Raw genomic sequence first — 48,723 nt, 5'->3', positions numbered from 1 at the left:
CCACACAGGCGAAAGGCCCACCGTGACCAGCAGGATAAGGAACGCCAAGATCATGATGGTGCAGAAGGCGCCGTCGATCGTGATCTGCATGAGCAGTGCTGCCGACGTGGCCTTGCCGGGCGATATCCCGCGGCGGCGCGCGTCATCGACCACAAGCGTGGTGCCCGCCAGATTGAGCGACGGCGCGATCGTGTTCATGAAGAAGGTGCCGAACACGAGCGGCAGCGTGGTGCGCGGGGCCATATGCTCCCCCACCGCGCGGAAGCACGACGAGTACGCGAAGCTCTGCGAGACGTACTTGCACAGCTGGGTGAGAATGGCCGCGACGAGCGGGATCGTGGAGCCGCGCTGCATGGTCTCGGCGAGTTCGGCCAGCTGGTCGCCCCGCAAGAACACCACCGCCAAAACGATGATGAGCACGAGGCCGACCAGCAGATTTCTGATGCTGAACTTCACAGTTGAGGTTCGTCCCTGTCCCTAGTGGCGGAAGTGGCGATGCCCGGTGAAGACCATCGCGATGCCATGCTCGTTGGCGGCCTGAATGCACTCCTCGTCGCGGATGGAGCCGCCCGGCTGGATGATGGCGGTCACGCCCCACTCGGACAGCGTGTCCACATTGTCGCGGAAGGGGAAGAACGCGTCGGACGCGCACACCAGCCCCTCGGCCGGCACGCCCATGCGATCGCACGCCTCGTGGGCGCGCTTGCACGCGATGAGTGCGGAGTCGACGCGGTTCGGCTGGCCGGGGCCCATGCCGATGCCCGCATGGTCGCGCGACACGAGAATGGCGTTGCTCTTCACGCCCTTGCACACGCGCCACGCGAAGAGCAGCTCGTGCATCTCCTCGTCGGTCGGCTTGCGGTCGGTGGGCACCGTGAAAGTGGCGGGGTCTTCGGCGACACGGTCGACGTCCTGCACGAGGATGCCGCCGTCAACCGAGCGGAACTCGAGCGCGGAAGGCGCGTCGACGCCGCCGGTGGCGAGCACGCGCAGGTTCTTCTTCTGCTGCAGAAGCTCGAGCGCGTCGGGCGCGAACGAGGGCGCGATAAGCACTTCCACGAAGAGATGGTTCTCGTTGATGTGGTCGACCACATCCTTCGTGACCTCGCGGTTTGCCGCGATGATTCCACCGTAAGCGCTCTTCGGGTCGCATGCGAAGGCCTTGTCGAAGGCAGCAACCACGCTCTCGGCAGTGGCCGATCCGCACGGGTTCTGGTGCTTCAAGATGACCACGGCGGGCTCGTCGAACTCGCGCACGAGCGACCAGCAGGCGTCGGTGTCGAGGATGTTGTTGTAGGAAAGCTCCTTGCCGTTGAGTTGCTCGGCGTTCACGAGGCTGTGCTCGCTCTCGAAGTCGGGCAGGCGGTAGAAGGCGGCTTCCTGATGCGGATTCTCGCCGTAGCGCAGCCCCTGCTGCTTGACCATGTACAGGTCGTAGTAGTCGGGGAACTCGCCTTCGCCCTCGGCCTCGAGGGAGTCGTCCTCCTCGGCGAGCTGTTCGAACATCCAGTCGGCGATGGCCCCGTCGTAAGAGCTCGTGGTCTCAAACACGTTCAAGGCCAAGCGGGCGCGGGTCGAGCGCTTCGTGGCGCCATCGTTTTCGCGCATCTCGGCCAGGATGTCATTGTAGCTTTCGGGGTCGGTGACCACGGCCACGCTCTCGAAGTTCTTCGCGGCGCTGCGCAGCATCGACGGGCCACCGATGTCGATATTCTCGATGCAGGTGCCGAAATCGGCGCCGGATTCCACCGTCTTCTCGAAGGCGTACAGGTTCACGACGACCATGTCGATCATCTGGATGCCGTGCTCGGCGGCTTCGGCCATGTGCTGAGGGTTGTCGCGCTTCGCCAAAAGCCCGCCGTGTACCATCGGGTGCAGCGTCTTCACACGACCGTCCATCATCTCGGGAAAATGCGTCACCTCGTCGATGGGGGTCACCGGAACACCCGCTTCGGCGATGACCTTCGCGGTACCGCCCGTCGAGATGATTTCCGCGCCGAACTCGTCGTGCAGCACACGCGCGAAGTCGACGACGCCCGTCTTGTCGGTCACCGACATGAGGACGCGTTTGATCTTGGGATCAGCCATGTATGTTCTCCTCTCAAGAGTTGGAACTTCTTTAAGGGTGCGCGGCCCTACGCCCACCGCGCACCTCGCGCAAGCCAGGGAAGCAGTCGCTATCGTCCAAGCGACTGATCGTGCCTTTCGCGGGCCTCATCACTGTAGCGCTCCTTGTAGCGCACGTCGATGAGCTCTGCGACGATAGCGATCGCCAATTCGGCGGGCGTCTTCGCACCGAACTTCAAGCCAATGGGACGCTTGATAGAATTCCACTGCTCCTCGGTGACGCCGCGCGAGGTCACGAGGTCGTGCACCGTGGTGTTCTTCCCCTTGCAGCCCATCATGCCCACGTAGTGCACGTTGTGGCGAACCGCCCACACGCACGATTCGGGGTCGAACATGTGCCCGCGCGTGAGCACGCAGACGTAATCGGCGGGCGCGGCGTGATACTCGTCGAGACCGTCGAAGTTGTCGCCCGGAAGCTCGATGCGCGCGGCGTCGGGGAAGCGCTCCTCAGAGATGTAGGCGGGGTCGTAATCGACGACCGTCACCTTGAAGCCGACGTGGGTTGCAAGCGCGGAAAGCTCGCTCGCGGCGTCGGAGGCGCCCAAAAGCCACACGTGGACCTGGTCGAACAGCGCGACGGAGCGCCAGGTCAAGCCTTCGAACTGCTCGTTGTGCATCGAGGGGCCGCGCGTGACGTCCTTCATCTGGAACATGTCGCGCGGGCTCGGCGTGCGCGAGGACACGATTTCCTTCGCGTCGTTGCAGAAGAAGACGAGCGGCTCGCCGTCGGCGGAACCCTGGTCGCCGTACTTCTTGGTGACCTCGTTGTCGGTGTTCTTCTGCGCCTCGGCGGCGTCGTAAATCACCTTGAAGCCGAGCCACGCCAAGTCACCCTCGTCGACGGCGCGGACGGCGCGCTCGAACGTGGGAATGTCGGCCTCGGTCAGGCTCTTCGCAATGACGTCGAGATAATCGGGGGCAACGTGGTTGTTCCCCGCGAGCGCCTCAGCGGAAAAGCAGGGGAAATCCTCCGACGAGAGATGCGGGGTCTGGCCCGCCTTCAAGTCGTCGATGATGGATTGCAGCACGGCCTTGTTCATGGAGCTGTCCTTTCTTCAAACCGTTTCCCGACGCCGCCGCTAAGGGGCCTTAAACGTCGCGCCATCGACGCCGGCGCTGGGGCCGGCATCGCGTTCCCGACGCCGCCGCGAGGTAGCGCCGCACTTGACAACGCCGGCGCAGAGGGCCGGCGTCGCAGTTGCCATCAGCTGATGTGAACCTTGTTCGTGGAGGGGTCGACGGCGACGCGCCCTTCGGCGATCAGCCCGATGACCTCGGGATAGAGCACATGTTCCACATCGTGGATCTTTGCCTCGAGCGTATCGAGTGTATCGCTTTCGGCCACCGGGACCGCACGCTGCGCAACGATAGGACCCTTATCGTAGTCGGCGTTCGCGAAGTGCACCGTGACGCCCGTCACCTTCACGCCTGCGTTAAACGCGTCAGCGATAGCGTGCGCGCCCTTGAACGACGGCAGGAGCGCCGGGTGCAGGTTGAGCACGCGATTGAGGAACGCGTCGAGCATGACAGAAGTCACCTTGCGCATGTAGCCCGCCATGACCACGTATTCCGCACCCGCTTCCCGAAGCGCCTCGACGATCTGCGCGTCGGCTGCGAGCACGTCGGCGTATTTCTCGCGATTCATCACGAGCGTGGGAATTCCCGCCGCACGCGCGCGCTCGATACCGTACGCGTCGGGGCGCGACGACACGACGAGCACGATGTCGGTAGGCAGGCCCTCGACAATCGCGTCGATGATCGCCTGCAAGTTCGTTCCGCTGCCCGAAAGCAGCACGCCAATCTTAAGTCTGTCGGTCACGTAACCGCCCTTTCCGCAAGATGAGCCGAACCATCGAAGGAATGGGCCGGCGACACAGCAACAAACAGTATACGCAAAAGGCGCGCCGATTCCGCCGCAGAAGCACAAGCGTCAACTGATTAGCATCGATGACGTCCCCTCTCGGGGAATTGGGGGAAGCAACGGGGCGGGAGGCAGGGAAGTTGGCGCGAGGGGCAGGGGCGCCGTCTGTCCCAGACGCTTCGCCGAAAACAGCTCGCCGACGTTCAAGCTGGCGACGGACGCGTTCAGCACGTTGAAGCCGATCGTCGTGAGGAAGTCGGTCGCCACGAGGAAGCCGAGCGATGTGATCGCCATTGAGCTGCCGAAGCCGAACGCCATGATCGCCTTTACGCTACCAGCGCCGAACGCCATCGCGAGGGCCTTCTTCACGAAAATCGGGTCGCCGTGGACAAAATCGGTCGATATGCGAGCGACGTCGGGCGGCACGATGTCGGACTCGCATTCCCGCCGATTTGCGACCTGGGCTTTCTCTTTCGAGCCACTCGGGGGAAACCCGCAGATAGCCGCGGCGACTCACATATCGGCGTTTTTTGTCCACGACGACCCGAAATCGAGAAAGAACGCGCATTCGGAGACCGCGCCCGACAGGCGAGCCGATATCGAGACGCCACACATTCGACAGGCCTCATCCAGCAGATGAGCTGAAACCGAGAAAGAGCACCACCCCCTTCGAGAGCTTGTACCTCGGCGAAGTGCTCTACCCCAGGACTACCCCAGGAACCACGGGAAGCGAAGCTTGCGACCAGACGAGGCGTTCGTCACAGGAACCATAAGAAGCAAAGCCTCATCTCGACGAGGGCATCTGCTGCAGGAGCCACGGGAAGCGAAACCCTCAGCTCGGGGTGCCCGCAACTCGGGAGAGCCCGCAGCCGGGGAGACCCACAGATCGGGAAACCCGCAGCCCGGAAGCCCTCTTCCCGCGAAAGTCGCGCAGCCCCGAATATTACCCTGCAAGCCCTAGCCATGCGGCAATCTTCGGAGCGTACCCCAGCACGAAGATGACGAGAATCAGCACGGGAATCCCGAACTTCAGCCACAGGCGCGCGCACGCCGGGAAGCGCACGCCCCGGCCCGCGTTGGTCTCGGCGAGGAAGTTTTCCCAGCCCCAGCCCCTGCGCGTCGTACAGAACAGCACGAAGAACAGCGCGCCTAAGGGAAGCAGGTTGTTCGACACGATGAAGTCCTCGATCGATTGGATGTCACCGACCGCCGGTACGGTCACGCCCGAAAGGACGTTAAAGCCGAGCGCGCACGGCAGCGACAGCACGAGAACGAGGACCGCCGTGATCACGGCAGCGCGGCGGCGGGGGATGCCCCATTTGTCTATCGACCAGCTGATGAGGTTCTCGAACACGGCAATCACCGTCGAAAGCGCGGCAAAGCTCATGAACACGAAGAACAGCGCGCCCCACACGTTGCCCAAAGGCATCTGCCCGAACACCACAGGCAGCGTCACGAACACAAGAGATGGCCCCTGATCAGGACTTACACCGTATGCGAAGCATGCAGGGAAGATGATGAGGCCCGCCAGGACGGCGACGACGGTGTTGAGCGCAGTCACCGAAATCGCCTCGCCGGCAAGGCTGCGCTCGCGACCAATGTAGGACCCGAAGATTTCCATCGAAGCCATGCCGAGCGAAAGCGAGAAAAGCGCCTGCCCCATCGCAGCGAACACCGCGTCGCTGAACGTCGCCCACTGCTCCGCCACCGTTGCACCCGCGAACAGGCGCGAGAAGTCGGGCACGAGGTAAAACGCGATCCCCTCCCCCGCGCCTGGCAGCGTCACCGCGCGCACGCACAGCACAATCATAACCACGAACAGCGTCGCCATCATCCACTTGGTAATGCGCTCGACGCCCTTCTGCAGGCCCATGCCGCACACAACCGCGCCGACCACGACCGCCACCACCATCCACGCGATAAGCCCCACGGGGTCAGCAAGCATGCCCGAAAACACGGCCGCGGTCATCTGCGCATCCGCCCCGTCGAACACGCCCGACGCCATCTTCGGCACATAGGAAAGCATCCAGCCGCACACAGTGGTGTAGAACATCATGAGCACCGTGCAGCCAATGAAGCCCCACCAGGAGAACCAATGCCACGCACCCGAAGGCTGCAGCTTGTCGAACGCCTGCGCCGCCGACTTCTGCGACGCGCGCCCGACCGCAAACTCCATCACCATGACGGGCAGCCCCAAAATCACGAGGAACACCAGGTAGATGAGGAAAAATGCCGCGCCACCGTACTGCCCTGTGATGTAGGGGAAGCGCCACACGTTCCCCAGCCCGATCGCGCACCCAGCGCTGATGAGGATGAATCCCAAACGCGACGCGAAATGCTCGCGCGAGGGCGTTGCCGCGGATGCGGCGGGCGTGCTCTGCTCTGGCATACTACTTTGTTCCCTATCTTTCTCGACGCGCCCCATGCGCGTCAAGCGCTTATTGTAGCGCAGGGACGGCGTCCTTCGCGCGCGTCTCAGGCTCGACCGTAGTGTAGGTGTACTGTGTGAGCGACGTGCCCACCACGGCGACGATGTCGACGAAGAGATACAGCGCGAAATGCTCGTCGGAACGCATCTTCTCGTGATGCTCGACGACGTCGGTCGCAGGCTCGATGCCAGCCACACCGATCACCGCGAACACAAGGCGCCACGAGTCGGTACCGAGCGGGCTCTAGATTCCCAACAATTCGCTATGAGATCCAGTCCTTACCGCCGTGAGCACGAGAAGATTTGAATCAATGCGATATATCAGTAGCCAGTCTGGTTCAATATGGCATTCCCTATGGCCATGATACGTTCCCGATAAAGCATGGTCCCGATTGCGCTCCGGTAAAGGCTCCCCGCTACGCAACATCGTAATGACCTCATCGATTTTGGCAAGTTCGGCTCCTTGCTTTCTCTTGCGCTTCATGCCTTTCTTGAACTGCGAGGTGAAAGCGACATCAAGCATAAGTTACTCACCAGAGTCGTCGAAAACCGCCGCCCACATTTCCTTGTTAGTTTTATAAGGCCCCGAAACGCGGCCATTTACCGCATCATCCATCGCTGCAAGCGTTTCCGAGGAATAGCCGTTGGGGTTCGAGGAATCGAAGGGGAAGCCTCCTCGTCTGTTGAAAGCAGAAACGAACATTCGCAACGCGTTGCTCGGCGACGTCCCGATGGCGTCGCACGTTTCAACAAAGCGTTTTTTCTCCGCATCGGTTACTTTCGTAGAAAGCGGTGCACTGATAGCTGCAGAAGCCATCGTCTGCTCTCCTCCCTTATTTAAGCTTCTTTTTTAAGCTATGAGCTTTCATTGACTTCTATTGTATGCTTTTCACGAATAAACCTCAAGCATGGCACCAGAACGTAAAGAAGGCCCCGTATCGAGGCCTTCTCCGCAATGCACATTCAATCCCAGGTGAGCAGTCCGCAGCATGCCACGAAGCCACCCATTTTAAGGACTATCTCCTAGCCTTCGTAGCCGTACAGGTTTCCTTCGCCCGCGTATTCCACTTCGCCTTCGCCGGAGACGATGCGGCCCACGCGATAGGTGGTCTCGCCCGCCTTCGCGAGCGCGGCCTCCACCTCGTCCGCACGGTCGGGGTCGACGATCAAGACCATGCCGACACCCATGTTGAAGGTTTTGAGCGCCTGGCCCTCGGAGAGGTCGGCCGCCTCGCACACGTACTTCGCGATGGCGGGAACGGGCCATGTGCCCAGATCGACCTGGGCATTCACCTGCGAATTCAGCGCGCGATTGAGGTTCTCGGTGATGCCACCGCCCGTGATGTGCGCAAGCGCACGCACAGCCTTGGGGCACTCGGCGAGCACGGAGAGCACCTGCTTCACGTAGATGCGCGTCGGGGTGAGCAGCGCCTCGCCCACCGACTGGCCGCCGAGCGCGTCAACGGGTGCCAAAAGCTCCTCGGTGCTCTTCCCCTCCACGCACACCTTGCGCGCGAGCGAGTAGCCATTGGAGTGCAAGCCCGACGACGCAAGTCCGATGAGCACATCGCCCTCGCGCACGCTTTCGGGATCGAGCATCTTCGGGCGGTCGACCACGCCCACCGTGAAGCCGGACAAGTCGTAATCGTCAGGGTCCATAACACCGGGGTGCTCAGCCATCTCGCCGCCGATGAGTGCACAGCCCGCCTGACGGCAGCCCTCTCCGATGCCCGCGACAACTTCCGCCACATGCTCGCGGCGCAGCTTGCCGATCGCGATGTAATCCAGGAAGAACAGCGGCTCGGCGCCGCAAGCGAGGATGTCGTTCACGCACATGGCGACAAGGTCGATGCCCACCGTGCCATGCTTGCCGACAAGCTGGGCTACCTTGAGCTTGGTGCCCACGCCATCGGTGCCCGACACGAGCAGCGGGTCCTCCATCCCCTTCGCCGCCGCAATGGAGAACAGGCCGCCAAAGCCGCCGATGTCGCCCACGACCTCGGGGCGGTAGGTTGAATGCACGGTCTCCTTGATCGCATCGACCGCTCGCGCGCCCTCGGCCGTATCAACGCCCGCCGCCGCGTAGGTGATTTCCTCGCTCACTTTTCGCTCCTTCTCGTAACGTTCCCATCCTGCAAGCAATTACAGGGTGACCTGGGTTTTCTCAGCTTTCTCATTCTCGCGCGCGTATTCTGCGGCGAAATCCGCCTTGGTCATGAAGCTCTTCTTGGCCGTGGAGGGCGGAATCTCCACGGGGTAGTCGCCCGAGAAACACGCCTCGCAAAAGCCGGGTTCGCGCACGTCGGGAAGCGACTCGCGCAGGCCGGGCAAGCTGATGAACGCGAGCGAGTCGGCGCCCATCCACTCGCACATCTCCTCGTTGGTCATGTTCGCGGCGATGAGCTGGTCGCGCGTGTCGGTGTCGATGCCGTAGAAGCACGGCCAGAGCACCTCGGGGCTCACGATGCGCATGTGGACCTCGGTGGCGCCTGCCTGGCGCAGCATCTCGATGAGCTTTTTGGAGGTGTTGCCGCGCACGATGGAATCGTCGATCACGACGAGGCGCTTGCCCGAGATGACGCTCGGCAGCGGGTTCAGCTTCAGGCGAATGCCCAGCTGGCGCATGGCCTGCGTCGGCTGGATGAACGTGCGGCCCACGTAGCGGTTCTTCACGATGCCGTCGGCGTAGGGGATGCCGCTTTCGAAGGCGAAGCCCATGGCCGAGGGGATTCCCGAGTCGGGCACGCCGAGCACCAGATCCGCATCGGCCGGCGCCTCGCGCGCCAAGATGCGGCCCATGTTGCGCCTGGCCTGGTAGACCGACTGGCCGTCCATCACCGAGTCGGGGCGGGCGAAGTACACGTACTCGAAGATGCAGCTCGCGCGGCGGCCGGCGGGCACGCCCTGCTCGGAAGTGACGCCGTCTTTGCTGAAGCGCACGATTTCGCCCGGGTTCACGTCACGCACGTATTCCGCGCCCACGATATCAAGGCCGCAGGTCTCGGACGAAACGACCCAACCGCGGTCGTCGGGAAGCTTGCCCATGCACAGCGGGCGGATGCCGTTCGGATCGCGGAAGGCGTAGAGGCAGTCGGGGCTCGCGAGCACCATGGCGTAGGCGCCCTTCAGATGCTCCATGGCGAAGCGGATGCCTTCACGCAGGTGGTGCGTCTTTTTGGTGATGTCGCCGATCGCCTTCGCTGCTACCTCGGAGTCGGTGCCGGCACGAAGCTGGATGCCCTCGTCGATCAGGCGGGCGCGCAGGCTGTTCGTGTTCACGAGCGTGCCGTTGTGCGCGAGGGCGATGAGCGTCTCATCGATCGCCGAGATGTGGGGCTGGGCGGCTTCCCACGACGCCGCGGCGCCGGAAGTGGAATAGCGCGCGTGGCCGACCGCCACAAAGCCGGTGAGCGCAGCGAGGCTCGCCTCGTCGAACACCTGCGTGACCAGGCCCAAGTCCTTGGAAACCATAATGGTCTCGCCATCCCCCACAGCGATTCCCGCGCTTTCCTGCCCGCGGTGCTGAAGCGCCTGCAGGCCGAAGCACGTCATACGCGCGACGTCCTCACCAGGGGCGAAGACGCCGAACACGGCACATTCCTCTTCGAGGCGGTCGGGTCGTTCGCCCGGCAGTATCGAAGTGCTCATGAAACGATCTCCTTTGCTGCATCGTCTATTGTCGCGGCCGCGCTGGGATCGACCATGCCGGCCCCGCCGCTGCCGCCGTTTGCGTTGTTCGCATTGCTTGCGTTGTTCGTATTGTTCGCAGCCGAACCTTCAGACACCGTACCAGAAGAATTGACAGCGGCGTATTCGACCGGCACACAGCACAGCACGTAGCGCGCGTCCGTGTTGCTATCGCAGGTAGAAAACATGAAGAAGCGGGAAATGGCCGACGCGTCGGGCGCCGCCGGGTCGCACTCGACGATGCTGCGGCTGATCTTGTCGGCAACATAGGAGGTGAAGGCGACGTCGCTTTCGAACTTCGTCTGCACGATCGATTCCGACCCGCTGCAGTGGACAAGCGACACCGACTGCAGGCGCCACGAGCCCTTCGGGGTGAGCAGGTACACCGTGCGATGCTCGTTGAACTGCTCGGCGTCGGCGAAATCGGCGATCGCGGCGAACATTTCCCCATTCTGCAGGTGATGGCCCTGCACGATATTGTTCTTGTCCGAGAAATCGGCAGCATTCGACGCAAGCAGGTACGGCGTGCCGTAGGTAGGCAGCCACCATCCGCCCGAATTGCCCTGGAAATCAACGGTGAGGTACTTGTCGGGATTCGACTCGGGCGCATGGACGATGGGGTAATTCACGTTCGTGCCCGGGATGAAGATCCACCCGACCGTGTCGGGGTTGATCGCGAGAAGGGCATCCCAATCGACGGTGAGGTCGACAAGCGATATGCCAGACGCGTCAGAGAGCGCGGAGTCGGAAAGGAACGCCTTATCGGCCACGTCGTCGTAGGATTTCTGGCCCTCGTGATAAGTGAGCAGGATGCTTCCCAAGGCGAATGCAGCCGCAAGGAACACCACGATAGCCACGATGAGAATCGCGGTCCAAAGACCGAAACGCCGCTTCCGCGCAGGAGCAACCGCGCGTGCAGGAGCGGTCGCACGCATATGCGCGCCCCCGTTGAACTGCGCTTCCCCTCGCCCTCGACGATTCGTGGACATACTCGCCTTTCCGTGGGATTCCCCACTGCGGAGCCCGCGCCCCGCAATCCGTGCTTTCGCTGAAACCTCACTATAATAAGCGACGCCCCCGAGCGGGGGCGCCACAGGTGCTCGCATACGCAAATTTCATCGGCAAGCGCGCCCTGCTAGGAAGGAGCGCCTCGGTCGCCGCGCGCCGAACGGGTTCGGGGCAACGCGGTATGCCCGACGGCCAGCCCGCCTCGCAGGCGCGATGCGACCGACAATCGGCGGCCCACTCGCCCCCCCCCTGCGTGCGGGCGCGGTTGCGGCTCGAACGTCAATGCCGTCGACGTCCCGCCGGGCCGCTCGCCAACGCGATGCGGCTACTTCTTCTTGAGCTCGTCGATGAAGCCCTTCGCGATGCACGCGACGATGATGATGACGATGACGGCAACGATGCCGGCGATAATCCCCGGATTGTCGGGAATGAAGCTCAAATCCATGACGGCCCCTCTTTCAAACGCGACGCAAATGCGTCTATCGGTCAAAGTCAATCTAAACGGTATCCATAGTAACGCCATCCCCTCCTTCACGCAAGCTCCACAATTGGCGAAACGAGTTCTGTAAACAATAATTTACGCAGGTGAAAGCGTTGTTTAACAGTTTGATGCCAATCCCCAAGATGAGAAAGCCAGTCTTTCGGCAATCGGGCGCGAACTCGCCTTTCCCGCCGCTTATCGACGCAACCGATAAGCGGTTATCGACGTTTCAGCAGGTCAACAGAAATTATTCCGATTTTCCCCGAAAACCTATTGACCAAGTGGGCGTTGCCACGTATAACTACGACCGTTATATGAATAAGCGAATATTATCGCAATCGTTTAAGGAGATAACCAAATGTCTGAAAATGAGAACGCCTACTCGTTCGAGACCCTGCAGATTCACGCCGGCCAGGAAAACCCCGACCCCGCGACCGACGCACGCGCTGTGCCGATCTACCTGACGTCCTCCTTCGTGTTCAAGGACGCCGCGACCGCAGCCGGGCGCTTCGGACTCACCGAGCCGGGCAACATCTATTCCCGCCTGACCAACCCCACCGTTTCCGTTTTCGAGGAGCGCATCGCCGCACTCGAGGGCGGCGTCGGGGCGCTCGGCGTCGCCACCGGATCGGCCGCCATCACCATCGCGGTGCAGAATATCGCCACGGTCGGCGACCACGTCGTCTCCTCCACCAACCTTTACGGCGGCACGCTCAACCTGTTCGAGCACACCCTTTCCGAACAGGGGCTTTCCACCACGTTCGTGAACCCTGCCGACCTTGACGCCGTCGAAGCCGCCATCCAGGACAACACCAAGCTTCTCTACGCGGAGACGCTCGGCAACCCGAACTCCGACGTGCTCGACATCGAAGGCTGGGCCGCCATCGCGCACAAGCACAACCTTCCGCTCATCGTGGACGACACGTTCTCGACCCCCTACCTGCTACGCCCGATCGAGCACGGCGCCGACGTGGTGGTCGCGTCCGCCACGAAGTTCATCGGCGGACACGGCACGGCGATGGGCGGCGTGATCGTCGATGCGGGCAAGTTCGACTGGGCCGGCAACGCCGACAAGTTCCCCGGCGTCGCGAAGCCTAACCCGAGCTACCACGGCGTCGTGTTCACCGAAGCCGCAGGCGAGGCCGCCTATATCACCAAGGCGCGCGCCACGCTCCTACGCGACCAGGGCGCAACGCTGTCTCCCTTCAACGCGTTTATCCTGCTCCAGGGCTTGGAGACGCTCTCGCTGCGCGTCGAGCGCCACGTCGAGAACGCGCTCAAGGTCGTCGACTTCCTGAACAGCCACCCGCAGGTCGAACGCGTGAACCACCCGTCGCTTTCGACCGGCCGCGCGAAGGAGCTCTACGACGAGTACTATCCCAACGGAGCCGCCTCCATCTTCACGTTCGAAATCAAGGGCACGGCCGAGACCGCCTGCAAGTTCACCGAGAGCCTGAAGCTGTTCAGCCTGCTCGCGAACGTGGCGGACGTGAAGAGCCTCGTCATTCACCCGGCGTCGACCACCCACTCGCAGCTGACCGACAAGGAGCTTGAGGCTGCGGGCATCTCCCCCACGACGATTCGCCTGTCTATCGGCACCGAGAACATCAAGGACATCTTGGCCGACCTTGAGCAGGGCTTTGACGCGGTGAAGTAGTCGCACGCCAGTTTGGACCCTAATGAACGAGGGGCCGCCCGCGATTTGCGAGCGGCCCCTCGTGTTCGTGGTGCACAGAGAGTGAAGGGCAGCCCTTGCCCACGGCAGCAGGCCGCGGTCGCGGCACGCCTCGGGTCGCGCCCGCTCGCTTTCCCCTGTCCGCGCTCCCCTTTAGCGGTTGTCCACCTTCTCGGGATAAAGGTCGTGGTGAGACAGTCGCTCCCAGGCCACGTCTTCCCAGCGCGTGCCCGGCTTCCCGTAGTTGCAATACGGGTCGATCGAGATGCCTCCGCGCGGCAAGAACTTGCCCCAGACCTCGATATACTTCGGATCCATCAACTTGATGAGGTCCTTCATGATGATGTTCACGCAGTCCTCGTGGAAATCCCCGTGGTTGCGGAAGCTGAACAGATACAGCTTCAGGCTCTTGCTCTCGACCATGCGCTCGCCCGGCACGTAGGCGATATAGATCGTGGCGAAGTCGGGCTGCCCCGTGATCGGGCACAGGCTGGTGAACTCGGGGCAGTTGAACTTCACGAAGTAGTCGTTGCCCGGATGCTTGTTCTCGAACGTCTCGAGGACACTTGGGTCGTAGGTCTGCGGGTAGCGCACTCCCTGGTTGCCCAAAAGCGACAGGTCGTCGGTCCCCTCGCGCTGCGGGTTCTCGTTCACCGCGCTCGTCGCGTTCACCGCGTTCGTCGCGTCCATCGCGTCCGTCATGTTCGCCATATTCGCCATGCTACTCCTCCCCTTCCGCGTTTGCTGCCGCCCGCTCGGCGTCGAGCCTGTCGAGCAGCGGATCGCGCATCCCGTTCGCCTCGAACGCGCGGTTGCGGTCGATGCACGTCCCACACGCGCCGCACGGATAGTCGCCGCCCTCGTAGCAGCTCCAGGTGAGCTCGTAGGGAACGCCCAGCTCAATGCCGCACGCGACGATATCAGCCTTCGACATTTCCACGAACGGCGCGCAAAGATGCAGCTCGCCGCCCGTTCCTTCCTCAATTGCGCGGTTCATCGCGTCGACGAACTCGCGCGAGCAATCGGGATAGGCGTTGCCCGCCCAGTCGTCGTGGTGCGCGCCGTAGTAAATCGCGCTGCATCCGAGCGAGAGCGCCATCGAAGCCGCCGCCGAAAGGAATAGCCCGTTGCGGAAGGGGACGTAGGTGCTCACCGGCTTGCCATCGCTTTCGGCGAGCTGGTCGGCATAGCTTTCCTCGGGGATATCTTGCGAGGAATGCGAGAGCAGGCTGCAATCGCTGTCGGCGAAGATGGCCCCCAAATCGAGGAAGCGCTGCTCCACGCCGTAATGCGCGGCGACCGCCTTCGCGCTCTCGATTTCCTTGTTATGGCGCTGACCATAGGAAATGGAAAGCGCGTACACATTCTTGGCGCCGTAGCGCGAAACCGCCATGGCGAGCAACGTGGTGGAATCCACGCCGCCCGAGCACAAAACGAGCGCCTTCTCTTCGATAGTTGCCACGAGGTTACACTCCCTTCTCGACACCCGGCCAGATAATCTTGTGCAGCTGCAGCTGCGCGGTGGCCCAGGTGAGGTTGTTCTCTTGCATGAAATCCACGATGCGCGCAGGGTCGAGGCGTCCGAACACGGGGCTTAAATACACCGGCACGCGATCGGGAAGGCCCAGCTCGCGTGACACTTCCAGCATGCGGCGAAGATCGCCCTCCCCGCCGCAGACGAACTTCACGGTGTCGCGTGCGTCAAGGAGCGCGAAGTTCTCGCGCAGCATGCGACCCTCCATACCGCTCGAAGGAAGCTTCCAATCGACCGTAAACGTGAGGTTGCCGGGAAGCGACGCGCACGCCTCGCGCAGCTGTGCGAGTTCGCGCAGGTCAGCGGCACCGTTCGTCTCGATTTCCACCCGAAGCCCGCGCTCGAGGGGGCCAGGCTCGGCAAGCAAGGCGCACACAAGGCTGGGGAGCGCGGGCTGCAACTCGGGCTCGCCACCCGTGAGGGTGACGCATTCCACTCGCGTCTCGCACGCCCACGCGACGAGGTCCGCGACTGACACGCGCTCGGCGCATTCCGCGGCAGCGGGCGCGTTTGCCCACATGGTGTCGCAGTACGAACACGCCAAGTTGCACCCCGTAAAGCGGATGAAGGCGGCGAGCTTGCCCGCGGCGCGCCCTTCCCCGTTCACGCTGACGAAGCGCTCGGCAACGGGAAGCGTGCGGCTCGCTGCCGGTTCGGAGAATGCGGGCGCAGCCGACCCGCGCGCGACATCGCACCCCGGCCCGCCCGCAGCCTGCGAGCCCGCGTTTACCTCGCCTGCGGCCTGCGCCTGCGAGCCCACGTCCACCTCGCCCGCAGCCTGCACCTGCGGCCCTGCGACCAACTCGCCTGCGGCCTGCACCTGCGAGCCCGCGCTATCCCGACTACTAGCCACGGTAGATCGCGCAGTTGTTGGGGGTCTCGTACACGTCGACCTGCGACACGGGGAATCCCGCGTCCGCCAGTTTCCCGTAAAAATAGCGGGCGAGGTTTTCCGCCGTCGTGCGGAAGGGCACGACCGAAAGCGAGAAGCCCTCGCGCTCGAGGCACGCGAACGTGTCGGGGGCAAGCGACCCCTCTTCCACCACGAACGAGTGGTCGAAGGCTTCGGTCAAGTCGCGCAGAGCGCCCTTGAAGTCGGCAAAGTCGATCACCATGTCTTTGTGAGTTCCCTGCGTCTGGAGCTCCTCCTGCTCCAAATAGGCGACCACGCGCCAGCGGTGGCCGTGGAGATTCTCGCATTTGCCGTGATAATCGGTGAGAAAATGAGCAGCATCGAAGCTGCTCTCTGTTTTAAGCCCATACATCGGCGTACCTTTCACGCAAGTGAAAACCACCGTGGGGAAACCTGGGTGCAGGAACGGCGACGGCGAGCAAGCGGAGCACCGCACGAGCAATCCTCAAGCACAAGTTGCTCGGCCAGCGCAGATTCGTGCGAATCGCAGCCGCCCACCTGGGACAACCGCAGCCCGCAAGGCACCGCACGAGCAAGATACGCATCTCGCGCGATACGACATGGGCTGCGCGAGGACAAGTATCGCACCGCGCGAGCGGTACACGCCACAAGCGCGATCGACGCGACTCGCGCCCAACACCTGACACGCACGGGCGACACGCCACTGCGCGACTTGCATCCGACACCCCGAGCGCACGAGCTCCCAGCTCCAAACGCTCATTCCTGCATAACGCGCCGGACGCTCTGGCATAACTCGCCAGCAGCATTCGACGCTCCCTAGTTTTGTTTACCGACAGGAGGTTTTCGAACTGTCCATAGTGGCAAGCAGTATAGCGCATGCACACGAAGAGGCAGACCGCAGGCTGACTATTTCACACAAGCATACGACCTGGGCAAAGGTTGGCGCCCGCAATGCACAACAACGCGCAATCCGGCAACCATCATCACAAGCGGGAAACGAGAAGGCAACGCGCTCCTCGCCTAGTCAGCAAAAGAAAGCACTTCGCTCATCTCGCAGGCTCCAAAATCGCAAGCCACCCGGTCGCAACTCGAATAGCAGCACGCGCGCAAAGGCACGCGCGCAACAATCTCAAGAACGACCAGCACTGCATGGCTGCTCTTGGCAACAGATTCGTTTCAAACGGACGATTTCGCCTTCAACGCCGCTACCCTCTTAGCAAGAAGACGAGCGAAGGAGCCGAAATGCCCGAGAGCGCAACAGCAAACGCAACAACCGCGAAAAGCCAGGTCGTGATTCCCGAAGTCCTCCCCATGGAAGGCGAGGCAACGTTCGCGAAGAAGGCGAAGGGCATTGCGCAGGTCGCGGCAGGAAGCGCGCTTACGGCGGCGGGAATTCCCATGCTCGTACTCCCTGGGCCGGGTGTTGCGGCAATCGTCGGCGGAGCAGCACTTGTGAGCAGGGGAAATAGAAACTACACAGGCCGCACAGCAACCCCTTTGGAAGAGCACCTCGACGAGGCGGCCTCCAAGGCGGCAGACCTCGCCGCAGACACCGCAAAGCGAACAGCGGGCAAAGCAGGCGAAAAGGCGAAGGACGCCGCCCTCAAAACGGGAGCCGTAGCGAGGGAAGCGGTCGAGATGGCAGCGACGAGCGCTCCCGAGGTCGCAAAAGGCTTCGCACGAGGAGCCACCACAGCCGCCCACGTCGCGAGCGGTGCCGCAAAAAACGTTGTTCGCGAAGCGAAGCCCCTGTTCGCAAGCGTGAAGAGGGCTACAGGGGCGGCCATCTCATCAGCAAAGCGCGCCGAGCAAGGCGCCGCAAAGAGAAGCAGGTGACCTGGGCTCCCGCGAAATCTTGCCGGCGGCAATGCCGACGCGTCGAATCCAGAGGCTAAAGTCTAGTCGGGTCGGGTCGTGCTAGACTGGGGCAGACGATTCGAAGGGACGGTCGAAATGACGCAAGAGAACCAAAGCAGCACCGAGCCGATGCCGCAGAGCGCCCGCGCAGGCGGCACCAAGCCGATGCCTCAGGACGCCCGCACAGCACAAGAGCTCCTCGACTTCATCGGCGAATGCCCGAGTATGTTCCACACTGCTGCAACAATCGGAAAACGCCTGACCGCAGCGGGGTTCACCTATCTTCCCGAGACCCAGCCGTGGAACATCGAGCAAGGCGGCACATACTACACGACGCGCAACAGCTCGAGCGTCATCGCCTTCAAGGTGGGAACCTCGCTCGACAACTACCACTTCCAGATCACCGCATCGCATGGCGACTCGCCCACCTTCAAGGTGAAGTCAAACGCCGAGCTCACAGGGCCAGGCGAATCGCAGCGACTCAATGTGGAGGTGTACGGCGGCGCCGTCGACTACACGTGGTTCGATAGGCCCCTCGGAATTGCGGGCCGCGTGATGGTGAAAAGCGGCAATCGCGTGGAAAGCCGCCTGTACGAATCCGCCGAGCCGCTCGCGCTCATCCCCAGCATGCCGCCGCATATCCAGCGCGACATCAACCAGCAGTTCTCGCCGAATCGCCAGGTCGACCTCTGCCCGCTCTTCTCCGCAGGCGCGCTTGGCAAATCCACCTTCGACGCGATAATCGCCGACGAGCTGGGGATCTCCGAGAGCGACATCGTCGCGCGCGACCTGTTCCTCGTCAACCGCCAGCAACCGTGCATCTGGGGCGCCGCGGGCGAGTTCGCCTCCTCCCCGAAATTCGACGATCTGGCCTGCGCATACACCGCGCTCGAAGCGTTCCTCGCCGCCGAGAACGATCGCAGCATCTCGGTCTTCGCGTGCTTTGACAACGAGGAGGTCGGCTCGAACACCAAACAGGGCGCCATGTCGACTCTTCTCGCCGACACGCTTTCGCGCCTGAACGCGGCACTGGGCCGCTCCTGCGAGGACCTGCGTTGCGCCATCGCGAAATCGATGCTCGTGAGCTGCGACAACGCGCACGCCGTAAACCCCAACCACCCCGAGCGCTTCGACGAGGGCAACCGCGTGTTCCTAAACCAGGGCATCGTGGTGAAAGAAGCGGCGAACCAGAAATACTGCACCGACGCCTTCAGCCGCGCCGCCTTCTGCGCAATCTGCAACGACGCGGAGATCCCCTACCAGACTTTTGCGAACAGGAGCGACTCGCCGGGCGGCTCCACGTTGGGGAATTTGTCGAACACCCAGGTGAGCATGCACGGGGTCGATGTCGGCCTGCCGCAACTCGCCATGCATTCGAGCTTCGAGACGATCGGCGTGCGCGACGTGATGCTCGCAACCCGCGCGCTCAAGGCGTTCTTCAACGCCGACCTGCGCATCGACGGCGCGGACAGCATAGAACTCGGCTAGCAGGCGCCACAGTCCGATCGGAATCATGTGCTGCGAGCCCCAGCCAGTCACGACGACCCCAGAGGCCCGCAGCCCAAACGCTTACGCTATCATCTTCGACTCTTCGACCTTCTCCACAAACCAGCTCATGAAGCCTTCGAGCGGCTTGCGCAGCACAAGGCCCAGCAGAAGCGACGGCAGCACGAACAGGAGCAGCATGCCCATCGACGTGTAGTAGTCGCCGTTGTAGATGCCCATCATGGCCGCGCGCATGGCGTTGATGGTGTGCGTCGCCGGCATGAACGGGCTTGCGATCTGGAAGAACTCGGGCAGCACCTGCAGCGGGTACGCACCGCCGCCCGCCGTCACCTGCAAGATGAGGAACAGGACGGCAATCGCTTTGCCCAGGTTCGCGAATGCAAGCACCAACGTGTAGATGAACAGGGAATACACCAAACCCGACACCCAGAAGCACAGCATGAACAACAGCGGATGGCTCGCCTGCACCCCCAAGAACAACATGTTGCCAAGGCCCACGCAGGTGGTCTGCAAAAGCGACAGCACCGCCACCACGCAGTAGCGCCCGAAGTAGAGCTCGCGCGGCTTGGGGTTGTCGAGCTCGGCGAGCCCTCGCTTGGAGACCGCCGGCTTGATCGCCACCATCATGAGCAGCGAGCCGATCCACAGCGCGAGCGTCGTGTAGAGCGGCGCCATCTGCGAACCGAAGTTGTCGGCCGGGAACACAGCATGGCGATCGAGCGCCACCGGTGTCGTCACGGCAGAGGCAAGCACTGCGGGGTTCGAGCCGATGACCTCGCGCAGCTTCTCGACGTCACCGTTCGCAAGGGCCGATCGCAAGTTGCTGCTCAGCGTCGTGAGCTCGCCAGCCGTCGAGGTGAGCTCGTTTTGCGCATCGGCGAGCTTCGCCTTCGCACCGGAGAGCTTGGACGCGACGGAATCCGCATCGCCGCTTATCTCGCCGCCCGCAGCATCGAGCTTCGCGGCGCTGCCCTGAAGCGTGGAAACCATGCTCGACACCGATGCAGAAAGCTCGTCCAAACCCGGCTTGACGTTGTCGTTGAATTCCGTTTTCGCATCGTTGAGGCTGGCCGCGGCCTTGTCCGCGAGCTCCTGGATCTCGGCACGCTGCGCGACGGCGTCATCGTAGCCCGACTGGATATTGTCAGCCGCCTGATACAGCGAGTCCGAAAGCTGCTGGAGGAGCGACACCGACTGCTTCAGCTGGGCGATCATGCTCTCGACTAAGGGGGCGTGCTGCCCATCGACGCTATCCTGAATCCCCTCGAGCGCGCTGATGATCGAATTCAAGTCCCCAATCTCGGTCTCCACAACTGCCGCCTGATTGCGTAGGTGCTGCGAAGTGTCGCCCGTCAGATCGCCCACGCTGTCGTACACGTCGCTGATCTGGGCGCTAATGCCCTTGTAGCTCTCGGCGGATGCGGAAATAGCCTGCGAAAGGGAATCTGCCGACGCCGAGAGCGCGCTCGCGATGTCGGAGACGCCCGCGCCACCGTCCTTCGCGATGTCGCCGACCTTCGCCGCCTCGTCGCGTGTCCGTCCGAGCAGCGTGCCCGACTGAGAGATAAGCGACTGCGACGAGTCGATGAGCTGGGAATACATGCCCAACACCGACGCCGCACCCGTCATCTGCCCCGCCATGCTGTCCACATGGTCGGCAAGCGTTCCCACCGCGCCGGAGAGATCGGCGTCTTGGGAGTACTTCGAAAGCGACGAGACGATGGAAAGCGCCACATCGGAAAGCGTTTCCAAGAACACCTGGTTCACCTGGTTCGACACCTGATCGGCACCTTGGTCGGTGACCTTCGGCGCGATGGCATTCTTCTTCTCGTTGGCGTAGTAGATGATGTTCGCGTGCTCGACCTCGTCGGAATAGAACGTCATCATGTCGCGGCTGAAGCTTTGGGGAATCACCACGGCAGCGTAGTAACGCCCGGACTGCGCGCCGTCGATCGCGTCTTCTTCAGTTGTGAATATCCAGTTGAGCTGGTCGTTCGCTCGAAGTGCGCTCACCACCTTGTCGCCGACGTTGATCTCAAGCGGAACAAGGTCGCTCTCGTAGCCCTCGTCGGTGTTCGCCACGGCGACGGTAAGGTTGCCGGTGTTGCCGAACGCGTCCCAGCACGCAATGACGTTGTACCACGTGAAGATCGAGGGCAGGAACACGAGACCGATTACGATGATCACCGTAATCGAGTTGTTGAACAGGTGCTTCATGTCGGTTTTGAAGATGCGCCAGATATTCCTCATCTATCGCACCTCCCCATTCTCATCCGACTTCGATTCAGACGCGGAAAGAGGCGTGGGGCCTCCCGCGGCAGCGTCGCCACCAGGTGCGGAATCGCTCACAGCAACCTCGCCACCAGGCACGAAATCGCCCGCAGCGGGGGTATCCCCTGCAGCAGGCACACTGCCGAGTGCGTCGTTTGGCGCCGCATGCGCCCCCGAAGCTGCCTCCCCCTTGCGTACGGCAGCGTGCGCACCCGTGGAAGCCTTGTCGGCATCCGAGGCGGCATGCGCGCCTAGAGGAGCGCCGTCCGACCCGGGAATCGCGTGCGCGCCCATAGGAGCCGTGTCGTCATTAGCAGCTTGAGAGCCCGCTACCTGCGGTTTCGCGTTGCCTTCAGAAGGAGCGCCCGCAGCACCCGCGGCATCAGCAGCACCCGCGACATCAGCAGCATCGGCGGCACCCGCGGCATCAGCGGCACCCTCCAGGCCCTCCGCCTTCGTGCCCGTCGGCTTCCCAGCGACCACAGCACTCGCAACTTCCCCGCGCGCCGTCTTGCCATGGGCGTGCCGGCCGACGACTTCCTTGCTCCCGCGCGAGAGCAGCTCGGCCATGAGCGCATCGAGCTCGGCGCTGTCCTTCTCGTCGAGCGCGCTCGTCCGCGAATAAGCAGTCGCAGAGCTCCGCGCCGAAGCCCCACCGGCGGACGCGCCCACCATGGTAGGCTGCATGAACACCTTGCGCGCCGCGAACAGCGTGCGGACCTCGTCGTCGGTCATGGCGTTCAGCGACGCCTGACGCTCGATATTGTCGCGGATGAACTCAACCACCACCAGGAACGTGAGCACGAGGACGAGCCACACGAGCCACAACGTCAAGGCGACGACCTTCTCCATCGCCGTCACCGCAAACACGATGGCGATGACCGCCGGCACCGCGATGCCGACGATGAGCGCGCCGCGCTTCAGGCGCGGATACCAGCAGATGAACCGCGCGGCATGGTCGGCGATATGGTGGCGGAAATCCTCGCGGTCGGAAAGCACGCGCACGAGCTGGGCGACGCGGAAACGGCGCTCGGGCAGGTGCACCTCTTCGCCGTTGATGATATCGGAGCGCTCGATCTCGCGCGCGAACATACGGATAAGGTTCGAAAAGTACGGCCTCAGAGCCAGCCCGATCGCCAGGAAGATCGCGAAGAAGATCCCCAAGTGAGCCATAAACGATCCCCATTCAAGGCCGTAGAACCCGGCAATCGTCTCACGCAGGGCGTTGATGCCGTAAGTGAACGGGAAGAACGGGTAGATGAACTGGAAGAACGGCGACGTCATCTCGATGGGGTACAAACCCGTCGCGCCCGGAATCTGCACGAAGATCAAGATGACGCAGATGCCCTTGCCGATATGCTGCAAGGTGGTCGACAGGGTAAGCTGGATAGCCAGGTACGTAAGCGATGCGAGCACCGCCGTCAGGAGGAACAGCGCCACCGACTCGCATTGCACGCCGATGGCGAGGCACCCGACGCAGCACACGATTGCCTGCAGCGACACCATCCCCCCGAAGAACAGGTAGCGCGCGATGTAGCGCTGAGCGGCCGTGAGGTTCTCGATGCCCTCGTCGTCCACCTCGATGCGCATGATCACCATGAGCATGAACACGCCGATCCACAGCGACATGTTGATGAACAGTGGCGCCATGCCCGAGCCGTACGCGTTCAGGGGGAAGAGGTACTCCGTCTTCACCTCGGTCGGCGACTGCATGAAGCTCGCCACCTTCTCGGCGTCGATCGTCGTGCCGTCGCCGAAAAAGTCGGTGATCGCCGTCGAGGTCTTCAGCGCCACAAGGTCGGTCTTCACCGTGTCGATGCTCGTCTGCAGGTCGGCAAGCACGCCATCGGTCTGGTCAAGCGCGCTTCTCGCCGTCGTGAGCGTCTCGGAAAGCTGGCCCGTGAGCGAAATCGCCTGGTCGACGAGCACGCGTTGCGCCGATGCTGCCGCAGCAAGATTCCCCACCGCGACGTTCAAGTTCCCCACGCCCGCGTTGATGGCGGGGAACGTGTCGGAAGAGAGCGTCTCACGATAGGAGTCCGCGTTCGAGATGGTAGTTTGCACGGCGGTGTTCACCGAGTCGGACGCCGAAGAGACCGACTCGGCCACGCGGCCCATGTCGGCGCTCATGTCGGAGAGCTCGGAGAGCGACTGCGAGGCGTTCGTATTCGACTGCTTCAGCCGCTCGATCACCTTCTCGAGGCTCGCCTTGTTGGGATCGCTGTCGTCCATCTGGGCAACGAGCGCCTCCATCTGTACCACAACCGCCTGGCTCGCCGACACCATGGCGTTGCCCTGGGCGATCGCACCATCGACGCGCCCCTGCGCCTCGGTCACGGAGCCCGCAGCGCCGCCGATGGCCGTGTTCACCTTGGCGGCCGATTGGGAAAGGAAGATCGACCCCGAGTCCATCGCGCCCATAAGGCCCGACGTCAGCTTCGAGACGTCCGTTTGCGTGGTGCCCATGAGCGACTGGACGATGAGCATCTGGCCACCCAGATCGCCGAGCACCTCGTCCGCATCGGAGAGAAGCGAGGCAGCGTCGGCCACCTTCGTCTGCGACTGGTCGGCCGCGTCGCGAAGCCCCTGGACGGAATCGCGGGCGCCGGAGATGGACTGTTGCGCCTTGTCGACCCCGGCGAGGGCGTTCGTGTGCGCATCGTCGATCTTGCCCTGCGCGACGCCGACTTCCTCGCCAAGCGCGTCGGTGACCGTTTTCGCGACGGTAGCGACGAACGTGGAGTTGATCGTGGTGTCGAGCGTGTTCGCGCCCGTGTCGGTGATCTTCGGCGACACAGGGTTCATCTTCTCGTTCACGTAGTATTCAAGCTGAGGCTGCTGGAAGTCGCCGGAGAGCAGCGTGAGCAGGTCGGAGGAGAAGTCGCGCGGCAGCACGAATGCCGCGTAGGCATGCCCCGATTTCACGGCCTCCATGGCGGTGTCGTAATCGACGAAATCCCACCCGAGCTGGTCGTCGTCGTGCAATTGCTCGACGACCATGTCGCCAAGGTTAATCTCACCCGTAAGATCGCTCGACGACCCCTCGTCCTCGTTCACCACGCAGACGCGCAGATTGCCGGTGTTGCCGTAGGGGTCCCAAAAACCGACGACGTTGAACCACGTGTAAAGGGAAGGCAAGACGATGAGCGCGAGCACGACGACGATCGACGCCGGTGCTTTCAGAATGCGAAGGAAATCGCGTTTGAGAACGCGCAGCACGTTTTTCAAGCCCGCCCCTCCTTCTATGGTTGAGATTGCGTTTGATTGGCGGCGTTATGGCGCAGCTCTCCCGAGGGAAAGCGCGTTTTCTGCATTGTATAGGGGAATCGGCCCCGCACAAGCGTACAGATAGTCAATTCCACAAGTGTGGCATAACTTTCAAAGGACAAGAACCGGCGAGTACCTCGCAAAGTTGCCCTCCCCCTCTCCCGCCATAGCCACAAGCAACCTGGAGACGTCGCTGCCTCGGGGTGCATGCACAAATATGCGCGAAGTGCGTACCCTTGGAAGCACCTCCTCATTAAATCAAGAGACTTCACTCTGACGAACTGGGCTTTTTCACGTCGCTGGAATCAGCAGACTAGTTTACGCGCTAGTAAGGTACGCACTTCGCGCATATTTATGCATAGGAACGCCCCGATGCAGTAAAAGCGCACAATTTAGCGCCCGAGAGTTGTCCAATCGATAAAGATGTTGCGCCTCAGGTCGATCTCGCAGCGAATCTCTTTGGGGCTTTTACTTCGATACGCGACTCCGATTTGCCTTGCGACCATCCTGCGCACCGTATCAAAGTTTGCCTGATCGGATATCTGCCGATAAGTAAGCGGCATGACAGTAAAACCCATTTGCTGAAGCGCGGTCGTCCTGTCGGAGTCCGAAATCGCCGAATCGTAGTCGTCGTGGACCACTTTTCCCTGACATTCGACGATAAGCGGGCTTGCGCCGTTGGGAACGTCGAACAGCAGGTCGGCATAGCACGTCGATTTCCCATAGATGCGCCTTGCGCTTGCCGAAAGCGGAATTCGCTCGTTGTTGGCGAGTCCCGAAAAGCCCTCGCCGCCCTTGCATCTTTGCGTCGAGAAGAGCATCGAAGCTTGGACCTCGAACGGCGAAGCGGTAACCCCGGTCACGCGTTTCGCGGCGCGCGCGAAACGCCGCCCGCCGCGTTCACTCTTCATGACGTCGGCGAATTGTCCCAATTCGCCCAGCTCGATAAGGGGTTCGCGTCTCCAAAGGTCGGTCTTTCTCCCCGAAGAGCTTTTGACTCGCCGCCACCCGAATGACCGGGGAAGCAGCTCGGAAGAGTCGATGCTGTCGAGAAGCGCTTCAACAACTGGGCTCGGCCGAAATACCGAAAACGTGCCGCAGAATTCGTACATCGCCATAACAAGATGGTTTTCGTCGACATGTGAGGCAAGATTAAATAGTGAATAGAGAGGACTTGCCGTTGAAATACCGAGGTCTGTTTGCTGTATGCACCCAAATGGCAACTCGTTTGTAACGAGATGCGACACCGTGCTCACGTTGTTCAGTCGGCGTTTGCGATCAGTCGCTAAAAGATGGACGGGGATACCGAGTATCTCATGGGTGAGTATATGGCTCCTGAAGCCTGCACGATTGTTATCGGTCGCCCTGTCGGGGTAAGGAGGGCACAGCATTAGAACCTGCGGAGGGGTTCGATGAAAGCGAAACGCCGATATGTCGCACAGAATGTCTTCCATGCGCGAACTTTACCAGGTTTGGGGAACGCGCGCATCACAAGACTTGCGGCGCCGGGCGACGCCATCCCCCTGCGCGGCGTCGAGAATAAGCATACCGCCACGTCATCTCTCAGCCCGCGCGGCCCGCGCGATAGACCCCGCAGGCGCGGGAAGAAAACGTTAGCAGCCCTCGATGGCCATGCCGGGCTCGGGCGCGTACTCCAGGAAGTCAGCGAGCGTAGCCGAGTCGACGTATTCCTCGATCACCTGGTCAAGCCCCGCCCAGAAGCGCACCGTCGTACACTCTCCCTTGCGCGGGCAGCCGATCACGTCATCCTCGAGCGCGTTGCACGCCACGGGCACCGTGGAGCCCTCGGCCGCGCGCAGCACGTCGCCTGCGCGGATTTCGGACGCCTCGCGGGCAAGCGCGTAGCCGCCGCCTTTGCCCCTCACGCTGCGCACAAGCCCCGCGGCCATGAGCGGACGAACCACCTGCTCGAGGTATTTCAGCGAGATGTCTTCCTCTTCGGCCACTTTGCGCAGGGGAACCTTCCCGTCGGGGCCTTGCTGGGCAATGCGGATCATGAGGCGCATCGCGTAGCGCCCCTTCGTAGTTACCAGCATCGTTTATCCTCACTTCCCCCTCGTGATACGGTTCGCCCTCGGAAAACCCCGGGTGCGGCCGACTCGATTTCGCGTACTTATTCTAGCGCGAAAGGAATCTATTACTTGACATTTTAGCGCGTCGCGGTATTTTATTCCTAGAAAATTCATAGGATTATGCACAGACGAGAGGGGCATATTTCATGGAAACCACTGCAACGAGCCCGCTGCTAAAACTGCAGGGGCTGTCGGCCTCGGTAGGCGACAAGCCCATCCTCCACGACATCGACCTTGCGATCGGTGCACACGAGACTCACGTCATGATGGGCCCGAACGGCGCCGGCAAATCGACGCTCGGCCATGTAATCATGGGCGATCCTGAGTATAGCGTAACTTCGGGCACCGTGACCTTCGACGGGCAAGATATTACGGATCTTTCCCCCGATAAGCGCTCGCGCGCGGGTCTTTTCTTGAGCTTCCAGGCGCCGGTCGAGATCCCCGGCGTGCCGCTGTCGAGCTTCCTGCGCGCCACCGTCGAGGGCCGCGAGGGCTTCAAGATGAAGGGCAAGGAATTCCGCAAGCACGTGCGCGAACTGGCGAAAAGCCTCGACTTCGACACGGCGTATCTCGATCGCGAGCTGGGCGTGGGCTTTTCCGGCGGCGAGAAGAAGAAGCTCGAGATGCTGCAGCTTCTGCTCTTGAAGCCGAAGCTGGCCATCCTGGACGAGACCGACTCCGGCCTCGACGTCGACGCGCTCGGCGTCGTGTCCCGCGGCATCCAGGAATATCGCAAGACCTGCGACGGCACGCTCATCATCATCACGCATAATACCCGCATCTTGGAGCACGTCGACGTCGATCGCGTGCACGTCATGGTGAAGGGGCATCTGGTGCACGAGGACGATGCCGCGCTCATCGCCGACATCGACGCGCACGGCTTCGAGCGCTTCGAGCAGGCCGCAACCCCCGAAGCCGACGCGTAAGGGGGCCCAACCATGGCAAAGCAACGCACCGAGGTCGCGGACATCGACCGCAGCCTCTACGACTTCTCATACGGCGAGGAGGCGGCGGAAAAACTCGACGCCGGCCTCACTCCCGAAATCGTGCGCGAGATCTCGGCGAAAAAGGACGAGCCCTCTTGGATGCTCGAGCACCGCTTGAAGTCGCTCGAGATTTACCACGAGAGCAGAACCCCTGATTGGGGTCCCTCCATCGACGGGCTGGACATGGATCACATCGTGACCTACGTCAAGCCCAACACCGACCAGAAAAGCGATTGGGACTCCCTGCCCGACGACGTGAAGAACACCTTCGACCGCCTGGGCATCCCCGAGGCCGAACGCAGCTACCTGGCCGGCGTCGGCGCGCAGTACGACTCCGAGCTCGTGTACCACAACATGCAGGACACCGCATCGCGCATGGGCATCGTGTACTCGGGCATCGAGGAGGCGCTGCACGACCCGAAGTGGGAAGAGCTCATCCACGACAAGTTCATGACGCTCATCCCCCCGACCGACCATAAGTTCGCAGCGCTCCACGGCGCGGTGTGGTCGGGCGGCAGCTTCGTGTACGTCCCGAAGGACACCAAACTCGACTTCCCGCTGCAAAGCTACTTCCGCCTGAACGCGAAGGGCGCGGGCCAGTTCGAACACACGCTTATCATCGTGGAAGACGGCGCTGACCTGCACTTCATCGAGGGCTGTTCGGCACCTAAGTACAACGTGGCGAACCTGCACGCGGGCGCGGTCGAGCTGTTCGTGGGCAAGAACGCCAAGCTGCGCTATTCGACCATCGAGAACTGGTCGAAGAACATGTACAACCTGAACACCAAGCGCGCGGTGTGCGACGAGGGCGGCCAGATCGAGTGGGTTTCCGGCTCCTTCGGCAGCCACGTGGGCTACCTGTACCCGATGTCGATCCTGAAGGGGCGCAAGTCGCGCTGCACCTTCACCGGCATCACCTTCGCAGGCACCGGCCAAAACCTCGACACCGGCTGCAAGGTCGTCCTGGCGGCGCCTGAGACGACGGCGGCCATCGAGACGAAGTCGATCTCGAAGGGCGGCGGCGTGTCGACGTTCCGCAGCTCGGTCGTGGCGACCCCCGCCGCGGAGAACTCGGTTGCGAGCGTGTCGTGCCAGTCGCTTATGCTGGACGACCACAGCCGCTCCGACACCATCCCCGCGATGGACATCCGCTGCAAGCACGTCGACGTGGGCCACGAGGCGACCATCGGCCGCATCGGCGACGACAAGGTGTTCTACCTGATGAGCCGCGGCATTCCTGAGGAAGAGGCACGCACGATGATCGTGAACGGCTTCGCCGACCCGGTCTCGAAAGAGCTCCCCCTCGAATATGCCGTGGAAATGAACAACCTCATCAAGCTTGAAATGGAAGGGGCGATTGGATAATGGGCGCCCTCACTTTGAATCACGTGAACGCGATGCCCGCAGCGACGTGGCATCAGCTGCATATGAACGAGACGACCGTCGACGTGCCCGAGGGGCTCGAAGCCGCGCGGTCTGCCGTGGTCGAGGCCGACGAGGCGCTCCTCGGCCCGCAGGACGCCTTCGACGCGGCGGTGGCAGCCGCCCAGGCCGAGCTCGACGCTGCGAACGCGAAGGCCGCGCCCGATACGCGCGCCATCCTGCAGGCGGTCCGCCCCGACGTAGACCCTCACGACCTGGACATCCCCGCGCTCTCCGTGTTCGAGAAGCGCGCCGTGGAAGAAGAGATGGCGCAGAGCATCGCCGGCACCTTCGAGTGCGCCTTGGGCGATGAGGCCACAGCCTATCTGGAAGAAGCCGGCGGGGCGCGCGAGGGCCGCATCGTGCTTACCGCCAAGGCTGGCGCTACGGAGCGCGCCACCATCCGCGTCAACGGCATCGACGGCAAGGCGAACGTGGCCTGCGTCGACATCGTGGCGGCGGAGAACTCCACCATCACGCTCAACGTCGCGTTCGACTCCCCCGACGCCGGCGCAGGCATCATCGGCCTGTACGCCCGCGTGTTCGCCGGCAAGAACGCACGGGTGAACGTGGCGACCATCCACACGCTCGGGCAGGGCTGGATCGCTCTCGACGGCGAAGGATACATCGCCTGCGAGGATGCGCGCATCCAGGTCGACCACCGCGTGCTCGGCGCCGGGCAGTCCTACACCGGGCTTGCCTGTGACCTGCGCGGAGACCGTGCAGACGCCACCATCCGCACGCGCTACCTGGGACACGGCGACGAGCGCCGCGACTTCAACTACATCGTGCGGCATCGCGGCAAGAAGACCACCTGCAACCTCGATGCCAACGGCGTTTTGGCTGACAGGTCCCGCAAGGTGCTGCGCGGCACGATCGATCTGGTGCACGGCTGCAAGGGCGCGGAAGGCACCGAGCGCGAGACGGTGCTCCTCGCCGACGAGAAAGTGGTCAACAAGACCATCCCCACCATCCTGTGCGACGAGGACGACGTGGCGGGCAACCACGGGGCCACGATCGGCCACGTGCGCCCCGAGCAGATGAACTACCTGATGACACGCGGCATTTCCCAGGAAGCTGCCGAGCGGCTGTTCGCGAACGCAACCCTTGAGGAAGCGGCCATCAACGCGCCGGACGCCCAGGTGCGCGCCTCGGTTGCGCGCCTTGCCGCAGAACTGAACGTGCCCTTCGAGCTCGTGGGCGCAGACGAAGAGGCGATGTAACATGAGCCAGACCGATTCCCTTATCGCACGCGCCGCCGAGCAAGCGGCCAGCGACACCACCGCATGCGCGATCGCCGACGCGGCGCACGCAGCCGCAACCTCGGCCACGGCGAGCGACATCGTATGCGCCGCCAACATCGCGGAGAACCCCTACAAGCGCGACTTCCCGCTTCTGGCGAACCATCCTGACCTGGCGTTTTTGGACAGCGCCGCCACTGCGCAGCGACCCAAGACCGTGCTCGATGCGCAGCGCCGCTTCTACGAGGAGATGAACGCGAACGCGCTTCGCGGCTTGTACCGCCTATCGGTCGAGGCCACCGAGGCCATCGAGGTGGCGCGCCATCGCGTCGCCAAGTTCATCGGCGCACCCGACTGGCACGACATCGTGCTCACGCGCAACGCGTCCGAATCGCTCAACATCGTGGCGAAGGCCTTCGCCCCCACCGTGCTTAAGCCGGGCGACGAGGTGTGCATCACCATCATGGAGCACCATTCCAACCTCATCCCCTGGCAGCAGGCGTGCCGCGACGCGGGCGCGAAGCTCGTCTACCTCTACCCCGACGAGGACGGCATCATCCAGCCGGAGGAGATGGACAAAAAGATCGGGCCGAAGACGAAAATCCTCTCCGTCGTGCATGTCTCCAACGTGCTCGGCGTGGAAAACCCCGTTGCCGAGCTGGGACGTCGCGTCCATGAGCAGGGCGGCTACTTCGTCATCGACGGCGCGCAGTCCACGCCGCACATTCCCGTGAACGTGGAAGAGCTTGGCGCCGACTTCTTCGCGCTTTCCGCCCACAAGATCTTCGGACCCTTCGGCATGGGCGTGCTGTGGGGCAAAGACGAGCTTTTGTGCGCCATGCCACCCTTCTTGACCGGCGGCGAGATGATCGATTCCGTCACCGAGCAGGACGCCACCTGGGCGCCCGTCCCCGAGAAGTTTGAGGCGGGCACGCAGGACGCGGCGGGCATCTACGCCACGGCCGCGGCAATCGCGTACGTGGAATCGGTCGGGCTCGACGTAATCGGCGCCCGCGAAAAGGCACTCGTGAAATACTGCATGGAGGAAATGGCGCAGCTGCCCTACATCGACATCATCGGCAGCCCGCGCCCCGAAGACCACCATGGGGTCATCAGCTTCAACGTGCGCGGCATTCACCCGCACGACGTGGCGAGCATCCTCGATATGGATCAGGTGGCCATCCGCGCAGGTCATCACTGCGCGCAGCCTCTGCTCACCTGGCTCGACGTGGAGAATTTGGCATGCTGCCGCGCGAGCCTCGCCTTCTACAACGACAAAGGCGACGTGGACAAGCTCATCGCCGGCCTGAAGAACGTTTGGAGTACTTTCAATGGGTAACATCTACACCGCGGCGCTCATGGAGCACAATGCGCACCCGGATTACAAATACGACCTGGAAAACGCCACCGACGAGCACGAGGGCGTGAACCCCAGCTGCGGCGATGAGCTGGTCTTGAAGCTGCGCGTGGAAAACGGCGTGATCGAGGAGGCCGCGTTCACGGGCCATGGATGCGCCGTGTCGCAGGCTTCCGCCGACATGATGGCCGATCTCGTGACGGGCGAGACCGTCGAGGAGGCGCGCCGTCTGTGCGGGCTGTTCCTGAAGATGGTGAAGGGCGAAGAGCTCACCGAGGACGAGCGCGAGGACCTCGACGAGGCGGCCGAGCTCGAGAGCATCTCCCGCATGCCCGCCCGCGTGAAGTGCGCCGAACTAGGTTGGCGCACCCTTTCCGAGATGATCGGGGAGTAGCGAACGGCATCTCTGTCACAGCCCGTTGGAAGCTCCCAAGCTGCTAGCGGGGCTTTTCGCGAAATCCGATTGAATAAATAGGGTATTTTTTCAAATTCCTAGTTAACAAATCGGTAACAAACCGTTACACTACCGCCTTGTCCTAGTTTCGAGCCGCATCCCAACCGGGTGCGGCTCGTTTGTTTTCGCAGGAAAGGTTTGGAAATGAAAGTACTTGAGAAAATCAGCGACTTCGCCGGCAAATGGATGGCCATCATTGCACTGCTGGTCGCCATTATCGCGATGGCTGTCCCCGAACCGGTTCATGCGATCCTACCTACAAGCTGGGTGAACCCTCTCCTCGGCATCGTTATGTTCGGCATGGGCATGACGCTCAAGCTCTCCGACTTTAAAGTGGTGTTCACCAAGCCGAAGGCTGTGATCACCGGTATCCTGTCGCAATTCATCATCATGCCGCTCATCGCGTGGGTGCTCTGTCTGGTCTTTCAGCTGCCCACCGAGCTCGCCGTGGGCGTCATGCTCGTCGGCTGCTGCCCGGGCGGTACGTCCTCCAACGTCATGACGTACCTGTCCAAGGGCGACGTCGCGCTTTCCGTCGGCATGACCGCGTGCACGACCATCATGGCGCCTGTCGTCACCCCGGCGCTCGTACTGCTGCTCGCCGGCCAGGCGGTCGATGTGTCCTACGTGAGCATGCTCATGTCCATCGTCCAGGTCGTGCTCGTGCCGATCGCCTTGGGCTTCGTTATCAACGCCGTGGCCTCCAAGGTCGCGCAAGCCTGCTCGAAGGTGCTCCCGCTCGTGTCCGTTATCGCGATTTCCCTCATCATCATGGCAGTCGTGTCCGCTAATGCCGCGAAGCTCATGACGGTCGGCTGGCTGATCATCGTGGTCGTCATGCTACACAACGTGTGCGGTTACGCGCTCGGCTATGGGGTTGGCCGCGTCCTCGGCCTGTCAAAGGCGCAGATGCGCACCTTGTCCATCGAGGTTGGCATGCAGAATTCCGGTCTTGCAACTTCGCTCGCGACCATGCACTTCGCCACCATGCCGCTTGCCGCCGTACCTGGCGCCGTGTTCAGCGTGTGGCACAACATCTCCGGCGCGATTTACGCGAACATCCTCGCTCGCACCGCGGGCGATGCCAAGGAAGAAGCGCCCTCCCCGAAGAAGGCCGCTTCTGGCGCAAAGGCGTAAGGGAGCCTACCGCACAGGGGGCACTAGCCCCAACCCGCCCGCCTCGTATTGAGACGATGCGGGCAGTGACACCAAGTAACGAGAAAACGCCGGCAACCCAACAGTTGCCGGCGTTTTTTATTCATCAATCTTGTTGCCAGCCGTCCAGCTCAACTTCACAATGATTGTCGCCATTCCCCGCAACGGGGAACGCGCCTCGCGGTCGATTGCAAATTTGCGCACAAATATGGAGTTAGTCGGTGCGCCGATAATGTGCCCGCCGCCACGCCGACAAACCTCTCCTTCCCTTTCGGACAAGACTCGATGATTTGGCTGTCGACAGCCTTCCTCACCGCGCGGAAGCAGGCCTCTCGCGACTTTCCCCTACTCCCAAGTGGTGATTGCGCTAGAGTAGGCGGGAACAACAAGAGCGTCCGAAAGAAGCACCACCGTGAACAAGGACATGACGATCCTCTACCGCGTGCACCATGGGCTGTACGTGAACCTGACCAACCGCTGCTCATGCGCGTGCACCTTCTGCGTGCGCGGGCTTTCCGACAGCGTCGGTGAGGCGGATAGCCTCTGGCTTTCGCATGAGCCGACATACGAGGAGGCAGTCGCCGCGTTCGATGCATTCGACATGAGCCAGTTCTCCGAAGTCGTGTTCTGCGGCTTCGGCGAGCCAACCGAGGCATGGGACACGCTTATGCGCGTCGCGCGTTACGTGAAGGAAGCGTTTGGCCTGCCCACGCGCGTGAACACCAACGGCTTGGGGTCGCTCATCTGCGGACGAGACATCGCGCCGGAGTTCGAGGGAATCATCGATACGGTGTCTATCAGTCTGAACGCTCCCGACGCGAAAACGTACCAGGAAATCGTGCGCAGCTCGTTCGGCGAGAAGTCGTTCGACGCCGTGATAGATTTCGCGCGCGAGGTCAAGCGCTACGTGCCCAACGTGGTCATGACCACCGTCGAGACCACCATCTCGCACGAGGACGAGAAGAAGTGCCGCGCCATCTGCGAGAAGCTCGGCGTGCGCTACCGCATCCGCGCCTGGGCGGGGTAGCGCGCGGCCTCCGCACCTCCCACGGGCTCGCGACACACGGCCCCGCAACCTCCCGCGGGCTCGCGGCCTTACCCGTACGCCTCTACCCACCATCGCACGACGGGCGGCTTACCAATCTTTTCCTCGAACACGTGCCGCTCGAGGAAAAGATTGGTCACGTGGCTCCCGACGCGCACCCGATAACGCGCGGTCGACACGCCGCGATACGCAGGGCCGAAGCTCCCCCGGTCGAGCACTTCTGAAATCGGAAACGCCCGTCCATCAGGCCACATGACGATAAGCGGATCAAATCGCCCCTCGTCGGTAAGACGCATGAACACATCGACATAGCGCTTGTGCGCACGTCTTCGCCGCCCTTCCCCATCTTTCACCCAATCCTCTTGAATAGTCTGTTATTATCGAACATGGGTTCGAAATTTAACAGCGAACAGACTGTGGAGATTGAAGGAGGCGCCTTGGACGGCAGCTCGAACGACGGCGGCAAGACTTACCTGTGCATCGACTTGAAGTCGTTCTACGCATCGGTCGAATGCGCCGACCGCGGGCTTGACCCCTTCACCACAAACCTCGTGGTAGCCGACCCCACCCGCAGCGCCAACACCATCTGTCTTGCCATCACGCCCGCCTTGAAGGCACAAGGCGTGAAGAACCGCTGCCGCCTCGGCGACATCCCCGACGGCATCGAGTTCACCTGCGCCATGCCGCGCATGAGCCGCTACATGGAGGTGTCCGCCACCATCGTAGGCGCCTATCAACGCTACGTTTCCCCTGATGACATGCATGTGTACTCGATCGACGAATCGTTTATCGACGCCACGCCGTACCTAAAGCTCTACGGCCTGAGCGCAAAGTCATTCGCGAAGACGCTTATGAATGCGGCCTTCGAGTACGCCGGCGTCGCGGCCACGGCGGGTATCGGCCCGAACCTTCTCATGGCGAAGGTGGCGCTCGACGTATGCGCCAAGCATGCGCCCGACGGCATCGGCGTGCTCGACGATGACTCGTGGAAGCGCGAGATTTGGTTCCACCGCCCCATCACCGACATCTGGGGGATCGGCCCCGGCATCGCGCGACGACTCGAGCGGCGCGGCGTTTTCGACCTCGCGGGCATATGCACCCTGCCGCAAAAGTCGATTGTGAAGGAGTTCGGCAAGAACGGGCTGTTCCTGCTCGATCACGCATGGGGGCAGGAGCCTTGCACGATTTCCCAGGCCAGGAATTACAAACGACACGGACATTCCATCTCGAACGGGCAGGTGCTCATGCGCGACTACCGCTTCGGCGAAGCGCAAACGCTCATCCGCGAGATGGCGCTCGCGTCGTGTCTGGAGCTCACCGAGAAGGGGCTCGCCGCAACGGGCGTCGGCCTCTACGTCGGCTACTCGGCGTCGAACTTCAGCCATCACGCGTGGGGCGGCGGCCGGGCGCCTTTCATGGGTGCGGGCGGCAGCGCGAAGCTTCCGCAGCCGACCGACTCCGTGTCCCAGGTGACAAGCGCACTGCTCGCGCTCTACGAGGAGCACGTCAGCCCCTCGCTCGCCATAAGGCGCGTGAACATCTCGCTCGGCGAGCTCGTCGAGAAAGGCAGCGTGCAGCCATCCCTCTTTGGTGAACAGGGAAAAGAAGCCAAGGAGGCCGCTCTCGCCCAGACGATGGTGGCTGTACGGGAGCGGTTTGGAAAGAACGCTGTGCTCGCGGGCACGAGTTTACTTCCCGAGGCAAATGCACGGGAGAGGAACCTGCAGATCGGAGGCCATCGCGCATGATGGGGACAATATCGGGCGGCGAGCGTCGGGCAGAGAGCCGGGCGGCAAGCGGGCCGACAAGTCAGGACGAGAACAGGACGTCGGGCCGGGCGACGCGCGGGTCGGTGATGCGAGCAACAAGCCAGGCGGCTGGCCAGGCAGCGGCACGGACGGCACTCCAAGCGGCAAGGCGAGCAGCGGGAATTCCCTCACCCGACATCTGGGCCGGCATATCAGCCGATGAGCACGCCTATCGCAAACGCGTGCTTGACGACATCGCACGGAGGGTCGCCGAGGAGGGCATCCACACCGCCGTCCCCGGCGACGATCGAGGCAGGCAGTTCATGCCTTTCGCCGCGCTCAAAGGCTACGACGACATCGTGAGAGACTCACAGGAACCTATGAAGTAGATGCGCGCATTCAGCCCAATTTGGAAATCGCCCATTTGCTCAGGCTTCGCGTAGCACTGTTTGATTTTTCTGCAGGTGAGCTGATTTTCGCAGGAGCACAGTGGCGCGCGAGTATAATGGGGCGGTTAGAGCCAACGCGCGCGGTTCGCGCTCTGCGGCCGTGTGTGCAAAGTATAGTGGGAGGAACTGGCAAAGATGGCAATCTCTACCGCCGATTTCAAGAACGGCATGTGCATCGAGTACAACAACAAGCTTTGGACGATCGCTGAATTCCAGCACGTGAAGCCGGGCAAGGGCGGCGCGTTCGTGCGCACCAAGCTTCGCGACATCAAGACCGGCCGCGTGGTCGACTACACCTTCAACTCCGGCACGAAGTTCGACTCCGTGCGCCTGGAGACCAAGAAGATGCAGTACCTCTACAACGACGGCGCTGACTTCAACTTCATGGACCCCGTCACCTTCGAGCAGATGCCCATCTCCACGGAGACCGTGGGCGATCAGGCCAAATGGCTCAAGGAAAACGACGAGGTCAGTCTGCTGTACGCTGGCGAGGAGCTCATCTCCATCGAGCCGCAGATGTTCGTCGAGCTCGAAGTGACCGAGACCGAGCCGGGCTTCAAGGGCGACACGGTGCAGGGTTCCACCAAGCCCGCAACGCTCGAGACCGGCGCCACCATTCAGGTCCCGATGTTCGTGAACATCGGCGATGTCCTGCAGGTGGACACCCGCGACGGCCGCTTCATCAAGCGCATGTAGCTTAAAGCAAGCGAACGCATTTTCCAGAAAGCCTGGCAGTTTGAACGCTGCCGGGCTTTCTTGCTACGTGGCGGCTGCGGTAACGGCGCGTGTGCCAAAGACGCGCGGCAGAACCAGCCCTACAGCACGATCATCTCGTGCGTTGATTGGGTGAACACCTCGTAGCCGTTTTCGGTGATCACGCCGAAATCTTCCAGGCGCATGCCGAAGTCGCCTGCCAGGTAGACGCCGGGTTCCACCGTAACGACGTTGCCGGGCGCGAGCGGCGCGCCGTTGCGAGGCGAAAGCAACGGCTCCTCGTGGATGTCGATTCCGACGCCATGCCCCAAGCTGTGGCCCATCTTGCCCGCGAAGTCATGCTCGGCAAGCACGTGCTCGGCCAGCTCGTGCGCTTCTTTGCCCGTCATTCCCGGACGAAGCACGGCCTCCACCTGCTCGTTCGCATCGCGAATGGCAGCGTACCCCGCGCGAAGTCGCTCTGACGGCTCGCCAAGGAACACCGTGCGCGTCATGTCTGAGCAATACCCTTGCGCCCGCGCGCCGAAGTCCATAACGACGCACTGCCCCGCTTCGAGCTTCGTAGCGCCTGGAACAGAATGGGGACTTGCACCGTTCGCACCGCACGCAACGATCGAGGGGAACGCCAAACCCTCGGCTCCATGGCGAACCATGAATTCTTCTAGCTCGATCTGCACCTCGCGTTCGGTCATGTCAGGCTTCATAAAGGTGATGATATGGGAAAACGCCGCGTCAGTGATGGCTTGCGCCGCCTTCATGCGAGCAATCTCGTCCGCATCCTTCACGCCGCGAAGGCCCACGATGAAGTTCGACGTCTCGTGCAACTGCACATCGGGAAGCGATTCGGCAAAAGCGCGCTCAAGCGAACGGAAGCCCGAAAGCGCAATCGAGTCCTCGACGCCGAGCGAGTACGATTTGCCTCCCGCAAGTTCGCACGTACCGCCGAGCGCAGCCATTGCGAACTTCGCATGCGAAACACGCTCGTCGTTCACCTCCACCACACCGCCATGAATGCCCGCCGCTTTCTTGCAAGCTTCGGAATAGCGCGAGTCAGTGTGCAGCGTCGCACCGTCGGGCGTGACGAGCATCGCATGCGCGTCTTCCTCGTCGAACACGCCGTCGAAGGCCGAAAGCCAATGGACGTTCGACGTCTCGCGTACGAAAAACGCGTCGATCTCCGCGTCAGCACATGCCTCACGAAGCTTGTTTATCCTGTTCAAGCTTATGTTTTCCATAGTGCGAAGCCTCCAATGGAAAGGGACGCCCGCGAAGGCGCCCTTTATCGTTCGTTCCTTATTTTAACGGCGCAGCGATAACCTCGCCCGCAGGGTAACGCTCTTCGAACCCTTCCCCAAGCCGTTCGCGAGGACCCTCGAGCAGGATGTCGATGGCGTCGCAATAGCCCTTGAATCCGCGACCCTTCACCTGAGCCACGCACGCCGGCGCGATGACCGAGATACGGCGAAACGCCTCGCGTGCATCGACGTTGGAGATATGCACCTCGACGCACGGCGTGTCGATGCCGCCCACCGCGTCGCGCAGCGCGTAGGAATAGTGCGTGTGCGCGCCAGGATTGTAGACGATACCGTCGCAGGTCGTATGCGCCTCGTGGATCTTGTCGATGAGGCAGCCCTCGTGGTTCGATTGATAGCATTCTACGGAAACACCCTTGGAAGCACCGTAATCGACCACAAGTTTTTCGAGATCAGCAAGCGTATTGCTGCCATATACCGCAGGCTCGCGAACACCCAGCATATCCAAGTTCGGCCCATTCACCAGAAGAATCTTCATGCTCTGCTTCCTTTTGTCCTTATCCCGAAGTGAAAGACAACTCCACGTCTTCAATCCCGTCCCTCACGCTGCAAGTTGATTGCGGCTCCTTCAGTCGCTCGGCAGTCCTGCTCGCGCAAACAGCCCACTGGGCTGTTTGGCTCGTGCGGAACTCGCTTTGTGAAGGAACCGCAATCAACTTCTCGAGTCCGAAGGCAAATCGATAGCCTGCAACCAAACAAGCAGAAGGCGCGCGGCGGCGCTCACAAAGCGAGTTCCGCAGCGCAGCGAGGACTGTCTGAGCGACTGAGTGTCGCCGCGTGCCTTCCGCGAACCCGCAGGTCGAAGCGTCGCCGCGTGCTCTCCGCGGACCCGCAGGTCAACCGCCCAATCTACTTGCTTCGCGCCCAAGCAGCGAGATGTTCGAGGATCACGGCGTCTTCCACTTCCCTCAACTCCCATTGCCCAATGTCAACCGGCAGTACGAACTTCACCACGCCGCCGCGCACCTTCTTATCGCGCTTCATCACAGCAAGCACGTCCTCGGGTGCCGCCGACCAAGAAAGCGCGGGAAGCCCCAGCTCATCGAGGAGGTCGTCCTGTGCGCGCACCACATCGAGCGAGGTACCCGCAATCGCCGCGCCCAAACGTGCCGCAAAGCGCATGCCTTCCGCAACCGCCGCGCCATGGGAATACGTGCCGTAACCGGCAAGCGACTCCACCGCATGCCCCAGCGTGTGCCCATAGTTCAAGCACTCGCGCACGCCGCGGCTCTCCGTCTTGTCCTGCGCGACGACGTCGGCTTTGAACACGACGGAGCGCGCGATGGCCTCGGCAGTCACATCGTGATCGCGCGACGCGAGCGCGGAGGCGTTGTCGTTCAGCCAGAAGAAGAACTCGTCGGAGTCGATCACCGACGACTTCGCGATTTCCCCGCAGCCGCATGCCCATTCGCGCGCGGGCAAGCTGGAGAGGACCTTAGTCGAGGCGCACACGTACGCCGGCTGCGTGAAGGTGCCTACAAGGTTCTTACCTGCGGAAAGATTCACGCCCGTCTTGCCGCCGACCGAGGAGTCGACCATGGCGAGCAGCGATGTAGGCGCCTGCACCACGGTGATGCCGCGCATGAACGTGGATGCGGTGAACCCGGCAAGATCGCCCACCACCCCGCCGCCAAGCGCCACGACAGCGCAGTCGCGGCCGAGCTTCAAGCCCGCCATCGCTTCCCAAATCTCGCCTGCGACCTCGACGGACTTCGTTTTCTCTCCCGCGGGGACGACGATTTCGCTCACGCGGTAATCCGCAGCACGAAGCGACGCCTTCGCCTCCTCGAGATACAGCGGGGCCACGTTGGTGTCGGATAGAACCAGGATGCGCGGCGCGTTCGCCGTGGCGTCGACGCGGCGCAGGTAGTTCCCCAGCCCGTCGAGCACATCGGTGCCGATGCGCACATCGTAGGGCCGCTCACCGGGGATGTTCACAATCACTTTCGTCGCTGGCACAATACGCCTTCTTTCTCGAGTACGCGCTGGACCTCGCGCGCGATTCGCGGGACGCTCTTGCCCGCCGTGTTGATTTCCACGTCCGCCACGCCCGAATACAGCGGCGCCCGTTCCAGGCAGCGTTTGCGCGCAGCGTCGATGTCCTGGAACAACGGGCGGCTCGACTTGTCGGAGATGCGGCTCGCGGCCTCGTCCACCGTCACCTGAAGGTGAACGACGAACCCCGACTCGGCCAGAATCGCACGGTTCTCCTCTCGCAGGACGACACCGCCCCCGCACGAGATGACGAGCGGCTCCTCCTTCGAAGCGAGCTCGCGTAGGACATCGGTCTCGATGGCACGGAAAGCATCCTCGCCGCCTTCCGCGAAGATTTCCTTCACGCGCTTGCCCTCGCGACGCTCGAGGTAGGTGTCCATGTCGACCGACGAGATGCCGCAGGTGCGCGCAAGGCGACGCGCGACGCTCGTTTTCCCCGCGCCCATGAAGCCCACGAAGAACACGGGGCGGGCGAGTTGCATGGGTTCCGCCGTCATCGGGACATCGTCCTCAGGCGTGCCTTGTACGACTTGAGGTTCGCCTTGATATCCGCCATGCAGGAGCCGCCGAACATCTCCTGGTACGCGTTGGCCAGCACAAACGCCACCTCGCCTTCCGCAACCACAGCGGCGGCGGGCACGGCGCACACGTCGGAGCGCTCCTTGGATGCGTCTGCAACCTCCAGCGTATCCATGTTCACCGTGGCGAGCGGGCGCATGAGCGTGGGAATGGGCTTCATCGCGACGGTCGCCACAAGCGGCAGCCCCGTCGTCATGCCGCCCTCGAGGCCACCCGCGTTGTTCGACGCGCGCGTGAAGCAATCGCGCTCACGGTCGAGCACGATGGGGTCGTGCACCTCGCTCCCCAAGCGACGAGCGACCTCGAATCCCATCCCGAACTCGACGCCCTTCATCGCCTGGATGGAAAAGAGCGCCTGGCCCAAGCGCGCCGTCAGGCGATCGTCCGCCGTCGCATAGCCGCCAAGCCCAGGAACAAGGCCCGTCGCCACGACGCGGAACGTGCCGCCGATCGTGTCGCGCTCGGCCTTCGCGCGCTCGATTTCCGCAACCATCGCCCGAGTCGCCTGCGCGTTCGGGCAGCGGACCTCGCTCGTTTCGATGTCGAGCGGCGTGTAGTTCACGCAGTTGACGAAGGGATTATCCTCGCGGAACTCGGCTTCGCCGATGCGATTCACGTAGGAAAACACCTCGACGCCCAGGTCAGCCAGAAATTCGCGCGCAATGCCGGCAGCCGCTACGCGAGCGGCAGTCGAGCGGGCGCTCGAGCGCTCGAGAATGTTGCGGCAATCGTCGGTGTTCGTCTTCAGGGCACCCACCAGATCGGCATGCCCCGGCCGCGGCGTCACCTCGCGAACCAGCCCCTCAGGTTCTTCACCGAACACGGCCATGCGATCCGTCCAGTTCTCCCAATCGCGATTGCGGACTGTGAGCGTCACCGGCGAGCCGATGGTTTTCCCAAAACGGATGCCCGACGTGACCTGCACGGTGTCACGCTCGATGGACTGCCTGCCGCCGCGCCCGTAGCCCGATTGGCGGCGAGCCAGGTCGGAGTTGATCTGGGATTCGGAGACCCGCAGGCCCGCAGGCACGTCCTCGACGATGGCGGTAAGGCATGGGCCGTGGCTTTCCCCGGCAAAGACGTAACGCATAGAGAATCGCTTTCCTATCGAGTTCGCATAGTTTCTGGCACATTGTAACGCATGAGAACACGACCGCCCTGTTCAGGCGTATATGTGCAGGATGACTCCAATATGGGGAGCGCGAGCGGCCTTTTGCATGCGCAATCCAGCACGAGCGTATCCGACGAGGCTTCGCACCGGCGCACCGCACGCCGCAGGTCCGTCCTCCGAGCGAGCAGCCCGCTTCTATTTCACGCCAAGCTGCTGGGCGAGCTTGCTTGTTGATCCCGTGATCTCGCTCGCGTCGCCGCCCGCCTCGATGGTCTGCATCATCGACGCAAGGGCGTTTTCGTCGCAGAACACATACGATGCACTCTTGTACATGCCGGTGATTGACGGAACCATGCACGACGTCATCGTGAGCTCACCACCATCTTGAAACTGCGTGGCCAGGCTGTACAGGTCGGTGACGGACAGGTCAGTAGTGATGCTGCCCGCCGCCGTCTGCACGATGACCGGAAGCTTCGCCAGCGGCATCGAGAGAATCTTCTCCGCAAGCGCTGCGATGAGCTTGCGCTGGTTCGCCGTGCGCGTGAAGTCTCCATCAGCGTAGGCACGGCTGCGCGCGAACACGAGAGCGGTCTCGCCGTCCATATGCTGCTCGCCGGCCTCGATGATGATCTTCTTCTGACCGATGACCGACCCGTCGGCATCAGGGTCGTTGATGCGCTGGTCAACCGTCACATCGACCCCGCCCACCGTGTCGACAAGGCCAATCAGGCTATCGAAATCGACCTCGGCATAATGCGAGATGTTCACGCCGAGAAGCTCACTCGCCTCCTTGATGGCAAGCGCGGCGCCGCCGTAGGAGTACGCGGCGTTGAACTTGCAGTAGCCGTAACCGTCGATGTTGATCATCGTGTCGCGGGGAATCGAGACGAGTGTCGCGGAATTGGTCGTCGGGTCCACGCGCACGACGATGTTCGTGTCGGAGCGGGCGCCCATGGACTCGTCGTCCGCACGAGCGTCCGAGCCGATAAGCATCATGTAGAAGGGCTCGTCGAAGCTCGTCGTCTTAACGAGCACGTCGTTGATCTCGTCGAGCTCGGTCGCGCTTTTCTGCCCCTTGGTGAGCGTATCGTTCACGCTGTTCACCCACAGGGCGGCCGCCGTACCCGCCCCAACGAACACCACGAGCACGGCAAGAACGACCGCAATCGCGATCTTCTTCCCGCGCGAGCCCTTTCGATTCTTCTTTTGATAGTTAGGGTTCGAACGGGAGTATTGCGAGGTGGACGAGGGGTTGCCGCGCTGTGCCCCAGCAGGTTTGACGGCAGAGTACGCCCCTTGCGGGAAGCTTTGGGGCTCGCCGTGCGCCCGAGACCCGCCGTGCGCCGCCTTCGCGCTGCGAGCCCGACTTTCACCGTGCGCCGCCCTCACGCTGCGCGCTCCGTTTGCCTGGCTCGCGCCGTTTGTCGACTTCGACGTACGCGGCGTCTTTCCCTGGGGGCTGGGCCCTCGATAGTGCTGCGGCATTTCTTCTCCTTACATCCAGTCCCCAGATTTAACCTTCTATACGTTGAAGCCGGCGGCGTTCGCCATAATCTCGAACAGCTCGTCGAACGAGAGCTCGCAATCGATGCCCGACACGTCGCACACGGCCTGCACGGTAGCGACCGCTTGCGCGACGAGCATTCCGCCGCCGTCCGCGAACGTGCACCCTGCAGCCTTGGCACCCGCCGCGAAGGCGGTTTCCCCATGCGCGTAGACAACATCGAAGGCGTGCTGGCCCTCGTGGAAAAGCGATACGTCGAACGGCGCCGGATCGCCCTCGCGCATCCCGAGCGGCGTCGCATTGATGACGAGGTCGGCTGCGGCGATAGCCTGGGTCGACGTGGTGTAGCTGCCGAACTTGAACGTGGTCTCGTCGTAGGCGGTGAGGAAGCTTCTGTGCCCGTCGACGGCGGCCTGTAAGTCGACCGTCGCATGAGCGAGCGTGCCGAACTCATCCACATACCGGTCGAGAACCTCGCGTGCACGTTCCTTGTCGCGCGAGAGCAAAAGCACCTCGGAAGCGCCCGCGATTGCCGCAGCATGGAGGATGGCGAGCGCCGTGGGCCCCGTGCCGCATACGGCGACCTTCGCTCCGTCGAAGGAGAAGCCCGTCCGCTCGAGATACCCCACGCAGCCCCGACCGTCGGTGTTGAAGGCGATAAGCGCGTCGCCCTTCTTCACGAGGATGTTCGCACCGTGTGCAAGCTTCGCCGACGCCGCGCGCGCCGTGGCAGCCGCAAGCGCCTCGGGCTTGTACGGTGTCGTGATGTTTATGGAGAGGAAGTCGCGCGCCGCGAGAAACGCTTTCGCCTCGGCAGGCGTCTCGCAATCCATCAGGCGATACTCCCATGGGAAGCCCAGCTTCCCATAAACCGCGTTGTACATCACGGGTGACTTCGAGTGAGCCACCGGATGTCCGAGCACATAGAGCTTCTGCGGGATGTTGCGAACGTCGTTTTCCATAGCTAGATGCGCACCTCTTCTCCCCGCTCGCATGCGACGGGGGCCTCTGGCTGAGCATCGCCCATAAGCACTCGCTCGAAGTGGCGCAGGAACAGCGTATGAGGCAGGTCCTGCTCAACGAGCGGCTGAATAAGGTACGCCTTGATTCCCACCGTATGGGCACCGAGCACGTCGGTCATAAGCTGGTCGCCGATTGCGACCGCATTCTTGCGCTTCGCCCCGATCTTGCGCATCGCGGCGAAATACGCGGGAGGGCACGGCTTCATCGCCTTGGCAACGATGGGAAGCCCCACCTCGTCAGCGAAGTCGTACACCACCTTGTGCCAGTTGTTGGACAGCAAACAAATCGCCACACCCGCCTCGCGCGCGCAGCCGAGCCACACGCGAGCATCGCGCGGAATCACCTGCGTGTCGCGGGGGACGAAGGTGTTATCAATGTCGAGCAGCACGTTTTCAAACCCGCATCCAAGGATGTCCTTCTCGATAGAGATCTGGGAAAGACGGGAGAAATATCGATCGGGTTTGAAATATGCCATGGACTTCCTTTGCGTGAACTGCCGCAACAGCGCCTACGAGTGAGCGGCGACGGTCGCCTGGTGCTCGTCGTAGGTCTTGTCGAAGAAATAGTCTATCGTACCCTGGTCGTTCGGCCAGAACGAGAAGAAGTAGTAATCGTCAAAATCGGATGCTGGATTGCATGCCGCCTGAAGACTACCAATGCTCGGGGAGCAGATGGGCGTCGGGGGCAGACCGGCATGGCGGCGCGTGTTGTAGGCGCTGTCTGTGGTCCAATCGTAGTTGTCGGGATCACCGCCGATCTCGTAGGCGGTCGTGGCGTCCGAGCCCAGAAGGCCGTACGTCGGCGCACCGGTGTTCAGCAAACGGTTGTAGAAGACCGCCGACACCTTCGCACGGATATCAACGTCGTCGCTCGCTTCCTTCTCGATGATCGAGGCGAGGATGAGCGTCTGGTACGCGTTGAAGTTCTTGCTGGTGGGATACGAATAATCGAGCGTCGCCACCTCGGTCTGGTACTGCGAGAGCATAGTGCGGATAAGCGAGTCCGCCGTATCGGTTGCGCTCACCGCATACGTTTTCGGGAAGAGGAAGCCCTCGAGCGAGTTCGTGCCCGCATCCTTTAGGAAGGGGAAGTCGCCCGCGTACACGCTTGCATTAGACGCCTGCGTTTTGAAGTCGTCGGCCGAGATGCGGCCATTCGTGGCGGAGCTCACGCGGTCGGCGATGTTTGCCAAGGTGAGGCCCTCGGGGATGGTGACCGAGGGGCCCGATAGGCCGGGGCCTGCGGAAAGCGTCTTCGCGAGGTCCTCAAGCGACATGCCGCCCGTCAACGTGTACGTGCCCGGCTGCAGCGAGCCATCGAGGCCGAGGTCGGACACCTTCTTTGTGAAGTCGCCCGCAGACGAGACAAGGCCCGCCTCCTGCAGCGATTGGGCAATGGAAGACGTCGACGCGCCGTCTGCGACCTCGACGGTGACCTGCTGGCCGTCGGCAACGAGGCTGCCAGACGTGCAACCACGAACAAGCGTGGACACGCCGAGGATGAGAAGCAGCGCCACGACGACGATGACCGCGATGAAGGCAATCATCGGCCCCTTCGAACGCTTCGGTTGCAGCGCGCTCGTGTCGTAGGTACGGAACTGGCGATCGCCCATGGAATGCGCAACGCGCGCCCGATGATTCGGACGCGAAGAATAGGTGATTTGGCGTTTGAATGGAGCCATCGGTTACCTTTCGAGATTGCGAGCAGCCCGTTCGTCGAGCCATGCCTGCAGAAACAGACTTGCCGCTATCATATCCACTTTGCCTCGCATGTCCTTCTCGCTTAGGCCCTTTTCACGCAAACTGCGCTTGGCCTCGCGCGAGCTAAGGCGCTCATCTGCGAATTCGTGGGGAATGCCGCAGTTTTTGGAGATGGCGTCGGCCACCTTGCGAATGCGCTTCGCCTGCGGGCCTTCCTCACCTGCAAGCGTTTTGGGAAGCCCGCACAAAAGCAACTCGGGCTCCCAGTCCTCGAGCACGCGCTTGAACGGCTTCGCATTGTCCGTCACTTCCCGAGCAGGAAGAACGCAAACGGGGGAAGCCACGCGCTCGCCGGGATCGCATACGGCGATCCCCACGCGGACCTCCCCGATATCGAGAGCAAGTATACGCACAGCTTAGAGCAGCATCTTCCTGGCCGACTCGAGCGCTGCATCGATGCCGGACACGTCCTTGCCGCCTGCCTGGGCCATCGCAGGCTTTCCGCCGCCGCCGCCCTTGACGCACGGGGCGATTTCCTTGATCACCGCGCCGGCATTGAAGCCAGCGGCCACAGCCTCGTCGGTACCTGCGGCCAGAAGCGTGGCCTTCCCCTCGTTGTCTGCGATGAGCACGACAGCGCCCGGGGTTTCCATGCGAGCGCGAACGACGTCCCACATGTTGCGCATCGCGCCCGGCTGGGCGATCTTCACGCGGCTGATGATGACGGGGTAGCCGCCCTGCGCCTGCTTGGCAGCCGAAAGAAGCATGTTCACGCCGTCGTCGGAGATGGCGGTCTTCGCGGCCTTGCGGGTCTTCTGGAATTCCTTCAGCGCCTTCATGTTGGCGGCCGTGCGCTCGGAGACATCGAACAGCGGAACACGCAGCTCAGCGGCGGTTTCCTTCAGCTCGGCCTCGATCTTGTTCACGTACTCGAGGGCGCCGAAGCTCGTCACCGCCTCGATGCGGCGCAGGTTCGCGCCGACACCGGTCTCGGAGGTGATCTTCACCAGGCCGATCTCGGCGGTGTTGGCCACGTGGCAGCCGCCGCACAGCTCGCGAGAGAACTCGCCGCACTCGACAACGCGCACGACGTCGCCGTATTTCTCGCCGAAGAGCGCCGTCACGCCGGATTCGCGAGCGGCGTCAAGCGAGGTCTCGTAGATATTGGTGGAGACGGCGGACATGATTTCCTCGTTCGCGACGCGCTCGACCTCGGCCAGCTGCTCGGGCGTGGTGGCCTCGAAGTGCGTGAAGTCGAAGCGAAGGCGGTCGGGCCCGACGTAGGAGCCTGCCTGCTTCACGTGATCGCCCAGCACGCGGCGAAGCGCGGCGTGCAGGATATGCGTCGCGGTGTGGTTGCGGGTGATGCGGGCGCGGCGCGCACCGTCGACCGCCGCGGTAACCTCATCGCCCACGGCGATGGTGCCGGACGCGACTTTCGCTTTGTGGCACACAAGACCCTTCTCGGGCGCCTTCGTGTCGAGCACGTCCGCCTCAGCACTAGCGCTGCGAAGCGTGCCGGTATCGCCGACCTCGCCGCCCATCTCGGCGTAGAACGTGGTCGTATCAAGCACGATTTCGCCTTCCTCACCTGCGGAAAGCTTTTCGACGCGCTCGCCATTCGCAATGATGGCAACTACCTTCGCCGCGCATTCCAGCTCGCTGTAACCCACGAACTCCGTGGCACCGACTTCCTTCAACACGTCGGCGTGGATACCGCCGTAGGTGCTCCAAGCAGCCTCGGCGTCCTTCGTGTTGGCGGCGCGGGCGCGCTCGCGCTGTTCGTCCATGCAGCGCTCGAAGCCCCCCATGTCGACCTTCACGTTGCGGTCGGCGCACATCTCCTCGGTCACCTCGACAGGGAAACCGTAGGTGTCGTGCAGGGTGAAAGCCTCCTCGCCCGAAAGCGTGTCGCCCTCGAGCTTGTCGAGCGCCTCCGCGAGAAAGACCTGGCCCTGGCGCAGCGTGGCGCCGAAGCGCTCTTCCTCGGAGAGGATCACGCGGCGGATGAGCTCGCGGTTTTCCACGACCTCGGGATACACCGAGCCCATGAGCTCCACGATCTCATCGACGTAGTCGTTCAAGAACGGCCCCTCAATGCCGATCATGTGCGCCTTCTGGATGGCGCGACGAAGCAGGCGGCGCAACACGTAGCCGCGACCCTCGTTGGAGGGCAGGATACCGTCGGCGATCATGAACGTGACCGAACGGCTGTGGTCGGCGATGATGCGCAGCGACTTGTCCACCGCTGCGTCCTG

44 protein-coding genes and 1 pseudogene are annotated in these 48,723 nt (G+C 62.5%); 13 read left to right on the top strand and 32 right to left on the bottom strand.

The annotated features are described in order from the left end of the window. From Q0G18_RS02015 to Q0G18_RS01960, 12 genes and pseudogenes are all read right to left on the bottom strand, one after another. A pseudogene (locus tag Q0G18_RS02015) lies at positions 1–456 on the bottom strand (UPF0104 family protein); the annotation flags it as partial. A gap of 21 nt (positions 457–477) precedes the next feature. Continuing rightward, positions 478–2,088 carry a bifunctional phosphoribosylaminoimidazolecarboxamide formyltransferase/IMP cyclohydrolase gene (gene purH, locus Q0G18_RS02010; protein ID WP_297149051.1) on the bottom strand — a complete coding sequence of 537 codons (1,611 nt, stop codon included), beginning with the start codon at positions 2,086–2,088 and terminating at the stop codon, positions 478–480. Between the two features lie 89 nt (positions 2,089–2,177). After that, on the bottom strand, positions 2,178–3,167 hold the full coding sequence (locus Q0G18_RS02005; protein ID WP_297149049.1) for an XdhC family protein: 990 nt from the start codon (positions 3,165–3,167) through the stop codon (positions 2,178–2,180). A gap of 164 nt (positions 3,168–3,331) precedes the next feature. Further along, the gene (gene purN / locus Q0G18_RS02000) at positions 3,332–3,946 is read right to left on the bottom strand and encodes a phosphoribosylglycinamide formyltransferase (RefSeq protein ID WP_297149047.1); all 615 of its coding nucleotides are present in this window, start codon (positions 3,944–3,946) and stop codon (positions 3,332–3,334) included. Between the two features lie 111 nt (positions 3,947–4,057). Further along, positions 4,058–4,414, bottom strand: a complete 357-nt coding sequence (locus tag Q0G18_RS01995) for a hypothetical protein (protein WP_297149045.1) — start codon at positions 4,412–4,414, stop codon at positions 4,058–4,060. 517 nt (positions 4,415–4,931) lie between these two features. Continuing rightward, the gene (locus Q0G18_RS01990) at positions 4,932–6,377 is read right to left on the bottom strand and encodes a sodium-dependent transporter (RefSeq protein WP_297149044.1); all 1,446 of its coding nucleotides are present in this window, start codon (positions 6,375–6,377) and stop codon (positions 4,932–4,934) included. A 49-nt stretch (positions 6,378–6,426) separates the two neighbouring features. Next, on the bottom strand, positions 6,427–6,630 hold the full coding sequence (locus tag Q0G18_RS01985) for a hypothetical protein (RefSeq protein WP_297149043.1): 204 nt from the start codon (positions 6,628–6,630) through the stop codon (positions 6,427–6,429). A 30-nt stretch (positions 6,631–6,660) separates the two neighbouring features. After that, positions 6,661–6,939 carry a type II toxin-antitoxin system YafQ family toxin gene (locus tag Q0G18_RS01980; RefSeq protein WP_297149041.1) on the bottom strand — a complete coding sequence of 93 codons (279 nt, stop codon included), beginning with the start codon at positions 6,937–6,939 and terminating at the stop codon, positions 6,661–6,663. 3 nt (positions 6,940–6,942) lie between these two features. Further along, positions 6,943–7,233 carry a type II toxin-antitoxin system RelB/DinJ family antitoxin gene (locus tag Q0G18_RS01975; protein ID WP_297149040.1) on the bottom strand — a complete coding sequence of 97 codons (291 nt, stop codon included), beginning with the start codon at positions 7,231–7,233 and terminating at the stop codon, positions 6,943–6,945. Between the two features lie 206 nt (positions 7,234–7,439). Further along, on the bottom strand, positions 7,440–8,519 hold the full coding sequence (gene purM / locus Q0G18_RS01970) for a phosphoribosylformylglycinamidine cyclo-ligase (protein ID WP_297149039.1): 1,080 nt from the start codon (positions 8,517–8,519) through the stop codon (positions 7,440–7,442). Between the two features lie 39 nt (positions 8,520–8,558). Then, complete coding sequence (gene purF, locus Q0G18_RS01965; protein ID WP_297149037.1) at positions 8,559–10,064, bottom strand: amidophosphoribosyltransferase; 1,506 nt, start codon at positions 10,062–10,064, stop codon at positions 8,559–8,561. Beyond that, positions 10,061–11,038 carry a class B sortase gene (locus Q0G18_RS01960; RefSeq protein ID WP_297149035.1) on the bottom strand — a complete coding sequence of 326 codons (978 nt, stop codon included), beginning with the start codon at positions 11,036–11,038 and terminating at the stop codon, positions 10,061–10,063. Before Q0G18_RS01960 ends, purF begins: the two co-directional genes overlap by 4 nt. 912 nt (positions 11,039–11,950) lie before the next feature. Here Q0G18_RS01960 and Q0G18_RS01955 point away from each other — a divergent pair. Beyond that, positions 11,951–13,249, top strand: a complete 1,299-nt coding sequence (locus Q0G18_RS01955; protein ID WP_297149034.1) for an O-acetylhomoserine aminocarboxypropyltransferase/cysteine synthase family protein — start codon at positions 11,951–11,953, stop codon at positions 13,247–13,249. 171 nt (positions 13,250–13,420) lie between these two features. Here Q0G18_RS01955 and queF read toward each other — a convergent pair whose 3' ends face one another. Genes queF through Q0G18_RS01935 form a run of 4 tightly spaced genes read right to left on the bottom strand, consistent with a single transcriptional unit; the run spans position 13,421 to position 16,066 of the window. Further along, a complete protein-coding gene (gene queF / locus Q0G18_RS01950) occupies positions 13,421–13,957 on the bottom strand; it encodes a preQ(1) synthase (protein WP_366768904.1) in 537 nt (178 codons plus the stop codon). Between the two features lie 31 nt (positions 13,958–13,988). Next, on the bottom strand, positions 13,989–14,729 hold the full coding sequence (gene queC / locus Q0G18_RS01945) for a 7-cyano-7-deazaguanine synthase QueC (RefSeq protein WP_297149032.1): 741 nt from the start codon (positions 14,727–14,729) through the stop codon (positions 13,989–13,991). 4 nt (positions 14,730–14,733) lie between these two features. Continuing rightward, positions 14,734–15,654: a radical SAM protein gene (locus Q0G18_RS01940; RefSeq protein WP_297149031.1), complete on the bottom strand. Its 921-nt coding sequence runs from the start codon at positions 15,652–15,654 to the stop codon at positions 14,734–14,736. Next, complete coding sequence (locus Q0G18_RS01935) at positions 15,647–16,066, bottom strand: 6-carboxytetrahydropterin synthase (protein WP_297149030.1); 420 nt, start codon at positions 16,064–16,066, stop codon at positions 15,647–15,649. Before Q0G18_RS01935 ends, Q0G18_RS01940 begins: the two co-directional genes overlap by 8 nt. Before the next feature lie 851 nt (positions 16,067–16,917). Between Q0G18_RS01935 and Q0G18_RS01930 the strand changes: the two genes are divergently transcribed. Both Q0G18_RS01930 and Q0G18_RS01925 read left to right on the top strand, forming a co-directional pair. Continuing rightward, positions 16,918–17,511, top strand: a complete 594-nt coding sequence (locus tag Q0G18_RS01930) for a hypothetical protein (protein ID WP_297149029.1) — start codon at positions 16,918–16,920, stop codon at positions 17,509–17,511. A 117-nt stretch (positions 17,512–17,628) separates the two neighbouring features. Beyond that, a complete protein-coding gene (locus Q0G18_RS01925) occupies positions 17,629–19,020 on the top strand; it encodes a M18 family aminopeptidase (RefSeq protein ID WP_297149026.1) in 1,392 nt (463 codons plus the stop codon). An 81-nt stretch (positions 19,021–19,101) separates the two neighbouring features. Here Q0G18_RS01925 and Q0G18_RS01920 read toward each other — a convergent pair whose 3' ends face one another. The 4 genes from Q0G18_RS01920 to Q0G18_RS01905 form a co-directional block, all read right to left on the bottom strand. Then, positions 19,102–21,288, bottom strand: a complete 2,187-nt coding sequence (locus Q0G18_RS01920; protein ID WP_297149023.1) for a YhgE/Pip domain-containing protein — start codon at positions 21,286–21,288, stop codon at positions 19,102–19,104. Then, entirely contained in the window at positions 21,289–24,528 is a 3,240-nt protein-coding gene (locus Q0G18_RS01915; protein ID WP_297149053.1) for a YhgE/Pip domain-containing protein, read from the bottom strand. Between the two features lie 440 nt (positions 24,529–24,968). Then, on the bottom strand, positions 24,969–25,694 hold the full coding sequence (locus tag Q0G18_RS01910; protein WP_297149021.1) for a hypothetical protein: 726 nt from the start codon (positions 25,692–25,694) through the stop codon (positions 24,969–24,971). 495 nt (positions 25,695–26,189) lie between these two features. Beyond that, positions 26,190–26,633, bottom strand: a complete 444-nt coding sequence (locus tag Q0G18_RS01905; protein WP_276996473.1) for an Rrf2 family transcriptional regulator — start codon at positions 26,631–26,633, stop codon at positions 26,190–26,192. A 182-nt stretch (positions 26,634–26,815) separates the two neighbouring features. On the opposite strand from Q0G18_RS01905, the gene sufC reads away from it, so the two are divergent. From sufC to Q0G18_RS01870, 7 genes are all read left to right on the top strand, one after another. Beyond that, complete coding sequence (gene sufC / locus Q0G18_RS01900) at positions 26,816–27,595, top strand: Fe-S cluster assembly ATPase SufC (protein ID WP_296060218.1); 780 nt, start codon at positions 26,816–26,818, stop codon at positions 27,593–27,595. 12 nt (positions 27,596–27,607) lie between these two features. Then, positions 27,608–29,020, top strand: coding sequence for a Fe-S cluster assembly protein SufB (gene sufB / locus Q0G18_RS01895; RefSeq protein WP_297149017.1), 1,413 nt, complete (start codon positions 27,608–27,610; stop codon positions 29,018–29,020). Beyond that, entirely contained in the window at positions 29,020–30,300 is a 1,281-nt protein-coding gene (locus tag Q0G18_RS01890) for a SufD family Fe-S cluster assembly protein (protein ID WP_297149014.1), read from the top strand. The genes sufB and Q0G18_RS01890 overlap by 1 nt, the downstream gene beginning before the upstream one ends. Before the next feature lies 1 nt (position 30,301). Further along, entirely contained in the window at positions 30,302–31,657 is a 1,356-nt protein-coding gene (locus tag Q0G18_RS01885; protein ID WP_297149012.1) for a SufS family cysteine desulfurase, read from the top strand. Then, complete coding sequence (gene sufU / locus Q0G18_RS01880) at positions 31,650–32,069, top strand: Fe-S cluster assembly sulfur transfer protein SufU (protein ID WP_297149010.1); 420 nt, start codon at positions 31,650–31,652, stop codon at positions 32,067–32,069. Before Q0G18_RS01885 ends, sufU begins: the two co-directional genes overlap by 8 nt. Positions 32,070–32,273: 204 nt before the next feature. Then, positions 32,274–33,266 (top strand): bile acid:sodium symporter family protein, encoded by a 993-nt coding sequence (locus Q0G18_RS01875; RefSeq protein WP_297149008.1) that lies wholly within the window; start codon positions 32,274–32,276, stop codon positions 33,264–33,266. Positions 33,267–33,696: 430 nt separating this feature from the next. Continuing rightward, positions 33,697–34,311: a TIGR04100 family radical SAM protein gene (locus Q0G18_RS01870; RefSeq protein ID WP_297149006.1), complete on the top strand. Its 615-nt coding sequence runs from the start codon at positions 33,697–33,699 to the stop codon at positions 34,309–34,311. A gap of 68 nt (positions 34,312–34,379) precedes the next feature. Here the strand turns inward: Q0G18_RS01870 and Q0G18_RS01865 are convergent, their stop codons facing one another. Further along, complete coding sequence (locus tag Q0G18_RS01865) at positions 34,380–34,682, bottom strand: hypothetical protein (RefSeq protein ID WP_297149004.1); 303 nt, start codon at positions 34,680–34,682, stop codon at positions 34,380–34,382. 84 nt (positions 34,683–34,766) lie between these two features. On the opposite strand from Q0G18_RS01865, the gene Q0G18_RS01860 reads away from it, so the two are divergent. The 3 genes from Q0G18_RS01860 to efp all read left to right on the top strand — a co-directional run bounded on the left by Q0G18_RS01860 (position 34,767) and on the right by efp (position 37,222). Beyond that, positions 34,767–36,077: a DNA repair protein gene (locus Q0G18_RS01860; protein WP_297149002.1), complete on the top strand. Its 1,311-nt coding sequence runs from the start codon at positions 34,767–34,769 to the stop codon at positions 36,075–36,077. Next, on the top strand, positions 36,074–36,466 hold the full coding sequence (locus Q0G18_RS01855; RefSeq protein WP_297149000.1) for a hypothetical protein: 393 nt from the start codon (positions 36,074–36,076) through the stop codon (positions 36,464–36,466). The genes Q0G18_RS01860 and Q0G18_RS01855 overlap by 4 nt, the downstream gene beginning before the upstream one ends. 195 nt (positions 36,467–36,661) lie before the next feature. Beyond that, positions 36,662–37,222, top strand: coding sequence for an elongation factor P (gene efp, locus Q0G18_RS01850; RefSeq protein WP_277014019.1), 561 nt, complete (start codon positions 36,662–36,664; stop codon positions 37,220–37,222). Positions 37,223–37,341: 119 nt separating this feature from the next. Here the strand turns inward: efp and Q0G18_RS01845 are convergent, their stop codons facing one another. The 11 genes from Q0G18_RS01845 to alaS all read right to left on the bottom strand — a co-directional run. Further along, positions 37,342–38,475: a Xaa-Pro peptidase family protein gene (locus tag Q0G18_RS01845; protein WP_297148994.1), complete on the bottom strand. Its 1,134-nt coding sequence runs from the start codon at positions 38,473–38,475 to the stop codon at positions 37,342–37,344. Positions 38,476–38,533: 58 nt separating this feature from the next. Continuing rightward, a complete protein-coding gene (gene aroQ, locus Q0G18_RS01840; RefSeq protein WP_297148991.1) occupies positions 38,534–39,031 on the bottom strand; it encodes a type II 3-dehydroquinate dehydratase in 498 nt (165 codons plus the stop codon). A 371-nt stretch (positions 39,032–39,402) separates the two neighbouring features. Next, positions 39,403–40,512 (bottom strand): 3-dehydroquinate synthase, encoded by a 1,110-nt coding sequence (gene aroB / locus Q0G18_RS01835; RefSeq protein ID WP_297148988.1) that lies wholly within the window; start codon positions 40,510–40,512, stop codon positions 39,403–39,405. Beyond that, complete coding sequence (locus Q0G18_RS01830; RefSeq protein ID WP_297148985.1) at positions 40,494–41,045, bottom strand: shikimate kinase; 552 nt, start codon at positions 41,043–41,045, stop codon at positions 40,494–40,496. Before Q0G18_RS01830 ends, aroB begins: the two co-directional genes overlap by 19 nt. Further along, entirely contained in the window at positions 41,042–42,217 is a 1,176-nt protein-coding gene (gene aroC / locus Q0G18_RS01825) for a chorismate synthase (protein ID WP_297148983.1), read from the bottom strand. Before aroC ends, Q0G18_RS01830 begins: the two co-directional genes overlap by 4 nt. 216 nt (positions 42,218–42,433) lie before the next feature. Then, the gene (locus tag Q0G18_RS01820; RefSeq protein ID WP_297148981.1) at positions 42,434–43,723 is read right to left on the bottom strand and encodes an LCP family protein; all 1,290 of its coding nucleotides are present in this window, start codon (positions 43,721–43,723) and stop codon (positions 42,434–42,436) included. 36 nt (positions 43,724–43,759) lie between these two features. Further along, positions 43,760–44,704 (bottom strand): shikimate dehydrogenase, encoded by a 945-nt coding sequence (locus Q0G18_RS01815; protein ID WP_297148980.1) that lies wholly within the window; start codon positions 44,702–44,704, stop codon positions 43,760–43,762. A gap of 2 nt (positions 44,705–44,706) precedes the next feature. Continuing rightward, positions 44,707–45,240, bottom strand: coding sequence for a YqeG family HAD IIIA-type phosphatase (locus Q0G18_RS01810; RefSeq protein ID WP_297148978.1), 534 nt, complete (start codon positions 45,238–45,240; stop codon positions 44,707–44,709). 33 nt (positions 45,241–45,273) lie between these two features. Next, entirely contained in the window at positions 45,274–46,446 is a 1,173-nt protein-coding gene (gene mltG / locus Q0G18_RS01805; RefSeq protein WP_297148977.1) for an endolytic transglycosylase MltG, read from the bottom strand. A gap of 3 nt (positions 46,447–46,449) precedes the next feature. Next, on the bottom strand, positions 46,450–46,878 hold the full coding sequence (ruvX, locus tag Q0G18_RS01800) for a Holliday junction resolvase RuvX (RefSeq protein ID WP_158050233.1): 429 nt from the start codon (positions 46,876–46,878) through the stop codon (positions 46,450–46,452). A gap of 3 nt (positions 46,879–46,881) precedes the next feature. Continuing rightward, positions 46,882–48,723 (bottom strand): alanine--tRNA ligase (alaS, locus tag Q0G18_RS01795; RefSeq protein ID WP_297148972.1); only part of this gene is annotated, 1,842 nt, incomplete at its 5' end.

Origin of the sequence: uncultured Ellagibacter sp. (assembly GCF_934636505.1) — a bacterium.
GTDB lineage: Bacteria > Actinomycetota > Coriobacteriia > Coriobacteriales > Eggerthellaceae > Ellagibacter.
Note: the sequence above shows the minus strand (reverse complement) of the source record. Positions and strands in the feature narration are given on the sequence as shown.

Coding starts and splice junctions, on each gene's coding strand:
- purH (WP_297149051.1), bottom strand. CDS start 2,088: ATGGCTGATCCCAAGATCAAACGCGTCCTCATGTCGGTGACCGACAAG.
- Q0G18_RS02005 (WP_297149049.1), bottom strand. CDS start 3,167: ATGAACAAGGCCGTGCTGCAATCCATCATCGACGACTTGAAGGCGGGC.
- Q0G18_RS01990 (WP_297149044.1), bottom strand. CDS start 6,377: ATGCCAGAGCAGAGCACGCCCGCCGCATCCGCGGCAACGCCCTCGCGC.
- Q0G18_RS01980 (WP_297149041.1), bottom strand. CDS start 6,939: ATGCTTGATGTCGCTTTCACCTCGCAGTTCAAGAAAGGCATGAAGCGC.
- Q0G18_RS01975 (WP_297149040.1), bottom strand. CDS start 7,233: ATGGCTTCTGCAGCTATCAGTGCACCGCTTTCTACGAAAGTAACCGAT.
- purF (WP_297149037.1), bottom strand. CDS start 10,064: ATGAGCACTTCGATACTGCCGGGCGAACGACCCGACCGCCTCGAAGAG.
- Q0G18_RS01960 (WP_297149035.1), bottom strand. CDS start 11,038: ATGCGTGCGACCGCTCCTGCACGCGCGGTTGCTCCTGCGCGGAAGCGG.
- Q0G18_RS01955 (WP_297149034.1), top strand. CDS start 11,951: ATGTCTGAAAATGAGAACGCCTACTCGTTCGAGACCCTGCAGATTCAC.
- queF (WP_366768904.1), bottom strand. CDS start 13,957: ATGGACGCGACGAACGCGGTGAACGCGACGAGCGCGGTGAACGAGAAC.
- Q0G18_RS01935 (WP_297149030.1), bottom strand. CDS start 16,066: ATGTATGGGCTTAAAACAGAGAGCAGCTTCGATGCTGCTCATTTTCTC.
- Q0G18_RS01930 (WP_297149029.1), top strand. CDS start 16,918: ATGCCCGAGAGCGCAACAGCAAACGCAACAACCGCGAAAAGCCAGGTC.
- Q0G18_RS01925 (WP_297149026.1), top strand. CDS start 17,629: ATGACGCAAGAGAACCAAAGCAGCACCGAGCCGATGCCGCAGAGCGCC.
- Q0G18_RS01920 (WP_297149023.1), bottom strand. CDS start 21,288: ATGAGGAATATCTGGCGCATCTTCAAAACCGACATGAAGCACCTGTTC.
- Q0G18_RS01910 (WP_297149021.1), bottom strand. CDS start 25,694: ATGGCGATGTACGAATTCTGCGGCACGTTTTCGGTATTTCGGCCGAGC.
- Q0G18_RS01905 (WP_276996473.1), bottom strand. CDS start 26,633: ATGCTGGTAACTACGAAGGGGCGCTACGCGATGCGCCTCATGATCCGC.
- sufC (WP_296060218.1), top strand. CDS start 26,816: ATGGAAACCACTGCAACGAGCCCGCTGCTAAAACTGCAGGGGCTGTCG.
- sufB (WP_297149017.1), top strand. CDS start 27,608: ATGGCAAAGCAACGCACCGAGGTCGCGGACATCGACCGCAGCCTCTAC.
- Q0G18_RS01890 (WP_297149014.1), top strand. CDS start 29,020: ATGGGCGCCCTCACTTTGAATCACGTGAACGCGATGCCCGCAGCGACG.
- Q0G18_RS01885 (WP_297149012.1), top strand. CDS start 30,302: ATGAGCCAGACCGATTCCCTTATCGCACGCGCCGCCGAGCAAGCGGCC.
- sufU (WP_297149010.1), top strand. CDS start 31,650: ATGGGTAACATCTACACCGCGGCGCTCATGGAGCACAATGCGCACCCG.
- Q0G18_RS01875 (WP_297149008.1), top strand. CDS start 32,274: ATGAAAGTACTTGAGAAAATCAGCGACTTCGCCGGCAAATGGATGGCC.
- Q0G18_RS01855 (WP_297149000.1), top strand. CDS start 36,074: ATGATGGGGACAATATCGGGCGGCGAGCGTCGGGCAGAGAGCCGGGCG.
- efp (WP_277014019.1), top strand. CDS start 36,662: ATGGCAATCTCTACCGCCGATTTCAAGAACGGCATGTGCATCGAGTAC.
- Q0G18_RS01845 (WP_297148994.1), bottom strand. CDS start 38,475: ATGGAAAACATAAGCTTGAACAGGATAAACAAGCTTCGTGAGGCATGT.
- aroQ (WP_297148991.1), bottom strand. CDS start 39,031: ATGAAGATTCTTCTGGTGAATGGGCCGAACTTGGATATGCTGGGTGTT.
- Q0G18_RS01830 (WP_297148985.1), bottom strand. CDS start 41,045: ATGACGGCGGAACCCATGCAACTCGCCCGCCCCGTGTTCTTCGTGGGC.
- aroC (WP_297148983.1), bottom strand. CDS start 42,217: ATGCGTTACGTCTTTGCCGGGGAAAGCCACGGCCCATGCCTTACCGCC.
- Q0G18_RS01820 (WP_297148981.1), bottom strand. CDS start 43,723: ATGCCGCAGCACTATCGAGGGCCCAGCCCCCAGGGAAAGACGCCGCGT.
- Q0G18_RS01815 (WP_297148980.1), bottom strand. CDS start 44,704: ATGGAAAACGACGTTCGCAACATCCCGCAGAAGCTCTATGTGCTCGGA.
- Q0G18_RS01810 (WP_297148978.1), bottom strand. CDS start 45,240: ATGGCATATTTCAAACCCGATCGATATTTCTCCCGTCTTTCCCAGATC.
- mltG (WP_297148977.1), bottom strand. CDS start 46,446: ATGGCTCCATTCAAACGCCAAATCACCTATTCTTCGCGTCCGAATCAT.